The sequence below is a fragment of the Avibacterium volantium genome, assembly GCF_900635775.1.
Classification (GTDB): Bacteria; Pseudomonadota; Gammaproteobacteria; order Enterobacterales; family Pasteurellaceae; genus Avibacterium; species Avibacterium volantium.
Window position 1 is genome coordinate 1 of record NZ_LR134167.1, and the last position, 57,671, is coordinate 57,671.

Annotated in this window: 57 protein-coding genes and 2 pseudogenes (1 of these 59 running past the window's edge); 21 read left to right on the forward strand and 38 right to left on the reverse strand. The window is 42.2% G+C overall.

The genetic code is table 11. The features are described 5' to 3' along the window. From dnaA to ELZ61_RS00025, 5 genes are all read left to right on the forward strand, one after another. Positions 1-1,362: a chromosomal replication initiator protein DnaA gene (gene dnaA, locus ELZ61_RS00005; RefSeq protein ID WP_103853849.1), complete on the forward strand. Its 1,362-nt coding sequence runs from the start codon at positions 1-3 to the stop codon at positions 1,360-1,362. Positions 1,363-1,372: 10 nt separating this feature from the next. Next, the gene (gene dnaN / locus ELZ61_RS00010) at positions 1,373-2,473 is read left to right on the forward strand and encodes a DNA polymerase III subunit beta (RefSeq protein WP_126370536.1); all 1,101 of its coding nucleotides are present in this window, start codon (positions 1,373-1,375) and stop codon (positions 2,471-2,473) included. A 3-nt stretch (positions 2,474-2,476) separates the two neighbouring features. After that, a complete protein-coding gene (gene recF / locus ELZ61_RS00015; protein WP_126370538.1) occupies positions 2,477-3,553 on the forward strand; it encodes a DNA replication/repair protein RecF in 1,077 nt (358 codons plus the stop codon). A 251-nt stretch (positions 3,554-3,804) separates the two neighbouring features. Next, entirely contained in the window at positions 3,805-4,497 is a 693-nt protein-coding gene (locus ELZ61_RS00020) for a 7-cyano-7-deazaguanine/7-aminomethyl-7-deazaguanine transporter (protein ID WP_126370540.1), read from the forward strand. Positions 4,498-4,533: 36 nt separating this feature from the next. Continuing rightward, the gene (locus ELZ61_RS00025; protein ID WP_126370542.1) at positions 4,534-5,838 is read left to right on the forward strand and encodes an MFS transporter; all 1,305 of its coding nucleotides are present in this window, start codon (positions 4,534-4,536) and stop codon (positions 5,836-5,838) included. 62 nt (positions 5,839-5,900) lie between these two features. Here ELZ61_RS00025 and ELZ61_RS00030 read toward each other — a convergent pair whose 3' ends face one another. The 14 genes from ELZ61_RS00030 to ELZ61_RS00095 form a co-directional block, all read right to left on the reverse strand. Next, on the reverse strand, positions 5,901-6,371 hold the full coding sequence (locus ELZ61_RS00030) for a low molecular weight protein-tyrosine-phosphatase (protein WP_126373511.1): 471 nt from the start codon (positions 6,369-6,371) through the stop codon (positions 5,901-5,903). After that, positions 6,371-7,702, reverse strand: coding sequence for a 30S ribosomal protein S12 methylthiotransferase RimO (rimO, locus tag ELZ61_RS00035; RefSeq protein ID WP_126370544.1), 1,332 nt, complete (start codon positions 7,700-7,702; stop codon positions 6,371-6,373). The genes ELZ61_RS00030 and rimO overlap by 1 nt, the downstream gene beginning before the upstream one ends. 209 nt (positions 7,703-7,911) lie before the next feature. Next, positions 7,912-9,204 (reverse strand): C4-dicarboxylate transporter DcuC, encoded by a 1,293-nt coding sequence (dcuC, locus tag ELZ61_RS00040; protein ID WP_126370546.1) that lies wholly within the window; start codon positions 9,202-9,204, stop codon positions 7,912-7,914. A gap of 11 nt (positions 9,205-9,215) precedes the next feature. Next, positions 9,216-9,935, reverse strand: a complete 720-nt coding sequence (gene pepE, locus ELZ61_RS00045) for a dipeptidase PepE (RefSeq protein WP_126370548.1) — start codon at positions 9,933-9,935, stop codon at positions 9,216-9,218. A 207-nt stretch (positions 9,936-10,142) separates the two neighbouring features. Further along, positions 10,143-10,751 (reverse strand): peptidylprolyl isomerase, encoded by a 609-nt coding sequence (gene slyD, locus ELZ61_RS00050; protein WP_103853858.1) that lies wholly within the window; start codon positions 10,749-10,751, stop codon positions 10,143-10,145. A gap of 60 nt (positions 10,752-10,811) precedes the next feature. Next, on the reverse strand, positions 10,812-11,507 hold the full coding sequence (locus tag ELZ61_RS00055) for an SIMPL domain-containing protein (RefSeq protein ID WP_126370550.1): 696 nt from the start codon (positions 11,505-11,507) through the stop codon (positions 10,812-10,814). 148 nt (positions 11,508-11,655) lie between these two features. Then, the gene (gene rraB, locus ELZ61_RS00060) at positions 11,656-12,066 is read right to left on the reverse strand and encodes a ribonuclease E inhibitor RraB (protein ID WP_126370552.1); all 411 of its coding nucleotides are present in this window, start codon (positions 12,064-12,066) and stop codon (positions 11,656-11,658) included. A 115-nt stretch (positions 12,067-12,181) separates the two neighbouring features. Next, the gene (gene mscL, locus ELZ61_RS00065; protein ID WP_126370554.1) at positions 12,182-12,580 is read right to left on the reverse strand and encodes a large-conductance mechanosensitive channel protein MscL; all 399 of its coding nucleotides are present in this window, start codon (positions 12,578-12,580) and stop codon (positions 12,182-12,184) included. A 90-nt stretch (positions 12,581-12,670) separates the two neighbouring features. Beyond that, complete coding sequence (gene trkA / locus ELZ61_RS00070; protein WP_103854805.1) at positions 12,671-14,047, reverse strand: Trk system potassium transporter TrkA; 1,377 nt, start codon at positions 14,045-14,047, stop codon at positions 12,671-12,673. 468 nt (positions 14,048-14,515) lie between these two features. Then, positions 14,516-14,671 (reverse strand): hypothetical protein, encoded by a 156-nt coding sequence (locus tag ELZ61_RS10645; protein WP_164550708.1) that lies wholly within the window; start codon positions 14,669-14,671, stop codon positions 14,516-14,518. Continuing rightward, complete coding sequence (locus ELZ61_RS00080) at positions 14,668-15,147, reverse strand: DUF6934 family protein (RefSeq protein WP_126370556.1); 480 nt, start codon at positions 15,145-15,147, stop codon at positions 14,668-14,670. Before ELZ61_RS00080 ends, ELZ61_RS10645 begins: the two co-directional genes overlap by 4 nt. A gap of 63 nt (positions 15,148-15,210) precedes the next feature. Beyond that, the gene (rsmB, locus tag ELZ61_RS00085) at positions 15,211-16,581 is read right to left on the reverse strand and encodes a 16S rRNA (cytosine(967)-C(5))-methyltransferase RsmB (RefSeq protein WP_126370558.1); all 1,371 of its coding nucleotides are present in this window, start codon (positions 16,579-16,581) and stop codon (positions 15,211-15,213) included. Further along, on the reverse strand, positions 16,581-17,540 hold the full coding sequence (fmt, locus tag ELZ61_RS00090; RefSeq protein WP_126370560.1) for a methionyl-tRNA formyltransferase: 960 nt from the start codon (positions 17,538-17,540) through the stop codon (positions 16,581-16,583). Before fmt ends, rsmB begins: the two co-directional genes overlap by 1 nt. A 209-nt stretch (positions 17,541-17,749) precedes the next feature. Continuing rightward, positions 17,750-19,663: a bifunctional 5-dehydro-2-deoxygluconokinase/5-dehydro-2-deoxyphosphogluconate aldolase gene (locus tag ELZ61_RS00095; protein ID WP_126370562.1), complete on the reverse strand. Its 1,914-nt coding sequence runs from the start codon at positions 19,661-19,663 to the stop codon at positions 17,750-17,752. Between the two features lie 250 nt (positions 19,664-19,913). Between ELZ61_RS00095 and ELZ61_RS00100 the strand changes: the two genes are divergently transcribed. Then, positions 19,914-20,759 (forward strand): MurR/RpiR family transcriptional regulator, encoded by an 846-nt coding sequence (locus ELZ61_RS00100; protein ID WP_103853868.1) that lies wholly within the window; start codon positions 19,914-19,916, stop codon positions 20,757-20,759. A gap of 58 nt (positions 20,760-20,817) precedes the next feature. Here ELZ61_RS00100 and rplS read toward each other — a convergent pair whose 3' ends face one another. From rplS to yczE, 7 genes are all read right to left on the reverse strand, one after another. After that, positions 20,818-21,168 (reverse strand): 50S ribosomal protein L19, encoded by a 351-nt coding sequence (rplS, locus tag ELZ61_RS00105; protein ID WP_115250010.1) that lies wholly within the window; start codon positions 21,166-21,168, stop codon positions 20,818-20,820. Between the two features lie 83 nt (positions 21,169-21,251). Beyond that, a complete protein-coding gene (gene trmD / locus ELZ61_RS00110; protein ID WP_126370564.1) occupies positions 21,252-21,986 on the reverse strand; it encodes a tRNA (guanosine(37)-N1)-methyltransferase TrmD in 735 nt (244 codons plus the stop codon). A 62-nt stretch (positions 21,987-22,048) separates the two neighbouring features. Then, complete coding sequence (gene rimM / locus ELZ61_RS00115; protein WP_103853871.1) at positions 22,049-22,576, reverse strand: ribosome maturation factor RimM; 528 nt, start codon at positions 22,574-22,576, stop codon at positions 22,049-22,051. 31 nt (positions 22,577-22,607) lie between these two features. Beyond that, positions 22,608-22,856 carry a 30S ribosomal protein S16 gene (rpsP, locus tag ELZ61_RS00120; RefSeq protein WP_126370566.1) on the reverse strand — a complete coding sequence of 83 codons (249 nt, stop codon included), beginning with the start codon at positions 22,854-22,856 and terminating at the stop codon, positions 22,608-22,610. A 155-nt stretch (positions 22,857-23,011) separates the two neighbouring features. Beyond that, positions 23,012-24,040, reverse strand: a complete 1,029-nt coding sequence (locus ELZ61_RS00125) for a glycosyltransferase family 4 protein (RefSeq protein WP_126370568.1) — start codon at positions 24,038-24,040, stop codon at positions 23,012-23,014. A 16-nt stretch (positions 24,041-24,056) separates the two neighbouring features. After that, a complete protein-coding gene (locus ELZ61_RS00130; protein WP_126370570.1) occupies positions 24,057-24,818 on the reverse strand; it encodes a glycosyltransferase family 2 protein in 762 nt (253 codons plus the stop codon). Positions 24,819-24,903: 85 nt separating this feature from the next. Next, positions 24,904-25,554 carry a membrane protein YczE gene (gene yczE, locus ELZ61_RS00135; protein ID WP_126370572.1) on the reverse strand — a complete coding sequence of 217 codons (651 nt, stop codon included), beginning with the start codon at positions 25,552-25,554 and terminating at the stop codon, positions 24,904-24,906. A 241-nt stretch (positions 25,555-25,795) separates the two neighbouring features. Here yczE and ELZ61_RS00140 point away from each other — a divergent pair, with 241 nt between their 5' ends. The 3 genes from ELZ61_RS00140 (at position 25,796) to deoD (ending at position 29,227) form a co-directional block, all read left to right on the forward strand. After that, on the forward strand, positions 25,796-27,040 hold the full coding sequence (locus ELZ61_RS00140; protein ID WP_126370574.1) for a NupC/NupG family nucleoside CNT transporter: 1,245 nt from the start codon (positions 25,796-25,798) through the stop codon (positions 27,038-27,040). A 214-nt stretch (positions 27,041-27,254) separates the two neighbouring features. After that, entirely contained in the window at positions 27,255-28,493 is a 1,239-nt protein-coding gene (gene deoB / locus ELZ61_RS00145) for a phosphopentomutase (RefSeq protein WP_126370576.1), read from the forward strand. 17 nt (positions 28,494-28,510) lie between these two features. Continuing rightward, the gene (gene deoD / locus ELZ61_RS00150) at positions 28,511-29,227 is read left to right on the forward strand and encodes a purine-nucleoside phosphorylase (RefSeq protein ID WP_126370578.1); all 717 of its coding nucleotides are present in this window, start codon (positions 28,511-28,513) and stop codon (positions 29,225-29,227) included. A gap of 96 nt (positions 29,228-29,323) precedes the next feature. Here the strand turns inward: deoD and ELZ61_RS00155 are convergent. After that, positions 29,324-29,871, reverse strand: a pseudogene (locus tag ELZ61_RS00155) (IS1595 family transposase). A 134-nt stretch (positions 29,872-30,005) separates the two neighbouring features. On the opposite strand from ELZ61_RS00155, the pseudogene ELZ61_RS00160 reads away from it, so the two are divergent. Beyond that, positions 30,006-30,658: pseudogene (locus ELZ61_RS00160) on the forward strand (IS1595 family transposase). Between the two features lie 36 nt (positions 30,659-30,694). Here ELZ61_RS00160 and iolB read toward each other — a convergent pair. Then, the gene (iolB, locus tag ELZ61_RS00165) at positions 30,695-31,528 is read right to left on the reverse strand and encodes a 5-deoxy-glucuronate isomerase (RefSeq protein ID WP_126370581.1); all 834 of its coding nucleotides are present in this window, start codon (positions 31,526-31,528) and stop codon (positions 30,695-30,697) included. Between the two features lie 241 nt (positions 31,529-31,769). On the opposite strand from iolB, the gene ELZ61_RS00170 reads away from it, so the two are divergent. Together ELZ61_RS00170 and ELZ61_RS00175 are read left to right on the forward strand one after the other, a co-directional pair. Next, on the forward strand, positions 31,770-33,278 hold the full coding sequence (locus ELZ61_RS00170) for a CoA-acylating methylmalonate-semialdehyde dehydrogenase (protein ID WP_126370582.1): 1,509 nt from the start codon (positions 31,770-31,772) through the stop codon (positions 33,276-33,278). Positions 33,279-33,338: 60 nt separating this feature from the next. Further along, positions 33,339-34,475 carry a Gfo/Idh/MocA family protein gene (locus tag ELZ61_RS00175; protein WP_126370584.1) on the forward strand — a complete coding sequence of 379 codons (1,137 nt, stop codon included), beginning with the start codon at positions 33,339-33,341 and terminating at the stop codon, positions 34,473-34,475. 73 nt (positions 34,476-34,548) lie between these two features. On the opposite strand, the gene pnuC is transcribed toward ELZ61_RS00175, so the two are convergent. Next, positions 34,549-35,229, reverse strand: coding sequence for a nicotinamide riboside transporter PnuC (pnuC, locus tag ELZ61_RS00180; RefSeq protein WP_126370586.1), 681 nt, complete (start codon positions 35,227-35,229; stop codon positions 34,549-34,551). Positions 35,230-35,475: 246 nt separating this feature from the next. Between pnuC and rapA the strand changes: the two genes are divergently transcribed. From rapA to ELZ61_RS00220, 8 genes are all read left to right on the forward strand, one after another. Next, positions 35,476-38,370, forward strand: coding sequence for an RNA polymerase-associated protein RapA (rapA, locus tag ELZ61_RS00185; RefSeq protein WP_126370588.1), 2,895 nt, complete (start codon positions 35,476-35,478; stop codon positions 38,368-38,370). Then, entirely contained in the window at positions 38,370-39,029 is a 660-nt protein-coding gene (rluA, locus tag ELZ61_RS00190) for a bifunctional tRNA pseudouridine(32) synthase/23S rRNA pseudouridine(746) synthase RluA (RefSeq protein ID WP_126370590.1), read from the forward strand. Before rapA ends, rluA begins: the two co-directional genes overlap by 1 nt. 93 nt (positions 39,030-39,122) lie before the next feature. Then, a complete protein-coding gene (gene yihI / locus ELZ61_RS00195) occupies positions 39,123-39,704 on the forward strand; it encodes a Der GTPase-activating protein YihI (RefSeq protein ID WP_126370592.1) in 582 nt (193 codons plus the stop codon). A 3-nt stretch (positions 39,705-39,707) separates the two neighbouring features. Then, positions 39,708-40,142 (forward strand): DUF2489 domain-containing protein, encoded by a 435-nt coding sequence (locus ELZ61_RS00200; protein WP_126370594.1) that lies wholly within the window; start codon positions 39,708-39,710, stop codon positions 40,140-40,142. A gap of 10 nt (positions 40,143-40,152) precedes the next feature. Next, entirely contained in the window at positions 40,153-41,520 is a 1,368-nt protein-coding gene (gene hemN / locus ELZ61_RS00205; protein WP_126370596.1) for an oxygen-independent coproporphyrinogen III oxidase, read from the forward strand. Between the two features lie 185 nt (positions 41,521-41,705). Next, positions 41,706-42,488 (forward strand): amino acid ABC transporter substrate-binding protein, encoded by a 783-nt coding sequence (locus tag ELZ61_RS00210; RefSeq protein WP_126370598.1) that lies wholly within the window; start codon positions 41,706-41,708, stop codon positions 42,486-42,488. A 22-nt stretch (positions 42,489-42,510) separates the two neighbouring features. Beyond that, a complete protein-coding gene (locus ELZ61_RS00215; protein ID WP_228516272.1) occupies positions 42,511-43,194 on the forward strand; it encodes an amino acid ABC transporter permease in 684 nt (227 codons plus the stop codon). A gap of 9 nt (positions 43,195-43,203) precedes the next feature. After that, on the forward strand, positions 43,204-43,953 hold the full coding sequence (locus tag ELZ61_RS00220) for an amino acid ABC transporter ATP-binding protein (protein WP_126370600.1): 750 nt from the start codon (positions 43,204-43,206) through the stop codon (positions 43,951-43,953). 166 nt (positions 43,954-44,119) lie between these two features. On the opposite strand, the gene fis is transcribed toward ELZ61_RS00220, so the two are convergent. From fis to clpB, 14 genes are all read right to left on the reverse strand, one after another. Then, positions 44,120-44,419, reverse strand: coding sequence for a DNA-binding transcriptional regulator Fis (fis, locus tag ELZ61_RS00225; protein WP_103855173.1), 300 nt, complete (start codon positions 44,417-44,419; stop codon positions 44,120-44,122). Then, positions 44,400-45,398, reverse strand: coding sequence for a tRNA dihydrouridine synthase DusB (gene dusB / locus ELZ61_RS00230; RefSeq protein WP_115248649.1), 999 nt, complete (start codon positions 45,396-45,398; stop codon positions 44,400-44,402). Before dusB ends, fis begins: the two co-directional genes overlap by 20 nt. A gap of 216 nt (positions 45,399-45,614) precedes the next feature. After that, entirely contained in the window at positions 45,615-46,496 is an 882-nt protein-coding gene (gene prmA / locus ELZ61_RS00235; protein ID WP_126370602.1) for a 50S ribosomal protein L11 methyltransferase, read from the reverse strand. 17 nt (positions 46,497-46,513) lie between these two features. After that, complete coding sequence (gene panF, locus ELZ61_RS00240) at positions 46,514-47,941, reverse strand: sodium/pantothenate symporter (RefSeq protein WP_126370603.1); 1,428 nt, start codon at positions 47,939-47,941, stop codon at positions 46,514-46,516. Positions 47,942-47,958: 17 nt separating this feature from the next. After that, positions 47,959-48,231, reverse strand: a complete 273-nt coding sequence (locus ELZ61_RS00245) for a YhdT family protein (RefSeq protein WP_126370605.1) — start codon at positions 48,229-48,231, stop codon at positions 47,959-47,961. A 290-nt stretch (positions 48,232-48,521) separates the two neighbouring features. Next, positions 48,522-49,868 (reverse strand): acetyl-CoA carboxylase biotin carboxylase subunit, encoded by a 1,347-nt coding sequence (accC, locus tag ELZ61_RS00250; RefSeq protein ID WP_126370607.1) that lies wholly within the window; start codon positions 49,866-49,868, stop codon positions 48,522-48,524. A gap of 57 nt (positions 49,869-49,925) precedes the next feature. Next, a complete protein-coding gene (accB, locus tag ELZ61_RS00255) occupies positions 49,926-50,387 on the reverse strand; it encodes an acetyl-CoA carboxylase biotin carboxyl carrier protein (protein ID WP_126370609.1) in 462 nt (153 codons plus the stop codon). 166 nt (positions 50,388-50,553) lie between these two features. Then, positions 50,554-51,006 (reverse strand): type II 3-dehydroquinate dehydratase, encoded by a 453-nt coding sequence (aroQ, locus tag ELZ61_RS00260; RefSeq protein WP_103853692.1) that lies wholly within the window; start codon positions 51,004-51,006, stop codon positions 50,554-50,556. Positions 51,007-51,095: 89 nt separating this feature from the next. Then, complete coding sequence (gene menC / locus ELZ61_RS00265; protein WP_126370611.1) at positions 51,096-52,088, reverse strand: o-succinylbenzoate synthase; 993 nt, start codon at positions 52,086-52,088, stop codon at positions 51,096-51,098. A gap of 12 nt (positions 52,089-52,100) precedes the next feature. Then, positions 52,101-52,556 carry a hypothetical protein gene (locus ELZ61_RS00270; RefSeq protein WP_115248656.1) on the reverse strand — a complete coding sequence of 152 codons (456 nt, stop codon included), beginning with the start codon at positions 52,554-52,556 and terminating at the stop codon, positions 52,101-52,103. Then, positions 52,556-52,876: a nucleotidyltransferase domain-containing protein gene (locus ELZ61_RS00275; protein WP_126370613.1), complete on the reverse strand. Its 321-nt coding sequence runs from the start codon at positions 52,874-52,876 to the stop codon at positions 52,556-52,558. Before ELZ61_RS00275 ends, ELZ61_RS00270 begins: the two co-directional genes overlap by 1 nt. Then, positions 52,855-53,268 (reverse strand): nucleotidyltransferase substrate binding protein, encoded by a 414-nt coding sequence (locus ELZ61_RS00280; RefSeq protein WP_126370615.1) that lies wholly within the window; start codon positions 53,266-53,268, stop codon positions 52,855-52,857. Before ELZ61_RS00280 ends, ELZ61_RS00275 begins: the two co-directional genes overlap by 22 nt. A gap of 81 nt (positions 53,269-53,349) precedes the next feature. Next, positions 53,350-54,207 carry a 1,4-dihydroxy-2-naphthoyl-CoA synthase gene (gene menB, locus ELZ61_RS00285; protein ID WP_103853695.1) on the reverse strand — a complete coding sequence of 286 codons (858 nt, stop codon included), beginning with the start codon at positions 54,205-54,207 and terminating at the stop codon, positions 53,350-53,352. A gap of 149 nt (positions 54,208-54,356) precedes the next feature. Further along, a complete protein-coding gene (gene clpB, locus ELZ61_RS00290; RefSeq protein WP_126370617.1) occupies positions 54,357-56,930 on the reverse strand; it encodes an ATP-dependent chaperone ClpB in 2,574 nt (857 codons plus the stop codon). Positions 56,931-57,158: 228 nt separating this feature from the next. Here clpB and dapF point away from each other — a divergent pair, with 228 nt between their 5' ends. After that, positions 57,159-57,671, forward strand: the 5' portion of a protein-coding gene (gene dapF / locus ELZ61_RS00295; RefSeq protein ID WP_126370619.1) for a diaminopimelate epimerase. It continues 312 nt past the right edge of the window; the window shows 513 of its 825 coding nt (coding positions 1-513); the start codon lies at positions 57,159-57,161; the stop codon falls past the right edge of the window.

Here is a 57,671-nt window from a genome sequence, read left to right on the forward strand (position 1 = left end):
ATGAAAACCACGCTCGCATCACTTTGGCAGGATTGCCTTTCACAACTGCAAGATCAAGTTTCACCAACGGATTTCAGCACTTGGTTACGCCCATTGCAAGCTGATATTGTGGGTGAAAACAATATGGTGTTATATGCCTCCAACGTTTTTGTTAAAAACTGGGTGGAAACCCATTATCTTGAATTAATCAGCCGTTTAGCCCAACAATTTTCTGGCAATGCGGATTTTAGTGTGAAAGTGCAAGAAGGTTCAAAACCTGCGATGCGTAAAACCACACCGCCACCTGCTGCCGTTCAACATAATGCACCGGCGCAGCCAAGCGAGCAAAAAACCAGCTATCGTTCTAACTTAAATACCAAGCACATTTTTGAAAACTTTGTGGAAGGGAAATCCAACCAACTGGCCCGAGCCGTGGCGCAAAAAGTGGCGATTAACCCTGGGGAGCAAAGCGCCAATCCGCTATTTCTTTACGGTGGCACAGGGCTTGGTAAAACCCACTTGTTACACGCTGTGGGCAATGGGATTTTAACTACCAAGCCTGAAGCACGCGTGATCTATATTCACGCCGAACGCTTTATGCAAGAGTATGTCCGTGCCTTGCAAGAAGACAAAATGGAAAACTTCAAAAAATTCTACCGCACTTTAGATGCCTTGCTGATTGATGATATTCAATTCTTCGCCGGCAAAGATGGCACGCAAGAAGAATTTTTCCATATTTTCAATTCCTTATTTGAAAGCAGTCGGCAAATTATCTTAACCTCAGACCGCTATCCAAAAGAGATTGAAAAGATCGAAGATCGTTTAAAATCCCGCTTTGGCTGGGGATTGAGTGTTGCCATTGAGCCGCCAGAGCTTGAAACTCGTGTCGCCATTTTATTGAAGAAAGCGGAAGAAAAAAATATGCGCTTACCAGAAGAAGTGGCGCTGTTTATCGGTGAGAAATTACGCACCAACGTGCGTGAGTTAGAAGGCGCGCTCAACCGTGTACACGCTAATGCAGAATTTACCGGCAAGCCGATTACTATTGACTTTGTACGCGAAACCCTCAAAGATATGCTGGCGTTGCAAGAAAAATTAGTAACGGTGGAAAATATTCAAAAAGTGGTGGCAGAATATTACCGCATCAAAGTAGCGGATCTTAAATCAAAAAGCCGCGCCCGATCAGTGGCTCGCCCACGCCAAATTGCAATGGCACTGTCGCGTGAACTCACCAACCGTAGTTTCCCTGAAATTGGCAGCAGCTTTGGTGATCGCGATCATACAACCGTGTTGCACGCTTGTCGTAGTGTGGATAAACTCAAACAACAAGACCCAAGCATTCAAGAAGATTGGTCTAATTTAATCCGAACCTTATCAGTTTAAGGACGCAACTATGCAATTTACTGTATCAAGAGAAAATCTGTTAAAACCCTTACAACAAGTGTGTGGCGTGTTGAGCAGTCGCCCTAATATCCCTGTGTTAAACAATGTGTTACTACACATTGAAGGACAATCTTTAACCATTACAGGAACTGATTTAGAAGTAGAACTTTCCACTCAAGCACAACTAAACAGCGCAGAGCAAAATGGTAATTTCACAATCCCTGCCAAAAAATTTCTTGATATTTGTCGCAGTTTTCCTGATGGTTCAGACATTACCGTAAATTTTGAAGAAGATCGTGCTTTGGTGCTTTGTGGACGCAGTAAATTTAACCTTGCCACCTTGCCTGCGGACGAATATCCAAACTTGGCGGATTGGCAAGCAGAAGTGGATTTTACTACCACACAAGCCACCTTACGCCGCTTAATTGATGCCACGCAATTTTCTATGGCAAATCAAGATGCACGTTATTTCTTAAATGGAATGAAATTTGAAACAGAAGGCAATTTGCTCCGTACTGTAGCAACGGACGGACATCGCCTTGCCGTTTGCACCATTCCGTTAGAGCAAGATCTACAACTTCATTCTGTCATTGTGCCACGCAAAGGTGTTTTAGAACTTGCCCGCTTATTAGAAAGCAATGATCAACCCGCTCGCGTGCAGATCGGCACAAATAATTTACGTATTGATTTAGGACACATTATTTTCACCTCGAAACTCATTGATGGACGCTTCCCTGATTATCGCCGAGTGTTGCCACGCAACGCCCAACGTATTATGACAGGTGAATGGGAAAGCCTAAAACAAGCCTTTGCCCGTGCGGCTATTTTGTCCAACGACAAAGTTCGCACCGTGCGTTTACAGCTTGCTGAAAACCAGCTCACGATCACCGCCACCAATACTGAGCAAGAGCAAGCGGAAGAAATCATTGACATCAATTACAGTGGTGAAGAAATGGAAGTCGGCTTTAACGTGAGCTATTTGCTCGATGTCCTCAATGCACTCAAATGTAAGCAAGTGCGTATGCGTTTAACAGACGCCTCATCAAGCTGTTTAATTGAAGATGTGGACGATAACAGCGCAGAATATGTGATTATGCCAATGCGTTTATAATTTATGGCAATTTCACGCTTAACTGTTGAAAACTTTCGCAATTTAACCGCCGTGGATCTGGAATTTGACCACGGCTTTAACTTTTTAGTGGGCAATAATGGCAGTGGCAAAACCAGCTTGCTTGAAGCCATTTTCTATCTTGCTCACGGTCGCTCTTTTAAAAGTGCGGTGGCAAATCGCATCATTTCTTATGAACAGCCCCACTTCACCCTGTATGGTAAAATTCAAGAGCAACAGCATCAATGGTCAGTGGGTTTGCAAAAACATCGTCAAGGTAACACACAGGTTAAAATTAACGGTGAAGAAGCGAAAAAAATCGCTGATCTTGCCCATTTATTGCCAATGCAAATGATCACCCCAGAAGGACTCACCTTGCTTAACGGCGGGCCAAGCTACCGCCGTGCTTTTCTAGATTGGGGATTGTTTCACCATCACAGCCAATTTCACCCTGTATGGAGTCAGCTTAACCGCTTGTTAAAGCAACGCAACGCTGCATTGCAACAAGCCTTTCGCTACGAACATATTCATATTTGGGATAAAGAGCTGGTCAATCTCGCCAATCAAGTGAGCCAATGGCGTGCTGATTATGCCGAAGCCTTACGCCCCGAAATTGAACGCACTTGCCAACTGTTTCTGCCTGAATTAGAAATCAGCGTGAGCTTCCACCAAGGCTGGGACAAAAATAGCGATTACGCCGAATTGTTACGCCAAAATTTTGAGCGTGATCGCGCCATTGGCTACACCGTATCTGGCCCGCAAAAAGCCGATTTTCGCTTTAAAGCCAACGGTTTACCCGTAGAAGATGTGCTTTCGCGCGGACAACTAAAACTGCTAATGTGTGCCTTACGTTTGGCACAAGGAGAACACTTAACCCAACAAAAAGACCGCCATTGCATTTTCTTAATTGACGATTTCGCGTCTGAATTAGATAAAACCAAACGCGCCTTACTTGCTGAACGCTTACAACAAAGCGGCTCGCAAGTATTTGTAAGCGCAATCACTCACAACCAACTCAAAGAAATGCAACCAGAAAAACACCGCACTTTTAGCGTGAATAACGGCAAACTCAGCGAAAGCTAGTTTTGTTCTCATCGTTTCCTCTATCCAATAAAAAATTTATAAAAAACCACCGCACTTTATATTAGATAACTTTTTCTACTTATTTCCGTGAAATAAACAGATATATTCCTTGAAATATCAACAAAAATACGTATTATCTGCTTTCCTTTGTACAGCCCTTATATCAGTAAGCGGCTGTTCGCAGGTGCATTAAATTTTTCCATTAATTTGGGTTCCCTCACCCCAATGTTTTCAACAAAAAGGTATAAAAGATGAAAGTAACTTCTCCGATCTTTAATCATCAACAAAAACACAAGGCATTAATTCTTTTAAGTTTTTTCCACATTTTTATTATTGCCGCCAGTAACTATTTAGTCCAAATTCCCTTTGAAATCCGATTGCCGCTCCATCTGTTCGGGCTAGAAGATTTCTCATTCCACAGCACTTGGGGAACGCTCACTTTCCCATTTATTTTTCTTGCTACAGATTTAACCGTGCGAATTTTTGGTGCGAAAGAAGCAAGATGGATTATCTTCGTTGTGATGTTCCCTGCGTTGATTATCAGTTATGCGATTTCCACACTTTTTTTAGATACGCAATATCAAGGCATTGAAGCCTTATTTGACTTCAACTTATTTGTCTTCCGCATTGCGATTGCCAGTTTTGTTGCCTATGTTTTTGGGCAACTGTTAGATGTATTAGTCTTTAACCGCTTACGCCAACTCAAAACTTGGTGGATTGCGCCGAGTAGCTCAATGATTTTTGGCTCAATGGCAGATACCTTCTTATTCTTCTCCGTTGCATTTTATGCAAGCAGCGATCCTTTTATGGCAGAACATTGGTTTGAACTTGGCTTTGTGGATTACCTTTTCAAACTTTTTGTTGGCATCGTGCTGTTCGTTCCTGCCTATGGCGTAGCGCTGAATGTTATTTTGCGTAAACTTCAGCAACTCACAAAGCAATAAAAGGATTTATTCATCAACACATAATAAGGAAACACAATGAATATACGACAGATCATCGACCAACAGCCAATGAGCCCTTACCAATGGGCGGTTGTCGTTATGGCAACCATAATGAACCTGTTAGACGGTTTTGATGTACTTGCACTCGCCTTTACTGCCACAGGTATCCGTAACGAATTTGGTTTAAGTGGCGCGGAGTTAGGCTCGTTGCTTAGTGCGGGATTATTCGGAATGACCGCCGGTTCACTCTTTCTTGCGCCTCTTGCAGACAAAATTGGGCGTCGTCCATTATTATTAATCAGCGTATCGCTTTCTGCTGCGGGAATGTTAGGTTCATTTTTCGCCGCAGACTCCTATTCTCTCGGCATTTGGCGTGTTGTAACTGGTTTAGGCGTTGGCGGTATTTTAGTTGGTACAAATGTGCTAACCAGTGAATATTCCTCAAAAAAATGGCGTAGCCTTGCTATCAGTATTTATGCCGCAGGATTTGGTATTGGCGCGATTTTAGGGGGGCTTTTTGCTGTTGCCTTACAAGCTGAATATGGTTGGCGCTCAGTTTTCCTTGCAGGCGCAATTTTAACGGGATTATGCTTAATTTGCTTAGTATTATGGCTACCTGAATCCATTGATTATTTAATCAATAAACAACCAAAGAATGCTCAAGCTCGATTAAACAACATTCTGCAAAAAATCGGCATTTCCTCATTTTCTTTGCCAGAAATCAAGCAACACAAAGCGAAAGCCGCCCCTATTACCCAACTATTTAATCAACAATATCGTCGCTCGACTTTAGCCATTTGGTTGGCCTTCTTTGCGATAATGTTTAGTTTCTATTTCATTAGCTCTTGGACGCCAGCCTTATTAAAAGAAGCTGGAATGACCACAGAACAAAGTGTCACCATTGGTATGATGATTTCTTTAGGGGGCACTTGTGGGGCATTGTTCTATGGTTTATTAGCAAGCTACTGGTCTGCGCGTAACGTCTTAATTTTATTTACGATCATTGCAGCAATTTCCGTCATTGCTTTTATTCTTTCTTCGACTGTTTTATGGCTTGCAATGGTACTAGGTGTCATCGTAGGCGCATTAATTAACGGCTGTATCAGTGGACTTTACACCCTAAACCCAAGCATCTACGCTAGTGATATACGAGGCACAGGAGTTGGCTGGTCAATCGGCATTGGACGCATCGGCGCAATCCTCGCCCCAATGATCGCAGGCGTTTTATTAGACAAAGGGTGGGAAAAACAGAACCTTTATATTGGCGCCGCATTTGTGCTATTAATCGCTACCTTTGCTTTAATATTGTTGAAGAGAAATAGTACGATAAGGGAGTTATAGTAAAAATAAAAGCTGATAGCCATAGACTATCAGCTTTTTTATAAACGAAAGTGCGGTGGTTTTTAGCAATGTTTTTCTTTGCGGATATGTTCTAGTAACGCATCGCAACATTGATCCAATAATTCATAGGTTTGCGTGAAGTTTTTGGTGTACCAAGGATCGGGGATATGATCGATGCCAAGGTTTGGACAAAGTTGAGTGATTTGAAATAATTTTTCAGGGTGATGCCCAAATAATTTTTCCAAATCCGCTAAATTTTGGTTGTCCATTGCAATCAGATAATCAAAATCTTGCCAATCTTTTGACCGCACTTTTCGGCTAGTAAAGCCTTTATTATCAATATGATGCAATTCAAGGGTTTCTGCTGTGCCACAGTGCATATCTTCGCCATCGTGCCAGCCTGATGTCCCCGCACTGTCGCAGAGGATTTTATCGGCTAGCCCTGCTTGTTTCACTTTCTCGCGGAAAAGATATTCTGCCATTGGGGAACGGCAGATGTTCCCCAAGCAGACAAAAAGCACCTTCACTGTCATTAGCACGTTCCCCATAAATCATATTCATCGGCTTGCGTAATGGTAACGTTAATCACCTGTCCCACACTCACCGCTTGGTTTGACAGGTTATCCACATAAACCACGCCATCAATTTCTGGTGCGTCTGCCATTGAGCGTCCGATAATGCCCTCTTCGTCAATTTCGTCCACAATCACTGGCAGCGTTTTGCCAATTTTTTGTTGTAAACGCTGTGCGGAAATGGCTTGTTGCACTTGCATAAAGCGGTGGAAGCGTTCTTCTTTTACCTCTTCTGGCACTTGATCTGGCATATCTGTAGCGATCGCACCTTCTACCGGGCTAAATTTAAAACAGCCAACACGATCTAATTGTGCTTCTTGCAAGAAATCTAAAAGCTGTTGGAAATCCTCTTCCGTTTCCCCTGGGAAGCCCACAATAAAGGTAGAACGCAAGGTTAATTCAGGGCAAATTTCACGCCATTTTTTAATTCGTTCAAGGGTGCGATCGATTGAACCGGGGCGTTTCATCGCTTTCAAAATTTTCGGGCTAGCGTGCTGTAATGGAATATCTAAATAAGGCAAGATTTTGCCCTCTGCCATTAGTGGAATTAAATTATCCACGTGCGGATAAGGATACACATAATGCAAACGCACCCAAATGCCTAAGGTTGCCAACTGTTCGCACAGGCTGATGAGATTGTTTTTAATCGGCTTGCCGTTCCAGAAAACCGTTTTGTTTTGATTTTCTTTGCTTTGATCTAAAGAATAAGCAGAGGTATCTTGCGACACGATAAGCAACTCTTTCACACCCGCATCGGCAAGGCGTTTGGCTTCATCTAACACTTGCGTAATTGGGCGGCTATCTAAATCCCCACGCATTGAAGGAATAATGCAGAACGTACAACGGTGATCGCAGCCTTCAGAAATTTTCAAATAAGCATAATGTTTTGGCGTGAGCTTCACCCCTTGCGCTGGCACAAGGCTGATATAAGGATTATGGGCAGGCTTTGGCACATATTTATGCACTTGCCCCATCACCGCTTCATAGCTGTGCGGGCCTGTTACCTCCAACACTTTTGGGTGAACTTCACGAATGCGATCTTCTTTCGCTCCCAAACAGCCCGTTACAATCACCTTGCCGTTTTCTTCCAATGCTTCGCCGATCGCTTCTAGCGACTCTTGCACTGCGCTGTCAATAAATCCGCAGGTATTAACGATCACTAAATCGGCATTTTCATAACTCGGAATAATGTTATATCCGTCAGAACGCAACTCCGTTAAAATACGCTCTGAATCCACTAAATTCTTAGGGCAACCTAAGCTAATAAAACCAATATTTGGCGCTGAACTCATACAATAATCTCAATAATCACTCAAAACGGTGCATTGTACAAAATTCGTATGCAAAAGGCGATAAGTGCGGGGGAAATTTCGCGGAAAAAAGCACCGCACTTTATAACGAGAAAGCTCGTTAGGTTTTCAACAACAACGCTAAAACAAACAAGTGCGGTGCAAATTTGTTGAATTTTTTCACCGCACTTTTATTTGTTATGCCTTTTGAGTTAGAGCATAAATAATGCTAAGAATAACACCGCAAGCACCATTCCTAAGCCAGTACGTTTGACAATTTCCACTGGGCTAACCATTGCTAGGCCCGCGCATACAATGGTTACGCCAGCAATAGGGGAAGCGGTGCGTCCGATAGCCCCTGCGATAGCCGCTGCCATACCAAGATTTAAGTGGGTATAGCCTAATTCGACCGCGTGTGGCGTTACCGCTGTGTTGAAAGCAATGGCTGCCGCATCGCCAGAACCGGTGAGCAAGCCCATTAAGAATGGCCCAATGGTTGCGCCCCAGCGTACGAATTCATTGGAATGTTTAAGGAACTCAATCGCACTGTCAATGGCACCGGTGGATTTTAATCCTGCCACAAAAACGCTGGCGGAAATAATGATACCTAGCACGTTTGCATAAGCGCTACCCATTCCGTTAAAGAATTCTTCGGTAATTTTCGCTGGGGAAACTCGGGTGACGATAATGGCGTAAATTGCACCAATTAACATTGCTTGTGGCACGCCCATTTTTGTCCACGCCAGCGCAGGAATTTCTTGTAAAGATGTACCGCCGATCACCAAAATCACCAACGGTAATAAAGGTGCAATGGCAAAAAGTAGGTTCGATTTTTGGAAAGATTGTTCCGCTTCTTTCGCTTCAGCTAAATAGGCTTGACGGTGTTCTTCGCCGTAATCTTTCAACATTAATGCAACCAAGGTTAGTGAAACCGCCGCAATCGCTCCTGCGATCATTGTGTAAGGCGCGTGAGATAAGTTCACTTGCGTGATGGTTAAGTTGGACATTTCCGCGATCATTGCAGAATGAGAAGACCCCGGACTCATCATTGAACCGAACGTCCCTGCCAAAATTGCGGCCCCCGCAGTGGCTGGGCGTACGCCAGCACTTTTTAACACGGGGATTAAGGTTGCGCCAACCGCAGCGGCACAGCCTGCCGCAGAAGGAATGGCGATATTAATAAAGAAGGTGATCACCGTGGCAAAAGGGATTAAGAAAAATCTGAGTCCTGAAAGCGGTTTCGTCATTAAATGTACCAGATGGGTGTCGCATTTTGTGTATTTCATTACATAAGCAAAACCCATACTAGAACAGATCGCCATAATCAAGCCGCCGCTGGTCATTGATTTTGCAAAAGCGTCCAGCGCGCCCATTGGGTTTAGGGTGAGCAAGGACATCATCAACCCTAAGCCAATTAATACGGTACGCGTTTCATATTTTTTTACCAGTAAATAAACCGCAGCGATAACGCCCAAAATCGCTACAAAAGATTTAAGTTCAAGCATTTTTCTTCTCCTTAGTAATCAAAGGTAACACCGCTTTCATAGCGTTCGCATTGGCCATTTTTACTGAATTTTAGTACCGCACTTTGCTGTGCTTCGCTAATATCCAGTACTTTGGATTGATTGCCTTGAATCTGTAATGCCGTGCCTTCAGGCAAGGCGTAAACGTGCGATTCAGGATTGACAATCAAAAATTCCGCTAAGCGCTCTTCACGGCTTTCACCGTTATGCCCTGCAATTTTGCCGGAAATAAAGTGTGGATTAAGTTGATGTGGGAAAAGATTTAAAGCATCAAAAGAAGGCGGATAAAGAATTGGCATATCATTGGTGGTCATAATGGTTTTACCTGCCACATTTGCCCCTGCGCTCCAGCCAAAATAAGGCGTGCCTTGTTGCACTTTTTGGCGAATGGCGTCTAATAAATGGTGTTCATACAATCCATTGATTAGGCAGAATGTGTTACCACCGCCAATGGCGATCACATCAGCTTGCTCAATAATATCTAAATGACGCTTGCCACGATGGACAGAAACCACGTCCATTTCTAGCTCTGCCAAGGCTTGTTGCACCAGCGTTTCATACTCATCATAACTACGGCTCACGCCTGCATAAGGCACAAATCCAATGGTTTTTCCTTTGTATGTAGAAAGAAAGCTTTTCAGCCACGGCATACAATGCACGAGATAACCCGTGTTTTGGTATTTAGAACCGCTCATTAAAAGCATATTTTTCATTCTTGCCTCCTTGTGAATGCGAAAGAATAACCTGTTAGGGTTAAGTAATTACAAGGAACATTATGCGTAGGAATGACAAAAAAGGCACAAGATTTACAATAAAAAGGTGAATTTCTTGATGTGTATCACAAAAAAATCCACACCCATTTAATCTTCGACTAAATGCGGTGTGGATTGAAGTGCGGTCGTTTTTTGACGAGAATTTAATTAGTGTTTACAACCACCGTTTCCGCAGCAACCTTCGCCATCGTGATGGTGGTGATCGTGGTCGTGATGATGGTGATGATGACCGCCACAACCACAGCCGTGTCCTTCTTCATCGCTATCACCGTGTCCGCCACAGCAACCGCCCTCTTGGTGGATATGACCGTGTGCGATTTCCTCTAAAGTTGCTTCGCGGGTTGCCACCACTTCCACATCGAAAAGTAATTCTTGACCTGCAAGCATATGGTTGCCGTCCACTACCACATCATTTTCACCCACTTCCGTGATCACCACAGGTAATGGGCCAACATCCGTATCTGCAATAAAACGCATTCCAGCTACCAGCTCATCAACGCCAACAAATACATCTTTTGGCACACGTTGCACTAAATTTTCATTGTATTCGCCATAACCTTCTTCTGGTTTTACACGAACTTCAAATTTATCGCCAACGGATTTTCCCTCTAAGGCTTTTTCTAAGCCAATCACTAAATTATTATGCCCTTGTAAATATTCTAAAGGCTGATTTACTGGAGCTTCATCAACTAATACACCGTCTTCGGTGCGAACTTGGTAAGCAATGCTCACCACAACATTTTTTGCAACTTTCATTTATAACCTCGTTGGCTTGTTAAAATTGCCCCATTGTATAGGAAATGGGGCAGGCTGTCATTATTCCTGAACAAGCTGAATTTTCGCCTCAATGCTTGCTCTTACGTTAGCTTTGCCATTGCCTAATTGCACCTCATCGTTCGACATTGAACTTGCCATTTTAGCCATTGCATAAGGGCGAGCCACAAAGCGTCCACTTTCCATTGGCGTTCGGATATTCAATTCCACAATTTTATAGCCTTTCGCCCCAAGTGATTGTTGAATTAATGTGGCTTTGCGGTTTAATTGTGTCAGCGCTTGTTGCATCATTTCATCTTCAATGCGATTAATTGCATCAGAAGACACTTGAGAGTTCACATATTCAATCGCTAAAAGACCATTCAGCTCACTGATGGCTTTTGATAACGCCTCATTATTTTTACTTTGCAGCATTAACTGCCCACGAGCGATCCAACCATTTTGTTTTCCCTCACCATTATAACGCACGCGTGTGCTGCGGGAATTATCACGCAATTCCACGTCAGGATAGGCTTTTAAAATCTCAAAAGCACGATTTATTTTGCCGTTAATTTCCTTATTGGCTAACGCAAGATCGTTATTTTCTGCTTGGATAAATAATGTTGCTTGCAGTAGATCGTGGGCAATTTCTTTTTCAACCTCCACGTCAAAATTAATCACATTATTGTTGCTCACCGGGGTTGCCAAGGCAGAAAGTGGTAATGCCATTAAGGCAAAAGTCAGTTGTTTTAAGCGCATAAAAATCCTTATAAATTAATTGATTTGTTGCTATATCGACAGGTAAAAAGACGAATAGTTCCGAAAATAAAAAATCCATAAAAAAGCACCGCACTAATATTTTGGCGAAAATAAAGTGCGGTGGAATTTTTACAAATTTTGCTGAGTTTTATTCTTCGTCATCAAAAAACTCGCCGTCTTCTCCATATTCATCTTCTTGTGCATTAGGATCTTCAAAATAGGTTCCCCAGCCGTCATAAATGCCGTTAAATTTAGCAATCAATGGGAATAATTCTTTTTGTTGAGCATCAATTAATTCTGCCTTTAATTCAATTTCGCTAATGGCATCAAAAGAAAATAAGGTTTTGCCAGCTTCATCTTGCCATTCTTCTGCATCAGACACTTCATAACCTGCCTTAAACACATCAACGGCAATTTTTTCCAATTTATCAAAATCATAATGCGAAATATGATGCTCAATAATATAAAGCGCAGCAGGATCACTGCCATCATTAAGCAGGTCACGAATAATTTCACGCGTTGTGGCTTGAGATTCTTCTACTGTTGGAATAGCGTCCATTGTTGTTCTCCTTTTAGAAATAAGTGAATATTGGGCATTATTTTACTACGTTATTCAAATTTAGGATAAAAAAAATCTTCCTGCTTATGAGGAAGATTTTTTTCTAATCAGTGAATTATTTTTTTAATAAATCACGGATTTCAGTTAATAATTTTTCTTCATTTGAAGGTTCAGCAGGTGCTGCTTCTGGCTCTTCTGCTGGTTTCTTCATTTTGTTCATACCTTTAACGACTAAGAAAATTGCGAACGCAATGATCACGAAGTCAACGATATTTTGTACGAATACACCGTAGTTTAAAGTTACTGCTGGCACATCACCTACCGCATCTTTCAATACAACATGTAAATCTTTGAAATCTACGCCGCCTGTGAGTAAACCTAAAACAGGCATAATCACATCAGCAACAAATGAACTTACGATTTTACCAAATGCACCGCCGATAACCACACCGACAGCCATATCCACGACATTACCGCGCATTGCAAATTCGCGGAACTCTTTCATAAAACTCATAAAATACTCCTAAATAAAAGGCTGAAAGGATTAATCAGCAGCGGCTATTATATGTACTAAAAAGGATAAGTACAGCATTTTTTTTCATTTTTAGATAAAAAATGCACTCGGCTGGAATAATTTTTCTACATCTGGAATATATTTTTTATCACTCACATACACCACAATGCGATCATCTTCTTCAATCACTAAACTTTTTCGTGCAATCATCACATCATCGCCACGCAACACTGCGCCAATAATTGCCCCCGCAGGTAACTTGATGTCAGATACTTGTCGCCCAATCACATTAGAAGATTCCGCTTCACCGTGTACCACAATTTCTAAGGCTTCGGCGATACCGTGACGTAATGACACCACACTGCCCACATCGCCTTTACGAATATGCCCAAGCAAGGCAGAAATGGTCGCCTGCTGTGGCGAAACCACAATATCCAGCGTTCCCCCTTGCAATAAATTGATATATGCCATTCGTTGGATCAGCACCATCGCCTTTTTCGCCCCTAAGCGTTTAGCGAGCAAGGCAGACATAATGTTCGCTTCATCATCACTGGTAAGCGAAAGAAAAACATCAATATTTTCAATATGTTCTTCAAATAACAAGGATTGATCAGAAGCATCACCGCAAAAAACTAACGTCTTTGATAAACGCTCTGCCAACGCAGTGGCACGTTCAGGATTACGTTCAATCAATTTTACTGAACATTGCTCTTCCAAACGTTTTGCCACGCCGCTACCAATATTTCCACCACCAATAATCATTATGCGTTTATAAGGTTTTTCCAAGCGCTGTAATTCGCTCATAATGGCTTTAATATGAATCGTATCGCAAATGAACGTTACTTCATCGCCTGCCTCAATAATGGTTGAACCTTGCGGACGAATCACCTTATCCTGACGCAAAATCGACACCACACGGCAATCAATATGGGGCAGATGCTCTTTAAGCGCCGATAACGCATAGCCCACCAAAGGGCCGCCATAATAAGCTTTTACCACTACAATACTAATTCGCCCATTGGCAAAATGCGAAACCTGCAACGCCCCAGGGTAATCGATCAAGCGAACAATTTCATCGGTAACCAATTTTTCTGGCGAAATAATATGATCAATGGGGATCACATCAGGCTGAAAAAGTTTATTTTTCTCACGCAAATAATCCGCACTACGAATACGCGCGATTTTAGTTGGCGTGTTAAATAAGGTATAAGCCACTTGGCAGGCGATCATATTGGTTTCGTCTGAATTGGTTACCGCCACCACTAAATCCGCATCCGCCGCACCAGCCTCACGCAACACTTTCGGTGAAGATGCCACGCCATTCACCACCCGCAAATCGTGCTTATCTTGCAAAGCCAGCAAACGATCCGCTTGGTTATCCACAAGGGTGATGTCGTTATCCTCACTCACTAAATTTTCCGCAAGGGTTGTGCCAACTTGGCCTGCGCCTAGAATGATGATTTTCATTGTTGTGATCTCTTTGGTTTTTTATTGTTTGGCTGATTGCGTTTTTCTTTGGGGCTATAACGTGTTTCGCTCGTTGAGCGACTTACTTTCTTTTGTTTCCGCAAAAGAAAGTAAGCAAAGAAAAGCGTCCCCGATCAAATTGCTTTTCCTCATTTCGACAGAATTTTCTTAACGAAAAGTAAGCCCATACTCGCTACGCTGCGTTCAGGCGTTACTTTTCTAAAAATTCTCTCTTCATTCGGGCAATTTGGACGGGAAAATTTATCCTATTGCCCTTTTGTAGGCATTTTAACAGCATAAAGTGCGATGTTTATTTGAAAATTTTTATTTCCATTCGGGCAATTTACAAGGGGATTTACGCATTTTTATCTTGTCAGTAATGAAAAACCTTGTAGATGGCTCAATCATTTTTAATGTTACTTATTGATAATAAAAGTAAAAATAGCGTACAACAGTACGCTATTTGGGCTAAGATTGTTTTATATTCATTTCTCGCAAATTCTGTTCTGTGACTTTTAGGCTTGATAAAATCACCTTTGCCGCCTCAAATTTTTTCTTAAAAATTGGGGCTGTTGGTAACTTGTCTAGCTTTTTATTTGTTTTCACTTTCAATAATTTCTTCATAATATTACCTCTACTCTTTGCTTTACTAAGAATGCCTCAAATTTTTTCTTGGTATTAGGTAAAAAAAGATGAATGCTTCCCTCACTAATTCCTGAAATTATAAATCTTTCTGAGATCTCAGAATAGTATTTATTCAACATCATACGATAAAGCCTTGTCCTGGCTTTCGAACTTCCTTCAAATAAAATCAATGCGGAAGGATATTCAAGGAAAAATAGTTCCGCAGCGTAGGCTACCGTTCTTAAAATTACTTCCATATCACCATTATTAGTGACCACCTTATCATCGATCTCTACGCCATCTATCGTATCACCAAACCCCAAGTTAAATAAGGGAGTATCTTCAGGAAATACGACATTATCCAATCGGCAAAACTCAATAATTTTTGTTTGCAGCTCTCCATTTTTCCCTTGGCTAACAAATTGATAGCGTAACCTAGCACTATCTGAACTTAAAACATAAGGTCTAATTTGCATAAAATATTATCAAATAATAGTTACTATTTTTAGTATTAATGTGACATTTATCTATCTACTAGTTTAAATTGACACAGGTTCAAGTGCCTTTTTCCGCAATTTTGCGTAATAAAATCCATCGCCGTAATTTTCCTGTGGAAAGAATTGATGGCCGACCTGCTGTTGTTCGGGGAATGGCAGGGGCATTAATTCTGCCTCGGGGTGTTGTTGTAAAAATTCGCTGATTTGTTGGCTGTTTTCTTCTGGTAATAGTGAGCAAGTGGCGTAGAGCAACATGCCGTTTGGTTTTAAGCGTTGCCATAACGCGGTTAAAATGGCTTTTTGTAAGGCCACTAAAGGGGCGATGTCGCTTTCTTTGCGCAGCCATTTTATATCGGGGTGGCGGCGGATAACACCGGTGGCGGAGCAAGGAGCATCAAGCAAAATTCGGTCAAATTGCACCGCACTTTCGCCAAACTGCTGTTGAATTTGGGCGAACCATTGATCTGGCTGGCTGGCATCGCCACAAATCACAAGGGCGTTTTGTCCCATTCGTGCGAGATTTTCTTCCACCCGTTTCAATCGATGCGGTTCAACGTCTAATGCCACCACCTTGGCTTGTGGTGCAAGTTCTAAAATATGCGTGGTTTTCCCACCGGGCGCAGCGCAGGCATCTAAAATCAATTCGCCATTTTGCGGCTCAAGCAATAAGCCCGACCATTGTGCGTGCAAGTCTTGCACCGTGAGCCAACCTTCAGCGAAATGCGGTAATTGTGCGACATTTTTCGCCTGTTCCAAGCGGATCGCCTGTGGGTGATCCGCGCTTGCCGCTTCAATATCAGCCTCTTGCAATAAGGTTAAATACCCGTTCACATTGCTGTGTTGCGGGTTCACGCGCAACCACATTGGTGGCCGTTGGTTATTCGCTTCCACAATCTCACGCCAATTTGGATAGGCTTTTTTCAGCTTATTCACGAGCCATTCAGGGTGCAAGGTTTGCCAATGCTTATCCACTTTCGCCAAAATGCCCTCTTGCTCGCGTAAGAAACGGCGTAGCACGCCATTCACCAAGCCTTTAAAACTGTCCAATTTTAGGCTTCGTGCGGCTTTTACCATCTCATCTACCACCGCGTGATCGGGCGTGCGTAAATATAATAATTGATACAATCCCACCAACAATAAACAATGCACAAGACGCGTTTTGCCTTTCAGTGGCTTATCCACCAAGTGCTGAATAATTTGCTCTAAGCGTGGCAATACGCGGCACACGCCAAAGCAAATTTCTTGTAATAAAGGGAGATCTTGCTCTTTCAGCGCAGGATTTTTTTCCGCCAACAAGGTGGAAAGCGATTGCCCCTTATCCAACACTTGCAAAAGATATTGAGCCGCCACGGCGCGCGCAGAAAGGGATTTTGTAGCAAGTGCGGTGCTTTTTTTGCTGATTTTTTGTTTCATTATGCCAACACCTTACCCACGCTGAACCAATCTGCTCGGCCATTGAGTAAATCCTGTGCCGACATTGGCTTTTTACCCGCAGGCTGCAGCTGCGTGAGATTTAACACGCCATCTGCGGTGGCAATTTGAATGCCATTTTTATCCGCTTGTAAAATCGTGCCTGCTGGCTGATTTTGATGTGGCAACACCTTGGCTTGATACACTTTCAAAGTCTGCTCGTTGCCCTCTTTATCCGTGGTCACAAAATAGCTAATCGGCCAAGGATTAAATGCGCGAATACAACACTCAAGCTGTGCCGCTGAAAGCTGCCAATCCAATTTTGCTTCTTGTTTGGAAAGTTTATCGGCATAGTTGGCAAGGGCATCATCTTGTGCTTCGGGCGGAAACGCCCCAGCTTCCAAGCCATTTAACACATCAAGCAACGCATTTGGCGCAATCTGTTCCAACTTATGATAAAGGCTTAGAGAGGTGTCTTCTGGGCTAATGTTGCAATACACTTTATGCAGCATATCGCCCGTATCCAAGCCTTCATTCATTTGCATAATAGTCACGCCAGTTTGCGCATCACCCGCCCAAATCGCGCGCTGAATCGGCGCTGCCCCACGCCAACGAGGCAAAATCGAGCCGTGTACATTCAAGCAGCCTAATCTTGGCGCGTCCAACACCGCTTTCGGCAAAATTAAGCCATAGGCCACCACTACCATCACATCGGCATTCAGTGCTGCCAGCTCCTGATGCGCTTCCGCTTTGCGTAGGGATTTAGGCTGATAAACAGGGATCTGATGCCGCTCCGCCAATTGTTTCACCGCACTTGCTTGTAGTTTCTTACCCCGTCCAGCTGGCTTGTCTGGCTGCGTATAAACCGCAATCACCTTATGTTCTGAATTCAACAGCGCCGCTAAGTGCTGTGCAGCAAATTCTGGCGTCCCCGCAAAAATAATATTTAAAGGTTTTGTCATTGTATTTCTCTTGATTATGCAAGGTTGGAATTGGCGTTAAGTATAATGTATTTTTGACTTGGGGTGAAAAGAATGCTGAAAGAAAGGCGGATTAAAAATAAAGCGCGGTGGAAAATTTGCCAAAAAACAACCGCACTTAGTTAATCGCTAAAATGAAAAAGCGAGCCATTTGGCTCGCTGACAACATTTATCAAAACAAACTTAAGCGGTTAATTTTTACGATTTTTCCATAATCGGATCAATCGTCTATAACGCTCAGATACCGATTGAATCAACTGCTCATCGGAAATCTCACCGGCAAGCCATTGAGAAGAAGGTTGTCCGAAGATCGTACGACCAACAGCAAAACCTTTGACTAACGGCACATTTGCAGAGGCTTTAAAAACTTGTTCAAAGGTTTCTTCTGGGGCATCTAATCCTAAAATAAGAATACCGCGGCAGTAAGGATCACTTTGTTCGATGACGTGGCTAATCTCTTGCCAAGCTTGTGCAGAAACACCGGGTAATTTCCACCAATCTGGCTTAATGCCAATAGCATAGAAATGTTTAATCATTTCTGCATAATAAGCCTCGTTTTGTTCCATATCTGCAGGCAAAATAATTTCTAACAGCAATTCGTGTCCTGTTCGGCAACAAGTTTGGTAAACCTGTTTGAGCATTTCATCTTGTTCTGCACGCAAGTCTGCGTTATCTGCAGGATGATAGAAAGCAAGACATTTAACAACCTGTTCGGCAGGCCAATTGATGAGTTGGCTACCAAGATCACCATATTCTAAACGTAACGGACGAGAAGAAGGCAACTCAATTGGGCGCCCAATCCACCAGCCTTTACCGGTGATTTCATTGAGCGCTGCTTGTCCGAAGGTTGTATCAGCCAGAACACCTGCGTGTCCGTTGGCAATACCTTCTTGTTGCGCCGTTTGTTCAGCCGCTTGTACAAGAAGTTTTTTCAGAACAGGAATTCTATCTAAATTCGCACCGCACTTTTGCGCCATATCAACAAGTTGTTTACGATGATCAAAAGCAAAAATACAAAGATCGTCCCATTGGGTTTTACGCGTGGTAACACGATGTAAATGATTTAGTTGTAGATCAAGGTCAGGACGTGGCACACTTTCTGCTCGAGCCAAATAATCATCTAGCTCAGCCTTGGTTGGCATTGCTGGCGCACAGCCGTGACGGGAAACCACTAGAGCACCGCAAGCATTGGCATAACGACAGCATTGTTCCCAGCTTTCACCATTGATATAGCCGCGCAATAAGCCTGACATAAAGGCATCACCTGCGCCTAAAACATTCAATACTTCAACTCGTACACCATAGACATTAATACCGCCGTCTAAATCATCAGGAATATCTCCCTCAAACACAGAGCAACCTAATGCCCCACGTTTACACACGAGTGTAGCATTGCTTACTTTGCGTACATTTTTTAGCGCCGTTAATGTATCTGTCGAGCCACCTGCAATATGGAACTCTTCTTCAGTTCCCACTAATACATCAAAATGATGCAACACTTCTTGTAGTGATTTGGTTACCGCTTCGGAATCAATAAAACGTGTTTCACCATCACCAAGAGACGTTAAGCCCCACAAAACAGGACGATAATCAATATCAAGCAAACGTTTTGTGCCATTACGTCCTGCATATTCTAAGGCAGTTAATACTGCGTGGCGTGTTTTAGGATGAGATAAATGCGTGCCCGTAATCGCAAGTGCTTTAGCTGAAGCGATATAAGCCTCATCAAAATCTTCTGCGCTAATCGCCATATCAGCACAATTCTCACGATAAAAAATAAGGGGGAAAGTATCTTGATCTTTAATACCCAAAATCACTAACCCAGTAAGCCGTTCTTTGTCTGTAATTAAATGGCTGGTATCCACCCCAACACGTTGTAGTTCCTCCCGTAGAAAACGCCCCATATGCTCATCTCCGACACGAGCAAGCATAGAAGACTTCACGCCTTGCACTGCTGTGCCATAAGCCACATTTCCAGAGGATCCGCCTAAATATTTTGCAAAAGAGGTGACATCTTCCAAGCGGCAACCAATTTGTTGAGCATACAAGTCCACTGCCACACGTCCAAGACAGATAAGATCTAAGGTTTTTTCAGTCGTTTTCATTGTGCTTTTCCTTAGTGATGATGAAATCACAAAATACTTAACTCATAAAATCATAGTTAAATTAAAACATATATTTCAAAAATGTCATTTTATGAAATTAATATTTGAGAAGTAGATCACAAAGATTTTCACCTATCCCAAGAAAACTACGACTTCATCTTAAAATTTAGCAAAGAACATTTTCTGTTCAGATAAAATTTTTGCTATTATGAACCAAGTTATAAAATACTTATTTCGTTAGGAAGGTAGAATGCAAAATAACTCTCAGTTAGTCCAATTACAAAATGAAATCCGTGCGCGTTACGACAGTTTAAGTAAACGTTTAAAGCAAGTGGCACAGTATGTGCTAGATAACAGTAATAGTGTGGTGTTTGATACTGTTGCTACCATTTCTGAACGAGCCGATGTGCCGCCTTCCACCTTAATTCGTTTCGCTAATGCTTTTGGCTTCAGTGGATTTAATGAAATGAAGCAGATCTTCCGTGAAAACCTAATGGAAGAAACGGCAAATTATACTGAACGTTTACAACTTTTTCGTCAGCTTGAACCCGAACAAGCCAATCAAGAAAGTGCGGTGGATATTTTGAATATTTTTGCTCAAGCGAATTATCAAGCGTTACAGCAATTAGCTAGCCAAACCTCTGAGCAGGAAATACAGCAAGCAGTGGAAATTTTAAACAATGCAAACAATATTTTCATTATTGGCTTAAAACGTTCCTTTAGCATTGCGAGCTATTTAGACTATGCCCTGCACCACTTAGACTGCCGTTCATTTTTAATCAATGGATTAGGGGGAATGTTTGATGAACAACTTAATTTAGTTAAAGAGGGTGATGTCGTCATTGCGATTAGCTTTTCACCTTATGCAAAAGAAACAGTAGATATTATGCACACTACGGCAAATAAAGGCGTAAAACAAATTGCGATCACGGATAGCCAAATTAGCCCTTTAATCGCCTTCAGCGATGTTTCTTTTGTCATTAAAGAAGCCCAAGTACGCGGTTTTCGCTCACAATGTGCAACAATGACTTTAGTACAAACTTTGGCAATTGCACTTGCGTTAAAGAAAGAATTGCCTCCTTTAGAAAATAAATAATAGATAAACAAAAAGGCTTGAGATTGCTCTCAAGCCCTTGTCATTTTCGCTTGGAAAATTAATCACCAAGACGCTCTTTAATACGTGCAGATTTACCTGAACGTTCGCGTAAGTAGTAAAGTTTCGCTTTACGAACCGCACCTTTACGTTTAACTGTGATGCTATCTACAACTGGTGAGTGAGTTTGGAATACACGCTCAACGCCTACACCGTTAGATACTTTGCGTAAAGTGAATGCACTGTGCAAGCCGCGGTTACGAATTGCAATAACCACGCCTTCGAATGCTTGCAGACGACGTTTGCTCCCTTCAACAACCCATACTTTAACTTCTAAAGTATCACCTGGGCGGAAGCTAGGTACATTTTGTTTTAATTGTTCTTGTTCAATTTGTTTAATGATGTTACTCATTGTGTAATCCTTCTAAGATCCTAGTATTAACTGATGATTTTGCGAATGGTTAAACTCGCAATCAACTAATCAACTTTATTTGCTTACTGTTCAAGTTTGACTTGCGCCAGCAGTTTCCGTTGTTCGTCAGTCAGAGCTAGGCTTTCCAATAGCTCAGGGCGTCTTAACCACGTTCTTAATAGCGATTGTTTTAACCGCCATTTACGAATTTCTTCGTGGTTGCCCGACATCAACACCGCAGGTACAGACATTCCGTCTAGCACTTCTGGGCGAGTATAGTGAGGGCAGTCAAGCAAACCTTCGGCAAAAGAATCTTCTTCTGCGGAGGCCTGTTTGCCTAGCACTCCGGGGATAAAGCGTGCAACGGCATCAATTAATGTCATTGCAGGTAATTCACCACCAGTGAGAACGTAATCGCCGACTGACCATTCTTCGTCAATCTCAGTTTGGATCACTCGTTCGTCAATACCTTCGTAACGACCGCAGACTAAAATCAATTTTTGATTTTGTGCCAATTCTGTTACGCCATTTTGATCGAGTTTACGTCCTTGTGGCGAAAGATAAATCACCTTTGCCCCTTCTCCTGCTGCCGTTTTAGCCGCTTGGATTGCCTCACGCAATGGTTGCACCATCATCAACATTCCGGGCCCGCCGCCATAAGGGCGATCATCAACGGTTTTGTGTTTATCCGTGGTGAAATCACGCGGATTCCAACACTGTATTTGCAAGAGATTTTGCTTTACGGCTCTGCCCGTTACCCCATACTCAGTGATCGCTTTAAACATTTCGGGGAACAATGAAACAAGACCAATCCACATTGTTATTTTCCTAATTTGTAGGCTCGAAATGCTACAACCTAACGCTCACTGTATGCCTGAGTTTAGAAACCAGCGTCCCAATCCACTTCAATAGTCTTGGTGGTGAGATCTACTCTTTTAACTACTTGTTCATACAAAAACGGAATTAACCGTTCTTGTTTTCCAAAAGCATCTTTCTGACTCGCTCGCACAACTAATACATCATTTGAGCCAGTTTCCATCATTTCAGCCACCGTTCCCATATTGTAACCTTGTAGATTCACCACTTGGCAGCCAATTAAATCGTGCCAATAATAATCCCCCTCTTCAAGTTCAGGAAATACTGATAAATCTACGCCAATTTCAACATTAGTTAGGGTTTGTGCGATTTCACGATCATTAATGCCTTTTAATTTAACAATAAGTTCGTGATTATGATGTTTCCAACTTTCTAATTCTGTTGGCTGCCATTGGCCTTTAATTTTTAAAAACCAAGGTTGATAATCAAAAATGCTTTCGGCTTGTTCTGTTGATGAATAAATGCGTAACCAACCACGAATGCCATATGTCGAGCCTAATTTGCCAACCACTTCGATTCTTTGTTGCGTCATATTATTCACCTATAAATCTCAAAATCTGCAATTATGCAGCTTTTTTCGCTTCTTTTACCAAAGAAGTTACGCGATCAGATAAGCTCGCTCCTTTCTCAACCCAAGCATTTACACGCTCAAGATTGATACGAAGACGCTCAGCATTACCTGCCGCTAAAGGGTTGAAAAAGCCAACACGCTCAATAAAACGACCATCGCGTGGGCAACGGCTGTCAGCAACTACAATTTGGTAAAATGGGCGTTTTTTAGAACCGCCACGAGATAAACGAATGGTTACCATAACCTTCCTCTAATTAATAATTACGAAAAGAAAACCCACATCGAAGGAGTGGGAATGCTTACTTTTTTCTCTGTATATATAGACAAAAAGCCTGTGGATTGTACTCTTATTTGCAAAAAATGCAAGAAAATATCACCGCACTTTAATATTCTTCTTCAAGAATGATGTGAAAGCAGATTATCGTAAATGGCGCTATATTGACGAGCCATACTTATTGCAGAAAAATCATTATGTTGCATATACAGCTTGATATTTGCTTTTAATTCAACAAGTTGTTCCGGATTATTAAGGAGTTCTTTTAAAACTTCTTGATAGGACTCAGGCGTGTTGTGTTTGATTAGATAGCCTGTTTTGTTGTTTTCAATAATATCTGGTATTCCTCCTACTGCATTGGCTATTGCTGGAACACCATATTGGTAACCCTCTAAAATTACAGCTCCTAACCCTTCGGAATGGGAAGGAACAATTTGTAAATCAACATTTTTAAATACCGAACCAATATAAGGGGTAAAAGGAATAAAAATAACGTTTTTTAAGTTACTAGCCTGTTCTTTCAAGGCTTGTTCTAATTCGCCTGAACCAACAATATAAAATAATATTTCAGGAAAATTTTTTGCTAGCTCAATAGTTAATTCAAAATTCTTAACCTTTTGTAAATTGCCAATATGAGCGATAGATAGCTTTTCATTTTTCTCTGAAAAAAATGTTTGTTCAAATTCATTATTCTCTAATAAAGGTTTTATGCAGCCATAAATTGTTTTTACATTACTATTCAGTTCTCTTAAGTTATGACTGACTTGCTCGCTAACTCCAACCAACATATCAGCATTTTTATAAGATTTTGTTGAGGATTTACGTTTAAATGGAAAGGCAACATGCCTTGTTATTACAACAGATTTTCCAGAAATCAATTTCAGAAACCCTGCGATATGTGCCCCTCTGCCATCTTGAGCATGGATAATCAACGGTTTTTTACTCAACACTAGTTTAATTAACTGAAAAAGATTTAAAACAGTAATATTTTTATACTGTCTTAATTTCTGAATAAACTTACCATTCTTTTTTCCAAAAAAGTAAATTTTATACTCAGGTAATGCTAGCATTAATTGCTCAGTTTGGAACTCACCGCCACCAAAGCCTTTTGCCATATTAATAAATAAAATTGCAGGTTTAATCTCGTTCATATTTTTACCTTAATAATTATTTAGAAACATCTTTTGACCATAGTTGAGCATATTTAGAAAATACTGAAAAGGATGAAAGCACCGCTAATAAAAATCCTTGTTTACCATCTAAAAAACCCGATTTTAACAAATACATTTTAATAAAAGCACTCATTGCGTGCGTAATTCCTTGAAACAGTGTCGCTTTTTTCCCTTGTTTTTCTCGCTGATCTGCCCAAGCTTGCGCATAGTTAGCTGATTTCACCAAGTAATGATGCAAATTTTTATAAGGATAATGCAGCAAGTTACCCGCCAATTTTTCCACTTTTGCATTGGCAGGATACACCACTTTTTCGTGAACTAAGGCATCGTTATAGCCTGCGTACTGGGTTTGATACAAACGCACCACATAATCAGGATACCAACCCGAATGACGAATTAAGCGTCCGAACACTTCACTAATGCGCGGAATATCGTAAACCACATTCGGTAAATTTTTTGCCACCGCTTGCTGAATATTTTTTCGTAGCTCATCGGTTACTCGCTCATCAGCGTCTAGCCATAGCACATAATCGGACGTAACATATTGCTGGGCAAGTTGGCGTTGCTTACCGAAGCCTTGCCAATCGGTATTTTCATAGAATTTCGCGCCATATTGTAGGGCGATTTCTTTGGTATTATCGGTGCTGCCCGAGTCTAAAATCACAATCTCGTCCACCCAATCTTTCACACTGGCTAAGCATTGTGCAAGATCTTGCTGTTCGTTTTTTACAATCATTGCAACGCTAATGGTTGGCATAATTTATCCCTTTTTTAAAATCACTTTTGCGCTAGTGTAACGGATCTTTGCTGAAAAGAAAAAAGAATGAAAAAATCACCGCACTTTATTTTTCAGGGGATAAGCAATTAACCATTATGCTTAATGTTGCTTGCACCACCCAGCCAATAAAAAAAGCAAACAATAATGTGCCAATGCCCACTGTGCCGCCGAGCATAAAGCCTAATACACAAACGGTAACTTCCATAATGGTTCTGACAATACCAACCTTGCAGTGAAAGCGGTGGCAAAGCCCAACCATTAGTCCATCTCTTGGTCCGCCACCTTGATGGCAGGTGAGATAAAACGCGGAGGCGCTCCCAAAGAGCAAAATCCCGATGATGGCATAGCCAATACGCAATAGAATTCCACTTGGAGCTGGCAGGAAAGCAACACTAATGCCTAAAGCCAAGGCAACCAAAAGCATATTTAAGATTGTCCCTAAGCCGACACGGAGTTTGAGTGGCAGCCACATTAGCATCACCAATGCGCTAATCAATAATGATGCCCAACCTACGCTAAATCCTGCCTGTAACGCAATGCCTTGTGAAAGTACTGTCCAAGGGGCTGAGCCGAGGTTAGAAAGTAAAAGCAATCCTTCGCCAAGCCCTAAAATCAATAAAGAGAAGATGAGTACGCATAAAGGCTGAAGCTCCACAGACCAGAAGTTTTTTGCTGTCCAAGGCGTTTTAGGGAGAACTTTAAATTGATTTTTCATAGATAAATTTGTTGTAAATTTGCACCGCACTTTGATTTGTGATGATAAAGGAAATTTGCCTAAATCCCAACTTCTTAATCTCTATAACATATAGCTAAAACGTTTAAGAAATTGTTGCTTTTTATAGCAAAGCAATCGCTTGCCTTCACATTTTTGTACATTTTTGCAAGCATTTCATTACAAAAAACAGTAGAATTAGCTCGCTTTTTTATATCAATTTTACATTTAAGGAAATTCTAATATGAGTAGCTTAATAAGTGTGCTAGGCATTGTTGTACTTCTTGCTATTGCCGTTCTATTATCCAGTAATCGCCGTGCGATTAGTTTGCGTACTGTGGGCGGTGCGTTATTAATTCAAATCCTAATCGGTGCGTTTATTTTGTATGTGCCCGTGGGGCGTGAAATCTTACTTGCCTTGTCAAACGGAGTCAGCACCGTAATTAGCTATGGTAACGAAGGAACAAATTTCTTATTTGGTGGCTTAGCTGACGTTGAAAAATCGGGTTTTATTTTTGCTGTTAAAGTATTATCCATCATCGTATTCTTCTCAGCGCTCATTTCTCTCCTTTACTATATTGGCATTATGCAATTTATTATCCGTATCATTGGCGGTGGCTTACAAAAAATATTAGGTACGTCTAAAGCGGAATCAATGTCCGCTGCGGCAAATATTTTCGTAGGACAAACAGAAGCGCCATTGGTGGTGAAACCTTATATCAGCAAAATGACTGAATCAGAACTCTTTGCTGTGATGTGTGGTGGCTTAGCCTCTATCGCGGGTTCAGTGCTCGCAGGTTATGCAGGTTTAGGCGTGCCATTGCCATACTTGATTGCCGCTTCTTTTATGGCTGCTCCAGCAGGTTTATTATTCGCGAAATTGATCGTACCACAAACCGAAAAATTCAATGATGACATTGAAAAAGTGGATTTAGAAAAACCAGCTAACATTCTTGATGCGGCAGCAGTAGGTGCATCATCTGGTATGCAGTTGGCAATGAATGTGGGGGCGATGTTGATTGCTTTCGTGGCGTTAATTGCGCTAGTTAATGGTTTATTAGGTGGCATTGGCGATTGGTTTGGTATGCCTGAGCTTTCTCTTGGTATGATCTTAGGCTGGATTTTCCGTCCGTTAGCTTGGGTGATTGGTGTGCCTTGGGACGAAGCTGCGGTTGCAGGTCAAATGATCGGGATTAAATTAGCGGTGAACGAATTTGTTGGCTACTTAGAATTTGCCCCTTACCTTGCTGCGGACGCAGCGGTACAATTAAGCGATAAAACCAAAGCGATTATTACTTTCGCCCTTTGTGGTTTCGCCAACTTCAGCTCTATCGCCATCTTAATCGGTGGATTAGGTGGAATGGCACCAAGCCGCCGTGGTGATATTGCGCGTCTTGGTATCAAAGCGGTGATTGCAGGATCATTAGCAAATCTGATGAGTGCAACCATTGCAGGTTTATTTATCGGTTTAAGTGGTGCTGCACTATAAAATGTAAGAAAAGTGCGGTAAAATTTCACCGAATTTTTTCGATAACACCACGACATTGTTCGTGGTGTTGTCATATTAAGGCAAAGAAAACGTTTGCTATTGTAATAACGGTAATCACACACAAGGTAAGAGATTTCCTTGAGCAATCATTTTTCAACATAACGCAAACATTCTGTTGCCTGAAAAACAGAGTTCAATAATTAAGGAGCTTAAAATGAAACGCGTATTTATAATGATGTTAGACTCTTTCGGTATCGGTTCAAGTGAAGATGCAGAAAAATTTGGTGATAAAGGGGCGAATACCTTAGGCCACATTGCACAACGTTGTGCGGAAGGGCTAGAAGACAAAAATGGCCGCAAAGGCCCACTTCACCTGCCTAATTTTGAAAAACTCGGCTTAGGCTTAGCGGCAAAAGAATCTTGCGGTGAATTGCCAGCAGGGTTTAATCCAAACCCAGCGTTAATTGGGGGTTATGCTTATGCGAAAGAAATTTCCTCAGGCAAAGACACTCCATCTGGCCACTGGGAAATTGCTGGCGTGCCAGTATTATTCGATTGGGGCTATTTCCCTGATCACGAAAATAGCTTTCCGCAAGCGCTTTTAGATCGCATTGTCGAACGCGCAGGTTTAGACGGTTACCTTGGCAACTGCCACTCATCAGGTACGGTGATCTTAGATCAACTGGGTGAAGAACATATGAAAACAGGCAAACCAATTTTCTACACCTCAGCAGATTCTGTATTCCAAATTGCCTGTCACGAAGAAACCTATGGTTTAGATAAACTTTACGAATTATGCGAAATCGTGCGTGAAGAACTGGCTGATTACAACATTGGCCGTGTGATTGCGCGTCCATTTGTGGGCAACAAAGCAGGCGAATTTTCTCGCACAGGTAACCGTAAAGACTACGCCATTGAACCACCAGCAAAAACTGTCTTACAAAAATTAGTGGAAGAAAAACAAGGCGATGTGATTTCAATCGGGAAAATTGCGGATATTTACGCACATACTGGCATCACCGAAAAAGTGAAAGCCACGGGCTTGGAAGAATTATTCGACAAAACCCTTGTGGAAGTGAAAAGAGCGGGGGAAAATTCCATCGTTTTCACCAACTTTGTAAACTTTGACTCTGATTTCGGCCATCGCCGTGATGTAGCAGGTTATGCTGCTGCATTAGAATACTTCGACAGCCGTATTCCAGAATTATTAGCCTTAATGAACGAAGATGATTTACTCATTTTCACCGCTGACCACGGTTGCGACCCAACTTGGCACGGCACGGATCACACTCGCGAGCATATCCCTGTGCTATTATACGGTTCGCAAGTGCCAAAACAATTTTTAGGCAAACGCGACACTTTCGCCGACGTAGGGCAAACTGTCGCAGATTATTTTGATCTGCCGCCAATGGATTACGGCAAATCAATCATTGATTTTCACCATCAAGATTAACTTTAAGAGGATAGATTATGACTCCACATATTAACGCACCCGCTGGGGCTTTTGCTGATGTAGTATTAATGCCGGGCGATCCATTGCGCGCAAAATACATTGCAGAAACGTTCTTAGACGATGCGAAAGAAGTAACCAACGTGCGTAATATGCTCGGCTACACCGGCACTTACAAAGGTCGCAAAATTTCGGTAATGGGACACGGAATGGGGATCCCATCTTGTTCTATTTACGCTAAAGAATTAATCACGGATTATGGCGTAAAAAAAATTATCCGTGTCGGTTCGTGCGGTGCGGTGCGTCCAGACGTGAAATTGCGTGAAGTGATCATCGGCCTTGGCGCTTGTACGGATTCCAAAGTGAACCGCATTCGCTTTAAAAATAACGATTTTGCTGCTATTGCCGATTTTGAAATGACGCAAGCAGCCGTACAAGCGGCGAAAAACAAAGGCATCAACGTACGCGTGGGTAACCTTTACTCTGCGGATCTTTTCTACACACCTGATGTCGAAATGTTTGATGTAATGGAAAAATACGGCATTTTAGGGGTGGAAATGGAAGCTGCGGGCATCTACGGCGTTGCCGCAGAATTTGGTGCGAAAGCCTTAACTATCTGTACCGTATCAGACCACATTCGCACGCACGAGCAAACCACCGCAGAAGAACGCCAACTTACTTTCAATGAGATGATTGAAATTGCGTTAGAAAGCGTATTGCTTGGTGATCAGGCTTAATTTGTTTATCTTAAATTCCAATTTCTGCATCTTAATATTAAGAAAAACTCTTATGTATTAAGATGCAGATTTGTTAGAGACTGTATTAGATTAGCCCTAAATTTCGCACCAAGAGCGCAATGTTTTTAGCTTTCCTTTTGGTGAGTCAAAGTAAAACTGAAATTCACATTATTTCAAGAATAACAAAAAAGATTTTTTATTAATTCCGTTATTTTTTCTTAAAAATTTGTTTAGCTCAATTCCAAAAATTTTCACTTCCACTTTTGCTTATACAAAATGAACTGAGTGATTAATTCTGAAATACTTAAATTCTCTCACATCTAGCACATCGTAACTGTGACAATACTCAGGATAAATGAGACTATCAGGCATAGTCTTCCTTTTAACTATAGAGAATAAAATATCGCCCTTGTTTTCTCCCTCCAAATAGCTTTCATTAACTTTGATTTCACTTACAAAAATTTCATTGGCATTTTATGTAAGTGGATAGCTGATAACCTCTTTAATTTTGCGATAAAACAAGGCGGCAGAATTAAAGGTAATTTCCAGTAAATCTGCTGCAGAATGAAATTTAACTTCAAGCACGAAAATTCTAGCAGTTTTTTCTATATAGATTTCTTCAGTTTATAACGAAATATCTTCATTTTTTATAGACTAACATAACCATAACCTAATACAGACCTTTGTTGTAACTAAATTAAAATTCATGAAATTTACACCCCACTTGGTATTAAAACTAGGGGCTGTAGTAGATTAGCAACAATGCTATACTACAAAAATGAAGATAACATATTGTAAATTAAAGAAATCTATACAGAAAAAACTGCTTGAATTTTTTGTCGCAGAAGTTACTGCAAGAACGGCAGCAAATTTGCTAGATATTCAACCGAATACAGCCGCTTTGTTCTACCATAAAATCAGGCTTGTGATTGGCTATCATTTATCCCTTGAAGTTAACGAGATTTTGAGGGGGAAATTGAACTAGACGAAAGCTATTTTGGTGGTCATCGAAAGGGAAAACGAGGACGAGGAGCGGCTGGAAAAGTTGCTGTTTTTGGGTGACTAAAACGACAAGGAAAGGTATTTACTGTTGTGGTTGAAAACACCAAGAGTGAAACATTACTCCCTGTTATTAAAAGAAAAATCAAGCCTGATAGCTGGGTTTATACGGACACTTATCGCAGTTATGATGCGCTTGATGTGAGTGAATTTCACCACGAACGAATCAATCATTCCGAGCTATTTGCGGTGAAACAAAATCATATTAATGGCATTGAAAATTTTTGGAATCAGGCGAAGCGGATACTGCGAAAATATAATGGAATTAACTGAAAAAACTTTCCTTTATTCTTGAAGGAATGTGAATTTCGGTTTAACTTTGGGACACCAAAAGAGCAGTTAAAAATATTGCGAAAATGGTGTGAAATTTAGGGCTAATCTACTACAGCCCCTAAAACTATATACTCCCTATCTATGAAACTTATCAACATATTCTTGACTGTTAATCCATTGGTGATCTTTCTCCCAAGTAAACCGCCATTTGCGAACAGGGCCTGCCATAACATTGAGATAATAGTTGTTATAACCCGCAATAGTGGCAACTGGGTGATAGCCTTTTGGCACTTGCACTACATCGCCATCATAGACTGCCATACATTCATCTAAGCTTCGGTCATCGGTATACACTCGTTGCAAGCAGAATCCTTGAGCGGGTTCAAAACGGTGGTAATAGGTTTCTTCTAAATAAGTTTCAGTTTCACTATTTTTTTGATCATGTTTATGGCTTGGGAATGAACTGGTGTTTCCCTCATCGGTAAATACTTCCACAACTAATAAGGCATCAGCAGGTTCTGTTTCAGGCAGAATATTATGCACAAGTCGTTTATTATTGCCAAATCCACGTTGTTCAACACCCACTTCTGCTGGTGTGATTAAACGTACAGGTAAATTACCTTCACTTGGCGCACGGCACACGGCTAATTCTAAATAAGTTTCTGCTTGGATTTCAACTTGGTGATGATGTGGTACATAAAGAGAATAAGGCGGAATACGGTCGAAAGGAGATTGGCGGTTACCAATATGTTCGAATATTTGCCCTGCTGTCGAAATAGTGCATTTTCCAGCCAAAACCACAAAACACACTTCGGTATTTTCTGTATCAAAGCTCAAATTTTGATTAGGCTGTAAGTGATAGCATTCAAACCCAACATATTCCCAATTGGCGCTCTTAGGGGTTACTTTCTGTACTAAACCATTAGGAGCTGGATTTTGTTTGGCTGACTTTGACAATAAATAGCTCATATTCACCTCTCATTGAATTATTAGGTAGTTTTCACCCAAATCATAGATCAGATACCGGAATGTTGTCAGAAAAAATTGTCAAATATCCAACGTAGATCACAAAAATGAAATAATTATTTCATTATTTGGTAAAGTGAATTGAAAAATTTATTTCATTATTCTAATCTAGTGTACAACTTAAATTTGTGCAAAGCACAATCAGATGAATCATTCATTTCACTTTTAGGTTAAGGAGCAAAGAATGGAAACTGTTTTAAATTTTATTAATGGAAAACTGGTTGAAAGCCAAGGCGAAAAAGTATGGCCAATTTTTAATCCTGCGACAGGAAAACAAATTCGCCAAGTGCGTATGAGTACTGAAGCGGAAGTGCTGGAAGCTGTTGAGGTGGCACAAAAAGCATTCCCTGAGTGGGCTGCGACTTCGCCATTACGTCGAGCAAGGGTGCTCTTTAAGTTTAAAGAATTATTACAGCGTGATTGGGATTCATTAGCACGTTTAATCACTGAGGAACATGGTAAAGTTTATTCTGATTCTTGTGGTGAGTTAACTCGTGGTTTGGAAGTGGTTGAATTTGCCTGTGGGATTCCGCATTTGCTTAAAGGTGAGTTCTCGGAGCAAGCAGGGCGAGGTATTGATATTCATTCCACAATGCAACCTTTGGGAGTTTGCGTTGGTATTACGCCATTTAACTTCCCTGCGATGGTGCCAATGTGGATGTTCCCGATTGCACTAGCTTGTGGTAATACCTTTATTTTGAAGCCTGCAAAAACTGACCCTTCACTTTCTATTCGCCTTGCTGAATTATTAAAAGAAGCAGGCTTGCCAGATGGTGTGTTTAATGTAGTACATGGAGATCGTCATGATAATGAAATTTTATTGCGTGAGCCTCGTGTGAAAGCGATAAGTTTTGTGGGCTCAACAACAGCGGCAGAATATGTGCATAAAGTTGGTTCTGAGTATGGTAAACGTGTACAAGCACTTGGTGCAGCGAAAAATCACGGTTTGGTAATGCCTGATGTGGATATTAATGCGACCGCAGATGCGTTACTCGGTGCAGCTTTTGGGGCGGCAGGTGAACGTTGTATGGCATTACCAATTGCAGTAACCATTGACGATGAAACAGCAGATAAATTAGTGGCTGCGCTAAAACCAAAAGTAGAAGCTTTACGTTATGGACCAGGTATTCCAAAAGAAAGCGAAAAAGAAATGGATTTTGGACCGCTCATTACGCAGCAACACCTCAACAACGTAACCAAATATATTGATAAAGGTGTAGAAGAGGGTGCTACTTTAGTCGTGGATGGACGTAATAAAAAACCAGCCGGCTATGAAGAGGGTTTCTTTATCGGAGGTACGTTATTTGATCATGTTACTGAGGATATGGTTATTTATAAAGAAGAGATTTTTGGTCCTGTGCTTGGCATTGTTCGTGCGAAAAATTTTGAAGATGCAATGCGTTTAATCAATGACCATCAATTTGGTAATGGCGCAGCTATTTTCACTAATAGCGGTGCTGCAGCTCGGGAATTTTCATATCGCGTCCAAGCTGGAATGGTTGGGGTGAATATTCCAATTCCAGTTCCGATGGCATTCCATTGCTTTGGTGGTTGGAAAGGTTCAGCTTTTGGGGCATTAAATGTGTATGGTCCAGATGGTGTGCGTTTCTACACTAAAATGAAAACTGTGACAACACGTTGGCCAGAACAAAATATTGATTCTCAAGCAGCATTCAGTATGCCAACCTTATAATAAAAAATAAAAGAGATTTCTGTGATGGAAATCTCTTTTTTCTTGCGTAAGGAAAAAGAAATGAAAAAAGTAAGAATTGGATTAATTGGCACAGGATATATTGGACGTTGCCATGCTATTGCTTATGCTCAGGCACCTACGGTTTTTCCGCTAGAGGCGGAGCTAGAATGCGATTACCTAGCTGAAATCACACCTGAGTTAGCTGCTCAAAAAGCTAAAGAGTTTGGCTTTAAGCGTTCTACAGGAGATTGGCGTGATGTGGTGCAAGATCCCGATATTGATGTAGTAGATATTTGCACCCCAAACTTTTTACATAAAGAAATTGCATTAGCTGCAATTGAACAAGGTAAACATGTTTATTCGGAAAAGCCTCTTGCTTTAACTGCCGAAGATGCCAAATTAATGTATCAAGCCGCACAAAAAGCAGGGGTAAAAACCCTTGTAGGGTTTAATTATATTAAGAACCCAACTACTCAACTTGCGAAAGAAATCATAGAGCGGGGAGAAATTGGAGAGATTGTTCATTTTTATGGAACGCATAATGAAGATTATCTCGCTGATCCTAATACACCACGAGATTGGCATTGCATTCGTGAAAAAGCAGGGTTAGGGGCGTTAGGCGATCTTTCCGCGCATATTATACAAATGTCGCAATATCTTGTAGGTAGCCAAATTCAACGCGTGGTTGGAGATATGGAAACAGTAATAAAAATGCGTCCTAACCCGCAAAATTTAAATGAACAGCTTCCTGTTGAAAATGAAGATCAAGCTACCGCAATCGTACGTTTTGCTAACGGTTGTATGGGGACAATTGAAACTTCTCGAATTGCGTGTGGACGCAAAATGGGACTAAGTTATGTCATCATAGGAACAAAAGGCACAATCAGCTACACGCAAGAAAGAATGGCAGAACTAAAATTGTATCTCCACACAGATGAACCAGCACGGCAAGGTTTTAAAACCTTACTGACAGGCCCACACCACCCTGATTATAAGCATTTTTGTGTAAGCGCTGGACATGGTATTGGTTTCAATGATCAAAAAACGGTGGAAATTCGTGATCTTATTAATGGCATCACAAATAATCAGCCAATGTATCCTGATTTTGAAGAAGGATTTAAGGTTTCTCGAGTGCTTGATGCAATTGCAATGTCCTGTCAGGAAAAGCGTTGGGTTAATGTGGAGGAGGTAGCTTAATTTCCCGTTAGCTTTAAAAACAAAAAAACTTGGCAATTATGCCAAGTTTTTATTTTTAAAGTGCGGTCATTTTTTACGAATTTTTCGCTAACTTCGACCAGTTGTAATAGCCGTATAACGAGTTAAGTAAGTAAGCGCCGAACATTAAATACATTGCTGGGGTGTCAGCCCAGAGAATGATAGAAAGGATATTGATGATAATCCATAAGATCCACTGTTCGCTATAACGCAAAATCATCAATAATTGTGCAGCAATAACTAGCACGGTGGTGACGCCATCTAAGCCGATAGAATTGCCGTCTGTTGTTTTTAAAATGCTGATAAAGGCAATAGAACCCAGTACCACAAGGCTGATTAGGGTGACCCAACCTTTTACGGTAAGAAATTTGGCGATTACTGTTTCGCTTTGTTCTGTGCTGTTACGCATATTTTCTTTCCATAAGAAATAACCGATAAATTGCGCAGGAATATAAACATAAAGGGTCGTGGTCATTTCGCCATAAAATTTGTTGTCTAACGACACATAGAAATAGCTATAAGCAAAAATCAAACCGAAGAAATAGTTACTGATTTTCCCTTTACCCACAAACACCACGCATAAAATCCCTGAAATCCCTGCGAGCGCTTCGAGCCAAGACACGGGCGATTGTGCATAGGCGTAAAGCTGTGCAGCAATAAATAAGAAAAGCCAGACAACTTCAAAAGGTTTCCAGCCACCAAAAAATTCATTTTTAAGAGTTTGAGAAAAACGCATAACATTATCCTTAATAAGTGAAATAAAAACCTTGCTATTTTTGCACCGCACTTTTTAAAAGTCAAGGATAGGCTACATTTTTCTTTTTATTCTGTGATTGATGTTGTGTTTTTGTTGTATATATTTTCATTTCTTTTTCACTGTAAGATCGTTAAAATAGCCGCCTTTTTTCGTAATAAAATCTTCGCTAAATGGCTTGTTATAAGCATACGTCATTTAGCTATAACAATAATAAGAGTAAATTTTATGTCCTTTATAGTTGGTCAGCGTTGGATTAGTGAAAGTGAAAATGATCTTGGCTTGGGCGTGGTTGCGGAAGTCAATCACCGTACGGTTACGCTAAATTTTCCTGCCGCCGAAGAAATTCGTATTTATGCCTTAGATAATGCCCCGTTAGTGCGTGTGGTTTTTCAAGTGGGTGATGAAATTCGTCATAAAGAGGGCTGGCAGGGCAAGGTGCTTGAAGTGTTAGATCATAATGGGCTGGCGTTCTATTTGGTGCAAAAAGAAGATGGGCAAGAAACCCTACTACAAGAAGCCGATCTCAGTGCGCAAATTGCCTTTAGTAAGCCGCAGGAGCGTTTATTTGCAGGGCAGATTGATCGCGCAAGCCAATTTGTGCTGCGTTATCGCGCCTTACAACAACGCCAAGCGCAGTATCAATCACCATTGCGTGGCTTACGCGGCATTCGCGGTGGGTTAATTCCCCATCAATTGCATATTGCCAAAGAAGTGGGACAACGCATTGCGCCGCGAGTGTTGTTAGCTGACGAAGTGGGGCTGGGCAAAACCATTGAAGCAGGAATGATCTTGCAGCAACAGTTGTTTGCCGAAAAGGTCGATCGCGTGCTTATTATCGTGCCAGAAACCTTGCAACATCAATGGCTTGTGGAAATGCTACGCCGTTTTAATTTACATTTTTCCCTTTTTGATGAAGAACGTTGCGCTGATTTTGATGGTCTTGACGGTGGCGTGGCAACCAATCCATTTAAAACAGAATCCTTAATTATTTGCGCCCTAGATTGGCTGGTGCAAAAGCCTAAACGCGCTGAACAGCTGATGAATGCGGAATTTGATTTATTGATTGTCGATGAAGCGCATCATCTTGAATGGTCGGAACAAGCGCCAAGTTTGGCTTATCAAATTGTTGAGCAGTTGGCGAGCCATATTCCTGCCGTATTATTACTGACGGCAACCCCTGAACAATTAGGGCAAGAAAGCCATTTCGCACGCTTAAAATTGCTCGATCCTGATCGCTTTTATGATTACAGCGCTTTTGTGCAAGAACAGCAGCATTATCAACCAGTGGCTGAAGCCGTGAATGGATTGTTAAGCGAGCAGCCATTAAGCACGCAAGAAGAAAAACATTTAGCGGAATTGCTGTCTGATCAAGATACTAGCGGATTATTAGCGGATCTTCATCATAGCGAGAAAAAAGCGCAAGCACGTGAAACCTTAGTGGAAAATCTGCTCGATCGCCACGGCACCAGTCGTGTGTTATTTCGTAATACTCGCCAAGGCGTGAAAGGCTTCCCATTGCGTCATTATCACGAAATCACTTTGCCAATGCCAAAGCAATATCGCAATGCGATTGGTGTGCTGAAAATGCTTGGCGAAGTGAAAACCAGCGATTTATTTTACCCCGAGCAGATCTTCCAGAAAATGAACCCTGATGCCGCTTGGTGGGATTTTGATCCGCGTGTGGAATGGCTGATTGATTTCTTACAATCTTACCGCGAAGAAAAAGTGTTGGTGATTTGTCATCAAGCTAAAACCGCCATTCAGCTAGAGAAAGCCTTACGCGAAAAAGAAGCCATTCGCAGTGCGGTGTTCCACCAAAAAATGTCCATTGTGGAACGAGATAAAGCGGCAGCATATTTTGCTCAGCAAGAAGAAGGCGCACAAGTGTTGCTCACCTCAAGCATTGGCTCTGAGGGGCGAAATTTCCAATTCGCCCATCATTTGGTGCTGTTTAACTTGCCTGATAATCCCGATTTGTTGGAACAGTGCATCGGGCGCTTAGATCGCATCGGGCAAAAACAAGACATCGAGATTTACGCCCCTTGCTTTGCTGACAGCCCGCAAGTGTTGCTCGCCCAGTGGTATCATCAAGGCTTGAATGCGTTTGAAGAAACCTGTCCGATGGGGGCGACGCTGTTTGAAAAGTGCGGTGCAAAATTACAACAGTTTTTACAGCAAAATACGGCGGACGACGCGTTTAATGATTTTGTTGCCGAAACTAGAACCGAGCGTGATGCCTTGAAAACCCAGCTCGATCAAGGGCGAGATCGCTTATTGGAAATCAACTCCAATGGTGGCACGCAAGCCGCTGAGCTTGCCGCAGCCATTGCGGAGCAAGACGGCTCAAGCGAATTAATCAATTTCACCTTAAATTTATTTGATATTATCGGCGTGGAGCAAGAAGATCTCGGCGAGAAAAGCATTGTTATTCACCCCACAGGCACAATGCTGGTGCCAGATTTCCCTGGCTTAAAAGAAGAAGGCTTAACGGTAACCTTTGATCGCAATTTAGCCGTGGCGCGCGAAGATGTTGAGTTTCTCACTTGGGATCACCCGATGATCCGTAACGGCATTGATTTGATTACTGATGGCGAGATTGGCAAAACTGCCGTATCATTGCTAATCAATAATGAATTGCCTGTGGGATCGCTGTGGCTGGAACTCATTTACATTGTGGAAGCCCAAGCGCCACGCGGTTTGCAGCTCACTCGCTTCTTACCCCCAACGCCAGTGCGTTTATTAATTGACGGCAAAGGTCATAATTTAGCGGATAAAGTGGGCTTTGAGCTGCTACAAAAACAGCTTAAACCGATGGCAAAACAAATGGCGAGCAAGGTCATCAAAATGTTGCGAGCCAATATTGAACAATTATTAAAAGCAGGTGAACGTCAAATTGGCGAACAAGCGCAAAGATTAATTGAACAAGCAGAGCAGCAAGCTGCGCAGCGTTTGGACAGCGAATTAACCCGCTTGCAGGCGTTAAAACAAGTGAATAAAACCATTCGCCAAGATGAAATTGACGCACTTAGTGCCGAGCGCGAGCAAATTTTACAGCACTTGCACAAAGCCACTTGGCGCTTGGATAGCCTGCGTGTGATTATCAGTAATAAGAGTAAATAATGGCATTAATTGATTACAATCCCCCACGCGAACCTTGGTTAGATGTGATTTATCACGACAACCATATTTTATTGGTAAATAAGCCGAGCGGTTTGCTTTCCGTGCCGGGTAACCAACCGCAATATTACGATAGTGCAATGTCGCGCGTAAAAGAAAAATATGGCTTTTGCGAGCCGGCGCATCGCCTTGATATGGCAACCAGTGGGATTTTGCTGTTTGCAATGAGCAAGCTGGCGGATAAAGAACTCAAGCGCCAGTTTCGCGAGCGTGAGCCGAAGAAATCTTATCAGGCACTCGTTTGGGGGCATTTAGTGCAAGATAGCGGCACGGTGAATTTGCCGCTGATTTGCGATTGGGAAAATCGTCCTAGACAGAAAATTTGTTTTGAGCGGGGGAAAAGTGCGGTAACAAAATTTGAGGTTTTACAACGCCTCCCTAATAACAGCACAAGGGTAAAGCTTACCCCAATTACAGGGCGTTCGCACCAATTAAGGCTGCATATGCTTGCCCTCGGACACCCGATTTTAGGCGATAAGTTTTATGCTCACCCACAAGCGAAAGCGATGTCGCCCCGTTTGTGTTTGCACGCACAATCCTTACAAATTCGCCACCCTTTAACGGGTGAAATAATGAATTTTACGGCAGATGTGCCGTTTTAATTCGTTCTAACCAATCACAGAAATAATGCGGAGAATTGGTGATTTAATGCTACAATTCTCCCCAATTCATTTTTACCAAATAGTAGAGAAATTATGTCCCGTCAAAAGAAAACACGCCGTATTACGGATATTATGCCAACACGCAAGGCGGATAAACCCGCGCAAAGCGCCCCAACTGGGCGTGGGCGTAAATTGACACGTTATGAATTAGATGCCAAAGCGCGTGAAGAAAAAAGAAAGAAAAAACACAAAGGTCTCGTGGCTGGCTCTCGCCATAGTCGTCAAGAAGAAAATAAAGCCCTTGAGCAAGATGCCAAGTTAGATCCCCGTGTGGGCAGCCGCAAAAAAATTCCATTAGTGGTGGAGTTTGTCAATAAGCCAGAAAAAGGAATGACCATTCCGCCTGTGGCTGTGGAAAAACCAGATGTGGAAAAAACAAAGGCGCTTGATCCAATGGTGGAACTTGAACAGCTTGAAAATAATGAATGTTTGAATGATTTATTAGATCAGCTTGAAGCAGGCAAAACCTTAAATGCCAAAGATCAAGCCTTTGTGGACGAATGTTTAGATCGTATCGCGCAGCTAATGGACGAACTAGGCATTCGTGATGAAGACGAAAATGCGGAAGATTTATACCGCACTTTTGAAACCATTGATATTAATCAGTTTAAATAATTTATGTGGATTTATCTTTTAATTGCCCTCGGGCTTTTGATTATTGTGGGAATGGCCGCCTATGCGGTGAAATTATTGCGTGCCTTGAAAAACCAAAAGCAGGCGTTAGAAAATGCACGCTTGGCGCGTGTAAAACGCCTAAAAGAGAGTATTGAGATTATCGCGCGGGCAATGCAAAATGGCGATTGCAATTTGTCTGAAGGGGTAATTCGATTAAAAATGTTGCTCGATCCCTTAGGCTTAAAAATCACCACTTATCCTGCGCTGGCTGAGCTTTATGATGTGGTGAAAGAAATGCCAACGCATCAAGCGCGTAAGGAATTAAAAAAGAACGAGCGTATGCGTTTAGATCTCACCCGTGAAAGCGCCGAAGCCGATCTTGAAAGCAAAATTTTGTTGGAATTAAATCAATTATTGTTGGATATTGAAAAATTTTAGGGGGAAATTAATGTCTGGAACTATGTGGGATTCCGCGTTAATTCAAAAATATAACTATTCTGGGCCGCGTTACACCTCTTACCCAACGGCATTAGAATTTAACGAAAATTATACTGAACAAGATTTCCAAGCGGCGGCAGCGCGTTACCCTGAGCGTCCGCTTTCTCTTTATGTGCATATTCCGTTTTGCCATAAATTGTGCTATTTCTGCGCCTGTAACAAAATCATTACGCGTCATCAGCACAAAGCGGATATTTATCTTGATTATTTGGAAAAAGAAATCAAAAATCGCGCCGCACTTTTCCGCAATCGCAAGGTAACCCAAGTGCATTGGGGTGGCGGCACACCAACCTATCTCACCGAGCAACAATCCAGCCGTTTAATGGCAATGTTGCGTGAGCATTTTCATTTTGCCGATAACGCCGAGATTAGTATAGAAATGGATCCGCGTAAAATTGAGCTGGAAACCCTTGATCATCTGCGTAAAATCGGCTTTAACCGCATTAGTATGGGCGTGCAGGATTTCAATAAAGCGGTGCAAAAAGCAGTAAATCGTGAGCAAGATGAAGATTTCATTCAAGCCTTGCTAGAACGCGCACGCGCTTTAGGGTTTCAATCCACCAATTTGGATCTGATTTATGGTTTGCCATTGCAGAATGTGGAAAGCTTTATGTTCACCCTGCAAAAAGTGATTGAATTAAACCCTGATCGTTTGAGCGTGTTTAACTATGCCCACTTGCCAAGCCGTTTTGCGGGGCAAGCGAAAATTAAAGAAGATCAGCTGCCCGCACCTGAAACCAAGCTCACCATTTTGCAAAAAACCATTGAAACCTTAAGCGATGCAGGCTATCGCTTCATTGGAATGGATCACTTCGCGAAACCTGATGATGAGCTAGCTATTGCGCAACAAAATGGCGTGCTACACCGCAATTTCCAAGGCTACACCACACAAGAAGATGCGGATTTGCTCGGTCTTGGCGTTTCCGCAATTAGCCTATTGGGCGACACTTACGCACAAAATCAAAAAGAGCTAAAACATTATTACGCAGATATTGAGCAAAAAGGCACCGCACTTCATAAAGGCTTTGTAATGAGCCAAGAAGATTGCTTGCGCCGTGATGTCATCAAACAACTGATTTGTAACTTCAAACTGGATTACGCCCCATTTGAACAGCAATATGGCATTGATTTCAAAACCCATTTTGCGGAAGATCTAGAATTGCTCGCGCCCCTTGCCGCAGATGGCTTAATTGAAATTGGCGAAAAAGGGTTACAGGTTTCCCCTGTTGGGCATTTGCTGATTCGTAATATTTGCTTATGTTTTGACACCTACTCAAGACAACAAGCCAGACGTCAACAGTTCTCGAGAATTATTTAATCTCAAATAATCCGCTCAAAAGATTGTTTTGGGCGGATCAAGGGTGGGCTTGAAAGTATCGTGCTAGTCAAAGAAATTCTGCATATTTAACTTTTTTATAACATATTCCTTTAAGTTATTTGTAAATCCTTTTGTTTCTTTTACAATGCCTAGCACTTAATGAAATCTATTCAAAGGAGAATATTATGTTGAAAAAATTAGCATTTTTTTCCACCGCACTTTTCGCTATCACTACTGCAAGCCAAGCCGTTGCAGCGGAAAGTTTGATTGAACGTATTAACAATAAAGGGACGATCACGGTAGGGACAGAAGGCACTTATGCGCCGTTCACTTACCACGATGCAAGCGGAAAATTAACTGGCTATGATGTGGAAGTTACCCGCGCTGTGGCAGAAAAATTGGGCGTAACCGTAGAATTTAAAGAAACCCAATGGGACGCAATGCTCGCTGGCTTAAAAGGCGGTCGTTTCGATTTAGTAGCAAACCAAGTGGCATTGACCACCCCTGAACGCCAAGCCACTTTTGATAAATCTGAGCCTTATAGCTGGTCGGGCGCAATGTTGCTTGCTCGCCAAGATGAAGATCGTATTCACAAAGTGGAAGATGTGAAAGGCTTGAAAGCTGCACAAACCCTCAGCTCAAACTATGGTGAGCTTGCAGTGAAATACGGTGCAGAAATTGTGCCGATTGATGGAATGGCACAAGGCTTATTGCTAATTCAACAAAAACGTGCTGATGTAACCTTTAATGATTCTTTAGCCTTATTGGATTATTTGAAGAAAAACCCAAATTCAGGCTTAAAACCATTTTGGGAATCCGCAGACAAAGTGGGGGCGGGCTTCGTTGTAAATAAAGGCAACGAGGAAGCACTGGCGAAAATTAGTGCAGCCATTGAAGAACTTCGTAATGACGGCACATTGAAAAAACTGGGTGAACAATTCTTCGGTAAAGATATCAGTGTTAAATAATTTCTTAGCTTCCTTACCCTTTATGACCGATGCTCGTGCTGAGCTGGTGATAAACGGGTTTCTCCCAATGGTTAAAGCAGCGGTATTGGTTTCAATACCGCTTGCTGTTGTTTCTTTCTTTTTTGGAATGATTATCGCGGTGGGCGTGGCGTTATTACGCGTTACCCCTGTCAATGGCTGGTTGCACCGTATTTTGTTGGCGATTGCGAAAGTCTATATTTCGATTATTCGCGGTACGCCAATGTTGGTGCAAATTTCTGTGGTATTTTACGGCTTGCCAGCGCTGGGCGTGTTTATCGATCCCATTCCTGCGGCGATTATTGGCTTTTCCCTCAATGTGGGGGCTTACGGTTCAGAAACCGTGCGTGCGGCCATTCAATCTGTGCCGAAAGGACAATGGGAAGCAGGTTACACCATTGGTATGACCTATATGCAAACTTTCCGCCGCATTATTGCCCCGCAAGCTTTCCGTGTTGCCGTTCCGCCATTGAGCAACAGCTTTATTGGTTTGTTTAAAGATACCTCTTTGGCTTCTGTGGTAACCGTAACTGAAATGTTCCGCGTGGCGCAACAAATCGCCAATTCATCTTACGATTTCTTGCCTGTGTATATTGAAGCAGGTTTGGTGTATTGGTGTTTCTGTTTCGTGCTGTTTATCATTCAAGCGCGGGTAGAAAAACGTTTAGATCGCTATGTGGCACGATAGGGGAAGGCAATGATCAAAGTACGCAATATTCATAAAACCTTTGCTGATAATCCGGTTTTAAAAGGGATTGATCTGGATATTCATAAAGGCGAAGTGGTGGTGATTCTTGGCCCTTCTGGCTCGGGAAAAACTACGTTTTTACGCTGTTTGAACGCCTTAGAATTACCCGAAAAAGGCACGATTGATTTTGCTGAAAAAGATCCGCTTTATGTGGATTTTGCCAGCCCTGATATTCAGAAAAAAATCCTGCCATTGCGTCGTAAATCAGGAATGGTGTTCCAACAATACAACCTATTTCCGCACAAAACTGCGTTGGAAAATATTATGGAAGGCCCTGTGCAAGTGCAAAAGCGCGATGCGAAAATTGTGCGTCAAGAAGCGGAATCATTGCTTGCGAAAGTTGGCTTGTTAGATAAGAAAGATCTTTACCCTTACCAACTTTCAGGCGGTCAGCAACAGCGTGTCGGCATTGCCCGCGCCCTTGCCATTCAGCCTGAACTAATGCTATTTGATGAGCCAACTTCTGCGCTTGATCCTGAATTAGTGCAAGATGTGTTAAACACGATGAAAGAACTTGCCAACGAAGGCTGGACAATGGTGGTGGTTACCCACGAAATCAAATTTGCGCTAGATGTAGCAGATGTGGTTGTAGTAATGGACGGTGGAGTGATTGTGGAACAAGGCTCACCGCAAGAATTGTTTGCTCACCCTAAACACGAACGTACCAAAGCCTTTTTACATCGCTTGAAATCAGAATGATGAGGGCATCACTGTACAACTAAGGTGCGGTGAAAAGTTTTATTAAATAAAGCCGATGAGCAATCATCGGCTTTTTCTTCGTTATTTCTAGAGAGAAAAATGTCGCAAAAAAACACCGCAATTTATTTATTAAGTGCGGTGTAATTTTATTTAGAATCTGAAATTATCAGCCCATACCGTATTTTTTTAATTTTTTGCGTAATGTGCCACGGTTGATACCAAGCATTGTTGCCGCGCGAGTTTGATTACCACGAGTATATTGCATAATCATATCAAGCATAGGGTGTTCAACTTCCGATAAAACTAATTCATAAAGATCGTCCACATCTTGACCATCTAATTGAGCTAAATAATTTCTGATCGCTTGTTTCACAGAATCACGAAGTGGTTTGTTTGTTACTTGAGATTGTGAATTTAATACTGAAACAGTCAGAGCTTCAGCTGGATTACGTTGTTGTTCTAACATTGTTGTCTTTATCCAATAAAATCAAATTAAAAAATTCTTCCAATGCCGTTATTTGCGCTTTCGCATTGGTAATGGCATTAAAAGTCTGTCTAAAACTGGAATTAGGTTGAATTCCCTGTAAATACCAAGCAACGTGCTTGCGTGCAATGCGATACCCTTTTTCTTCGCCATAAAATTGATGAAGTTCTTGAATATGTCGCAAAATAACACCGCACTTTTCTTTTAAACTTGGTGTTAAAGTTGTTGAGCCGTTTTCCACTAGCCCAGCCACAGATTGAAAAATCCACGGCTGACCTAGCGCACCACGCCCAATCATTATTGCATCAGCACCGGTGTAATCAAGCACCGCTTGGGCTTTTTGTGCCGATGTAATATCGCCATTGGCAATCACTGGAATAGAAACCTGTTGTTTCACCGCTTTAATGTTGTCGTACTCGGCTTCGCCCTCAAATAAACATTCACGAGTTCGCCCGTGAATGGTGAGCGCTTGCACACCTGCTTGTTCGGCAATTTTCGCGATTTCCACGCAGTTTCGATTTTGTCGATCCCAGCCTGTTCTAATTTTTAGTGTTACAGGCACGTCCACAGCACGCACCACCGCTTCAAGAATTTGTTGCACTAAATCGGGATATTGCAAAAGGGCAGAACCTGCCAATTTACGATTTACCTTCTTTGCAGGACAGCCCATATTGATGTCAATAATTTCTGCCCCATAGCCCACATTCACTTGCGCAGCTTGTGCCATTTCCTGCGGATCAGATCCAGCAATTTGCACAGCGTTAATGCCTACATCTTGATGATAAGCAAGACGTTGTTTCGATTTTTCTGTATGCCATACGCGCGGATTGCTTGCCATCATTTCTGAAAAGGTCAATCCTGCCCCATAGTTCGCACAAAGGCGTCTAAAAGGTTGGTCGGTAATCCCTGCCATTGGCGCAAGCAAAATACGGTTTTTTAATTGATAATCACCAATTCGCACTGCGCTACCCCTAACAAGTTACTACCTTTTAACACACAATCTATCGCCAGCCCCAACGGGCAAGGCGTGCTATAATACGCACTTTTCGCTCATTTGAAAAGCATATTTTTTGAACAAAATCTATTTTTTTCGCTTTCTTTGACTTTTATTCAAAATAATCCATTTTCCGCATAAAAAAATGCCCCGCGCTCTTGACAAGTGCGGGGGAATTTTCGCTTATTTTGCCACACCTGTAATACGACACCACTCTTCGCGGATTGCCACGGGATCAAGGGAAAATTGCTCTTGATAGGCTTCGCAAACAGATTGTGCTTGGCTTTCTAAAATGCCTGATAACCCGAGTTTGCCTTGTTTTTTTACGAGCTGGCTGATGGTTGGTGCGAGTTCTTTTAATGGCCCAGCTAAGATATTGGCCACCACCACATCGGCTTGCAGATCTTGCGGTGCGTCTTTGGCTAAAAAGAGTTGTAGGCGGTTGCTCACGCCATTTTGTTCTGAGTTGTTGCGGCTGGCTAAAATGGCTTGCGGATCAATATCAATGCCGATGGCACTTTTCGCCCCTAATTTCAACGCAGAGATCGCTAAAATCCCCGATCCACAGCCAAAATCGATGACTGTTTTGCCATTCAAATCTAGGCTATCGAGCCATTCTAAACATAATGCGGTGGTAGGGTGCGTACCAGTTCCAAAAGCTAAACCGGGATCGAGCATTACGTTCACCGCATTTTCATCAGGCACTTCACGCCAGCTTGGGCAAATCCATAAACGTTTGCCAAACTGCATTGGGTGGAAATTATCCATCCATTCACGTTCCCAGTCTTTATCTTCAATTTGTTCAATTTTATAAGCGGTTTCTTCGCTTAAATGCCCCGCACTTTTCAGCAAGCTGACAATCTGTTGCATATCTGTTTCCGCATCAAATAAGGCGATAACATCGGTGTTGCCCCATAGACGAGTTTCCCCAGGGAGCGGTTCAAAAATCGGGGTGTCTTGGCTATCCATAAAGGTTACCGAAACTGAACCGATTTCTTCTAAATAATCACTGATCGTTTCCGCTTGTTGATTAGTACTATTAATGCGGATTTGAACCCAAGCCATAATTTTTCCTTCTTAATTTATTTTGTTGCATTTTCGCCAAATTTATTGCCAATCAAAAAGGCAATTAAGCCAAACAATAAAGATGGCACAATGGCGTGAAAATCAAACAGTTTAATACTTGCGGCCGTTAAGCCTACATAACAGCCCAAGCCCACCACCATTGAGCAAATTGCGCCAACGGCATTAGCTTTTTGCCAATATAGCCCCAGCACAATTACCCATAAAAAGGCGGCTTCCAAGCCCCCAAAGGCGAAAAGGTTGAGCCAGATGATCATTTGTGGTGGATTTAACGCAGCTAAGATCAAAAGTGCGGTCAAAATTAGCGTGATTATTGAAGAAATCCAGCTAATTTTTTTCTGATTTTGCGCCATTTCTGGCTTGGCGCTGAGATATAAATCCTTCACAAAAATTGATGATGATTGAATCAGTTGCGCGTCAATGGTGGACATAATGGCTGACATTGGTGCAGCTAAGAAAATCCCCGCCACAATCGGCGGTAGCACTTGCAACATCAAGGTTGGGATCACCTGATCTGGCACTTCTAAGGCCGGCAGAATCGCACGCCCTAATGCTCCCGAAAGGTGCATACCCAGCATCACTAAAGCCAGTACCACTGTGCCGATTAACATTCCGTTATGCAAGGCTTTGCTGTCTTTAAACGCCATACAACGCACCGCAGTGTGTGGCAGGCCTACCACGCCAAAGCAGACTAAAATCCAGAAAGAGGCCATAAACTGAAAGCTGAGCATATCATTTGGCCCATAAGGGCTGGTTAAGTGCGGGTCAATTTCGTTAAGTTTTTGCACCGCACTTTCTACTCCGCCTGCAGCATAAATGGTCGCGCCGAGCAAAATGATCGTGCCAAGAATCATCACCATTCCTTGAATGGTATCGGTTAGCACCACGGCACGAAATCCGCCAATAAAGGTGTAAAGCCCCACGGTAACGGCAAAAATCAGTAGCGCATTGGTATAGCTAATGCCAATGGTAGTTTCTAACAAGCGCGCACCACCGATAAATTGCACCGTCATTGCGGCAAAAAAGGCGATGAGTAAGGCGATACAAGAAATCCAAACCAAATATTTATTTTTATAACGATAAAGCAATAAATCATTGATCGTTAAGGCTTTACTTTCTCGCGAGAGCAAGGCGAACTTTTTCCCGAGCGCGCCTAATGCCAGCCATACCGCAGGCACTTGAATCATTGCAAGCAACACCCAGCCTAAGCCAAATTTATACGCCGCACCCGGGCCGCCCACAAAAGAGCTGGCACTGGCATAGGTGGACGCGGTGGTCATCGCCAACACAAAGCCTGTCATTGAGCGATTTCCCACATAATATTCCGTTAAAAAGTCCCCTTTAGAACGTTTTGTATAAGCATAAATCGCCGCGCCAAACACAAAGGCAAGGTAAATCACTAGGGGGAAAATAATGCCAAGATTCATTGTTCCAATATCCTTATTTAACGTCCTTGTTCAGTGTCCTTGTTTTCTGGCTCAATATTTTCTAAATCAATCTCTTGATAGACGATTTTTACTATCCAATACGCCACCACAATAAATAGCACAGGCAAATAAATACAGGCTAGCTCAAACCAAAGCGGAAAGCCCAAAGGCCCTTGCTGCCCTTTTGGCAAATAAGCACATAAACACCAGCCCAGCACATAAAGCAAGGTCAAGCCAAATGCCCAACGCGCTTCTTTTGTCGCTTGCTGATAACGAGAATGTTGTTTCATAGTGTGAGTTGCACTCCTGTATTTTTCACCTTTATTGCTAGCAAAATCGAGGGCGAACCTCGTTGTTCGCCCGCGTCTAATCTTAGCAAAATATATCGACAAAAATCACCTTAAATATGCTGAAAATTGTTGGTTAATCGTTATTGCTGTTGAGCAAAAAAAGAGATTAGCCGGAATATTTCTCGCCAAAATAATTTCACAATTTTGCACCGCTCTTTTATACAAAATAAAGAAAAAATGCCGCAATAAAAAAGGCGTTATCTAAAACGCCTTTCGATCAAATAATGCAATTAATCGTGCATTCCCAATTTCTTCTCCAAATAGTGGATATTTGTGCCACCGTTTTGGAAGTTTTCATCAGATAAAATTTGATCGTGTAATGGAATATTGGTTTTTATGCCGTTGATAATGGTTTCACCAAGGGCATTTTGCATACGGCGAATGGCCACTTCACGGGTATCTCCATAGGTGATTAATTTGGCGATCATTGAATCATAATGCGGTGGCACGCTGTATCCTGTATAAATATGCGAATCCCAACGCACGCCCAAACCACCCGGTGCGTGTAAATGTTCGATTTTACCTGGTGAAGGTAAGAAGCTCTTCGGATCTTCTGCATTGATACGACATTCAATGGCGTGGCCACGCACTTTGATGTCTTCTTGTTTGATAGAAAGTGGTAGGCCTGAAGCGATTAATAATTGCTCTTTCACCAAATCCACGCCGGTAATCATCTCGGTTACAGGGTGTTCCACTTGAATACGGGTGTTCATTTCGATGAAGTAAAACTCACCGTTTTCATATAAGAATTCAAATGTCCCTGCACCACGATAGCCAATTTCCACACAGGCTTTAGCACAGCGTGAACCAATATCACGGCGCATTTCTTCGGTAATGCCTGGTGCTGGCGCTTCTTCCACCACTTTTTGATGACGGCGTTGCATTGAACAATCACGCTCTGCTAAATAAACCGCATTGCCGTGCGTATCGGCTAGCACTTGGATTTCAATATGGCGTGGATTTTCTAAATATTTTTCCATATAAACCATATCGTTGTTAAATGCTGCTTTGGCTTCCGCTTTGGTCATCGCAATGGATTCTTCTAAAGAATTTTCATCACGCACCACGCGCATACCACGGCCACCGCCGCCGCCAGAGGCTTTGATGATCACAGGATACCCAATGCGTTTAGCGATTTCTTTGTTTTTCTTCATATCGCTGCCAACAGGGCCATCAGAACCCGGTACACAAGGCACACCAGCTTTTTTCATTGCGTTAATGGCAGACACTTTATCCCCCATTAAACGGATTACGTCCGCAGTAGGGCCAATAAAGGTGAAGCCTGAGCGTTCCACTTGCTCGGCAAAATCAGCATTTTCAGACAAAAAGCCATAACCTGGGTGAATTGCGTCCGCACCTGTCACTTCTGCCGCAGCAATAATCGCAGGGATATTCAAATAACTTTTGGTTGAAGGCGCAGGGCCAATACAAACGGTTTGATCTGCCAATAAAACGTGTTTGAGATCGCGATCTGCGGTGGAATGCACCGCCACAGTTTTAATGCCTAGCTCTTTGCAAGCACGCAAAATGCGTAACGCAATTTCTCCACGATTGGCAATAACAACTTTTTCTAGCATAAGAATTATCTCTTAGAATTGTAAGGCGAAGCCACGCTCCGCCTAAATAGAAATGAATTATTCGATAACGATTAACGGCTCATCAAACTCAACCGGTTCGCCGTCATTAATTAAGATCGCTTTTACCACACCTGCTTTGTCAGCTTCAATGCGGTTCATCATTTTCATTGCTTCAACAATACAAAGGGCATCGCCCACTTTCACCGTTTGTCCCACTTCAACAAATGGTTTTGCATCTTGGCTTGGGCTGCGGTAGAACGTTCCCACCATTGGTGAACGCACTTGATGACCTGATACTTCCGTAACCGCTGGCACTTCCGTTACTGGAGTAGGCTGTGTCACTGCTGGGGTTGCAGGCTGTGCAACAGGGGCGACACTTGGTACGGTATATTGCACCGCAGTGGCTGAAGGTGAACCACGATTAATGCGAACAGATTCCTCGCCTTCAGAAATTTCAAGCTCCATAATGCCTGATTCTTCAACTAATTCGATGAGTTTTTTAATTTTACGAATATCCATAGTTTTTTCCTAAAATGTGAATATTTTTCACCGCACTTTATGGACAACACAAAATGAGTAACACAAAGTGCGGTGGTTTTTAAACTTAAATTTCCGTGGCAAAGATTACCTGAAAACGATCCTTTTTGCGACAAAATTCTGTCAATTTCGCGAAATTTTCGGCAAATTATGCCTTATTTGCTAAATATTGTCGCGCATAATGGAAAGCAAATTCATAGCCTTGCGCACCTAATCCGCAAATCACGCCTTCTGCCACATCACTAAAATAAGAATGATGACGGAACGGCTCACGTTTATGCACATTAGACAAATGCACTTCCACAAAAGGAATAGCGACAGCCAGCAAAGCATCACGCAGCGCAACACTGGTGTGCGTATAAGCCGCGGGATTAATAATAATAAAATCCACCTGTTGGAAACTTTGATGAATTTTATCGATCAATTTTTCTTCGCTGTTCGCTTGAAAGCAGGTTAATTCAATTTGATGTGCGGCTGCAAGATCCTGCATTCGTTGCTCAATGGCGGGCAAAGAAAGACTGCCATAATGCTTTGGCTCACGTTTGCCTAGCATATTCAAATTCGGGCCATTAAGTAACAAAATTCGTGCAGATGCTGACATAATTAATTCTTTTCCCTTTAACTTGTTGCATTATAATGATTTTTATAAAAATTGCCGTTGCCTTGTGGCTGGTCGAACCAATGCAAATTTTAATCCATATTCACTTTGACGATATTTTCGCTGTTCAGTTCCAATAATGGTAACGTTGAACCTTGCCACGGGCGAATAAGCTGATATTGCATAAGATCTAGCGTATCCAAGCCCGGCGTGGTATCTGGTGTGTAACGCTGCGCAATGCGAGCCAGTTGCGTTAACCCAAAACTGCTTTCTAAAGATGAGCTGATCACCGCCATAATGCCTTGTTGATGGGCCTGTTCAATCAGTTCAACACAACGCGCAAGGCTGCCCACTAGAGTCGGTTTAATAATAATTGCGGCTAAGTGCGGTTCTTTTTTCACCTGAAAATTTGGCTCGCGCACGCTTTCGTCCCACGCGATAGCAATGCCTGTTTCAGCGGCGAACTGACGGCTTTCTTCAGGGGTTTTGCAAGGCTCTTCCAAAAATTGAATACGCCCACGATGTTCAGGCTTAATATATTTGGCAAACAGCTGCGCTTTCGCAGGCGTCCAAGCTCGGTTCGCATCTAAACGAAGTTTCAAATCGGGAATGGCTTCTAAAAACATATCGGCGATTAAGCCATCGCGATTGGCTTCGTATAAGCCCACCTTGATTTTTGCGATTTTCTCGCCCTCAATTTGATTGAGTTCAGCGTACAACTCATCAGGATCGCCATAACAGAGCGGGGCGGTGCGATAATTGCCCTCAGCAGGTAATTCCCCTTTCATTTCTGCCAAGGCACAACTCAGCCCAAAGGCGACCGAGGGATAAAGCCCCTCAAGGGATAATTTTTGATTTTGACTGCGAGCCACGTCCCAATCTTTTAGCCACTGCTTGGCTTGGGCTTCTGCCTGTTCAAGAGTTTCTTGGCTAAATTCAGGCAGTGGAGCAATTTCCCCCCAACCTTCGTGTTCGCCACAGCGAATTTGCACCAACAACCCCTCGCGCAATTTCAAAAAGCGGTTGCGCAGCACCACTTGCGAATCCATTGGGATTTGATAACGATAAAGTTGATAAGAACGCATATTTTCTCCTTTTTATTCCTTAACTTTGTGCGCTGACTTCGCAATCCAAAAACAAATTAAACAAATGATCCCTAGCATTACAGACAAGAATGTCCCCGTAAGCAAGGTCGCAAGCAAACTGTGTAAAAAGAGCGATATATTTCTGCCAAATAAAACTTCCAATAAACTCAATGCAAAAAAGCCACAGAAGAACTCGATAGAAAAATGCAACAAAATCGAAATTTGAAAACATCCCCGAATAATGCCACTTTGTCGCAACGCATTACGCCATAAATGTTTATGCATTGCCCACAATTTGTAATCAATAAAGCTATAAAAGGCAATGAAGAAGCCAATGCCCACGATCATTCCTAATATAGAAAGAACATTACTGGACACCATTAGTCCAAAGGCAAAACATAACGCCGCATTAAATAACACCACCGCCGTCCAAAATAGAATGATTTTTTTGAGAGAGATTTCTTGCATTATTTTTTCACCTGTTTTTGATAAAGCACTTGTCCTACTTGTTGGATATGTTTGAGCAAGTCTGAGTGGGTAAGTTGTGAATAAATGGACAAATCGACCAAATAAGGAATATCTGAATCTTGTAATTCACCAAATAAACGATTCAAGGTTTCTGGGCTAATTTGTTCGCCCACCAAGGTTAAATCAATATCAGAACCTGCGCGATGCGTGCCTTTTGCTCTTGAGCCATAAATAATCACTTGCTCAATCTCAGGATAAGCTTGAAATAATGCCGTCAAACGGGAAAGTGTTCGTTCGGTTAAGCCAAATTTTCCTGACATAACGCCACCATTTTTTGTTCGAATTGACCGAAGAGCGGATAATAAATGCGGTAAATTTTTTCAATAATTTGATTAACCGTGCTTTCGTTATAGCTATGCACCGATAAAATGCGATCGTCAACCATATCCAACCACGCTTGCCCATCATCAATTAACCCGATATTAAAGGCTTTACGAATGGCATCGCGACTGCCTTGAATATCACTTACGCCTTGGTAATTGAGATAATCTTTCATCACACGCCAAGCTAACTCGTAATTATATTCAAAGCACTGCACCAAACCTTGCTGTTCAAACTTGTTTAGCTTAGGTTGTTGGACAAATTCTGTAAGCTGAGTAAAGGCGCGTTGATAATTCTGTAACCGTTGTTGCCAGCGAATTTCCTGTTTCATTTAATTTCCTTGCCTACTACGGCTAATTAAAGAAAAGCAAAGTGCGGTAAAAATTTTGAGATTTTTCACCGCACTTGATGATTATGGATTGCGTTTAAATTTACTGAAATCTGGCGCACGCTTTTCATTGAAGGCATTGCGCCCTTCTTGCCCTTCTTCTGTCATATAGAACAGCATTGTGGCGTTACCTGCTAGCTCTTGTAAGCCTGCTTGTCCATCACAATCTGCATTTAATGCCGCTTTTAAGCAACGCAACGCAATCGGACTGTTACGCAACATTTCACGACACCAACGCACGGTTTCTTTTTCTAACTCTGCATAAGGCACAACCGTGTTCACTAAGCCCATATCCAAGGCTTCTTGCGCATTATATTGACGGCATAAGAACCAAATTTCACGCGCTTTTTTCTGCCCTACAATGCGCGCCATATAGCTTGCGCCCCAGCCACCATCGAACGATCCCACTTTAGGGCCTGTTTGACCGAAAATGGCATTTTCCGCTGCAATGGTCAGATCGCAAAGCATATGTAAAACGTGACCACCACCGATAGCATAGCCTGCCACCATTGCCACCACAGGTTTCGGGCAGCTACGAATATCACGCTGAAAATCCAATACGTTTAGGTGATGTACGCCCGCGTCATCTTTATAACCGCCGTAATCGCCACGCACTTTTTGATCGCCACCTGAGCAGAACGCTTTTTCCCCTTGCCCGGTTAGCACGATCACCCCCACATTTTCATCAAAACGTGCATCTGAAAACGCGTGGATCATTTCTTTCACCGTCTGCGGACGGAAAGCGTTACGCACTTCTGGACGGTTAATGGTGATTTTGGCAATGCCATCGGTGGATTTGTGATAAAGAATATCCGTATAGCCTTCGCTATGATCAACCCACTCAACAGGGGCATAAAGCACATCATCTTTTGGATTTTGCATAATTAATTCCTTCGCTAAATAAATGTAGCTGGCATTATAGCTTAATCTGAGAATGACTAAAAGCGCCGTCCTTTGACAAACAAAAAGCCCCGCTTTCGCGAGGCTTGGGTTACCGCATAAATCAAAGTGCGGTGCTTTTTTGGGAAGAATTACGATTGACTTGCTGTGATTTTACCATCAACGTAATCAAGGGTAATAGTTTTCCCTGGGATTAATTCCCCTGAGAGAATTTGTTGTGCGAGTGGGTTTTCCACTTCTTGTTGAATCGCACGTTTAAGCGGTCTTGCGCCGTAAATTGGGTCATAACCAATTTCGCCGATGAAGTCTAATGCCGCATCTGTGAAGGCTAAGTGATAGCCGTGTGATTCCATACGTTTTTCTAAACGTTTTAATTGGATTTTCGCGATGGTGCGAATGTTTTCTTTATCCAATGGGTGGAATACCACTGTTTCATCAATACGGTTAATAAACTCAGGGCGGAAGTGTTGGCTAACCACCGACATTACCACTTCTTTCATTCCTTCATAGCCAAGATCACGGTTGCCTTGGATTAAGTCTGAACCTAAGTTTGAGGTCATAATCACCACGGTATTGCGGAAATCTACGGTGCGACCTTGACCATCAGTTAAACGTCCGTCATCAAGCACTTGTAATAAGATGTTGAACACATCTGGGTGCGCTTTTTCTACTTCGTCCAATAACACCACAGAATATGGACGGCGGCGAACGGCTTCGGTTAAGTAACCACCTTCTTCATAGCCCACATATCCCGGTGGTGCGCCCACTAAGCGAGATACGCTGTGTTTTTCCATAAACTCGGACATATCAATGCGTACCATTGCGTTTTCATCATCAAACAAGAAGTTGGCAAGAGTTTTACACAATTCTGTTTTACCTACCCCTGTTGGCCCTAAGAATAAGAATGAACCAATCGGACGGTTTGGATCAGACAATCCTGCACGGCTACGGCGAATGGCGTTCGCTACTGCTTCCACCGCTTCATTTTGTCCAACCACGCGTTTGTGTAATTCTTTTTCCATACGCAATAATTTTTCTTTTTCCCCTTCCATCATACGAGAAACTGGGATACCAGTGGCACGTGAAAGCACTTCTGCAATTTCTTCATCGGTTACACGATAGCGTAACAAGTGCATTTCTTTGCCCTCTGCACTTTCTGCTTGAGCAAGTTGTTTTTCAAGCTCTGGAATGCGTCCGTATTGCAATTCAGACATTTTGTTTAAATCGCCCACGCGGCGCGCTTGTTCCATTTGGGTTCGTGCATTTTCTAATTCTGCTTTAATATGCTGTGTGCCAGAAAGCGCTGCTTTTTCGCTTTTCCACACTTCTTCTAATTCCGCATATTCACGCTCTTTTTCAGCTAATTCTTTTTCAAGCATTTCTAAGCGTTTGCGGCTCGCGTTATCGTCTTCTTTTTGTAACGCTTGTTGTTCCAATTTTAATTGGATAATACGGCGATCAAGTCTATCTAACGGCTCTGGTTTTGAGTCAATTTCCATACGGATACTCGATGCCGCTTCGTCAATTAAATCAATGGCTTTGTCTGGTAATTGACGATCTGAAATATAACGATGCGAAAGTGTCGCCGCCGCAACGATTGCCGGGTCTGTAATTTGAACGTGATGGTGAATTTCATAACGTTCTTTCAAACCACGCAAGATAGCAATGGTGTCTTCAACACTTGGTTCGTCCACAAAAACTTTTTGGAAACGGCGTTCAAGTGCGGCATCTTTTTCAATATATTGACGGTATTCATCAAGGGTTGTCGCCCCCACACAGTGCAATTCACCACGTGCAAGGGAAGGTTTTAATAAGTTACCTGCGTCCATTGCACCGTCAGTTTTACCAGCACCAACCATTGTATGAATTTCATCAATGAATAAAATCACACGGCCTTCTTCTTTAGCGATTTCATTAAGCACGGCTTTTAAGCGCTCTTCAAACTCACCACGATATTTTGCCCCCGCAATTAATGCGCCCATATCAAGGGAAAGTACACGTTTATTTTTTAATCCCTCTGGCACTTCACCATTTACAATACGTTGTGCAAGGCCTTCAACAATCGCGGTTTTACCAACACCAGGTTCACCAATTAATACAGGGTTATTTTTCGTACGGCGTTGTAACACTTGGATTGTACGGCGAATTTCTTCATCACGTCCAATCACTGGATCTAATTTGCCACTTTCCGCACGCGCGGTTAAATCAATAGTATATTTTTCTAATGCCTGACGGCTTTCTTCTGCGTTTTGGTCGTTCACTGACTGACCTCCTCTAATTTGTTCAATCGCTTGTTGTAAATTCTCTTTTTTTGCACCGCACTTGCGTAATATTTCGCTTAAGCTGCCTTTTTCTTCTAACGCGGCTAATAAAAAGAGTTCTGATGAAATATATTTATCTTGCTTTTGCTGTGCGAGCTTGTCGCATAAATTTAATAAATTCACCAAGTTGCGTGAAATCTGCACATCACCACCGTTACCAGAAACCTGCGGTAAGCGGTTGAGTTCAGCATTAAGCTCGTTACGTAACATCGCAACATTCACGCCACTTGCAGTTAAAATCGGTGCAACGGAACTGCCCTCTTGATTTAACAAGGCCGCCATTAAATGCACGGGTTCGATAAACTGGTTATCTTTGCCTAAAGCTAAAGACTGCGCTTCGCTTAAAGCTTGTTGAAATCTTGTGGTAAATTTTTCTATATTCATAATCTATTCTTCCTCAATATTAAATTCTGTTGCCTAGCCTGTATGGCTCGGCTTGCTTGTTCAAGTAAGTGAGGACTAATTTGGTAATTTCAAGAGCAAAATGAAAAAATTTAAAAAAAAATCTATTAATCATTTTAGAACGATAGGTTGCACTAATGGAGAGTTTACTCAATCTCACTTCACCTTTATAATTGCGCCTAATTAACGATTTTCAATAAGGACGGAAAAATGCAATTTTCCAAAATGCACGGATTAGGCAATGATTTTGTGGTGGTCGATGCCGTTACGCAAAACGCTTACTTCCCCACTGAAACCATCAAAAAACTGGCGGATCGCCACACAGGAATTGGCTTTGATCAGCTTTTAGTGGTTGAGCCACCTTATGATCCCGATTTGGATTTTCACTATCGCATTTTCAATGCTGACGGCAGTGAAGTGGCACAATGCGGCAATGGCGCGCGCTGTTTCGCCCGCTTTGTTACAATGAAAGGCCTGACGGATAAAAAAGACATCGCCGTTAGCACCGCCAAAGGTAAAATGATCCTAACAGTGCAAGATGACGGAATGATCCGCGTGAATATGGGCGAACCTATTTGGGAACCAGCGAAAATCCCATTTATCGCCAACAAATTCGAGAAAAACTACATTTTACGCACCGACATTCAAACCGTATTATGTGGCGCGGTTTCTATGGGCAACCCACATTGTGTGGTGCAAGTGGAAGACATTACTACCGCCAAT

Coding starts and splice junctions, on each gene's coding strand:
- dnaA (WP_103853849.1), top strand. CDS start 1: ATGAAAACCACGCTCGCATCACTTTGGCAGGATTGCCTTTCACAACTG.
- dnaN (WP_126370536.1), top strand. CDS start 1,373: ATGCAATTTACTGTATCAAGAGAAAATCTGTTAAAACCCTTACAACAA.
- recF (WP_126370538.1), top strand. CDS start 2,477: ATGGCAATTTCACGCTTAACTGTTGAAAACTTTCGCAATTTAACCGCC.
- ELZ61_RS00020 (WP_126370540.1), top strand. CDS start 3,805: ATGAAAGTAACTTCTCCGATCTTTAATCATCAACAAAAACACAAGGCA.
- ELZ61_RS00025 (WP_126370542.1), top strand. CDS start 4,534: ATGAATATACGACAGATCATCGACCAACAGCCAATGAGCCCTTACCAA.
- ELZ61_RS00030 (WP_126373511.1), bottom strand. CDS start 6,371: ATGACAGTGAAGGTGCTTTTTGTCTGCTTGGGGAACATCTGCCGTTCC.
- rimO (WP_126370544.1), bottom strand. CDS start 7,702: ATGAGTTCAGCGCCAAATATTGGTTTTATTAGCTTAGGTTGCCCTAAG.
- dcuC (WP_126370546.1), bottom strand. CDS start 9,204: ATGCTTGAACTTAAATCTTTTGTAGCGATTTTGGGCGTTATCGCTGCG.
- pepE (WP_126370548.1), bottom strand. CDS start 9,935: ATGAAAAATATGCTTTTAATGAGCGGTTCTAAATACCAAAACACGGGT.
- slyD (WP_103853858.1), bottom strand. CDS start 10,751: ATGAAAGTTGCAAAAAATGTTGTGGTGAGCATTGCTTACCAAGTTCGC.
- ELZ61_RS00055 (WP_126370550.1), bottom strand. CDS start 11,507: ATGCGCTTAAAACAACTGACTTTTGCCTTAATGGCATTACCACTTTCT.
- rraB (WP_126370552.1), bottom strand. CDS start 12,066: ATGGACGCTATTCCAACAGTAGAAGAATCTCAAGCCACAACGCGTGAA.
- mscL (WP_126370554.1), bottom strand. CDS start 12,580: ATGAGTTTTATGAAAGAGTTCCGCGAATTTGCAATGCGCGGTAATGTC.
- trkA (WP_103854805.1), bottom strand. CDS start 14,047: ATGAAAATCATCATTCTAGGCGCAGGCCAAGTTGGCACAACCCTTGCG.
- ELZ61_RS10645 (WP_164550708.1), bottom strand. CDS start 14,671: ATGAAGAAATTATTGAAAGTGAAAACAAATAAAAAGCTAGACAAGTTA.
- ELZ61_RS00080 (WP_126370556.1), bottom strand. CDS start 15,147: ATGCAAATTAGACCTTATGTTTTAAGTTCAGATAGTGCTAGGTTACGC.
- rsmB (WP_126370558.1), bottom strand. CDS start 16,581: ATGAAACAAAAAATCAGCAAAAAAAGCACCGCACTTGCTACAAAATCC.
- fmt (WP_126370560.1), bottom strand. CDS start 17,540: ATGACAAAACCTTTAAATATTATTTTTGCGGGGACGCCAGAATTTGCT.
- ELZ61_RS00095 (WP_126370562.1), bottom strand. CDS start 19,663: ATGAAAACGACTGAAAAAACCTTAGATCTTATCTGTCTTGGACGTGTG.
- ELZ61_RS00100 (WP_103853868.1), top strand. CDS start 19,914: ATGCAAAATAACTCTCAGTTAGTCCAATTACAAAATGAAATCCGTGCG.
- rplS (WP_115250010.1), bottom strand. CDS start 21,168: ATGAGTAACATCATTAAACAAATTGAACAAGAACAATTAAAACAAAAT.
- trmD (WP_126370564.1), bottom strand. CDS start 21,986: ATGTGGATTGGTCTTGTTTCATTGTTCCCCGAAATGTTTAAAGCGATC.
- rimM (WP_103853871.1), bottom strand. CDS start 22,576: ATGACGCAACAAAGAATCGAAGTGGTTGGCAAATTAGGCTCGACATAT.
- rpsP (WP_126370566.1), bottom strand. CDS start 22,856: ATGGTAACCATTCGTTTATCTCGTGGCGGTTCTAAAAAACGCCCATTT.
- ELZ61_RS00125 (WP_126370568.1), bottom strand. CDS start 24,040: ATGAACGAGATTAAACCTGCAATTTTATTTATTAATATGGCAAAAGGC.
- ELZ61_RS00130 (WP_126370570.1), bottom strand. CDS start 24,818: ATGCCAACCATTAGCGTTGCAATGATTGTAAAAAACGAACAGCAAGAT.
- yczE (WP_126370572.1), bottom strand. CDS start 25,554: ATGAAAAATCAATTTAAAGTTCTCCCTAAAACGCCTTGGACAGCAAAA.
- ELZ61_RS00140 (WP_126370574.1), top strand. CDS start 25,796: ATGAGTAGCTTAATAAGTGTGCTAGGCATTGTTGTACTTCTTGCTATT.
- deoB (WP_126370576.1), top strand. CDS start 27,255: ATGAAACGCGTATTTATAATGATGTTAGACTCTTTCGGTATCGGTTCA.
- deoD (WP_126370578.1), top strand. CDS start 28,511: ATGACTCCACATATTAACGCACCCGCTGGGGCTTTTGCTGATGTAGTA.
- iolB (WP_126370581.1), bottom strand. CDS start 31,528: ATGAGCTATTTATTGTCAAAGTCAGCCAAACAAAATCCAGCTCCTAAT.
- ELZ61_RS00170 (WP_126370582.1), top strand. CDS start 31,770: ATGGAAACTGTTTTAAATTTTATTAATGGAAAACTGGTTGAAAGCCAA.
- ELZ61_RS00175 (WP_126370584.1), top strand. CDS start 33,339: ATGAAAAAAGTAAGAATTGGATTAATTGGCACAGGATATATTGGACGT.
- pnuC (WP_126370586.1), bottom strand. CDS start 35,229: ATGCGTTTTTCTCAAACTCTTAAAAATGAATTTTTTGGTGGCTGGAAA.
- rapA (WP_126370588.1), top strand. CDS start 35,476: ATGTCCTTTATAGTTGGTCAGCGTTGGATTAGTGAAAGTGAAAATGAT.
- rluA (WP_126370590.1), top strand. CDS start 38,370: ATGGCATTAATTGATTACAATCCCCCACGCGAACCTTGGTTAGATGTG.
- yihI (WP_126370592.1), top strand. CDS start 39,123: ATGTCCCGTCAAAAGAAAACACGCCGTATTACGGATATTATGCCAACA.
- ELZ61_RS00200 (WP_126370594.1), top strand. CDS start 39,708: ATGTGGATTTATCTTTTAATTGCCCTCGGGCTTTTGATTATTGTGGGA.
- hemN (WP_126370596.1), top strand. CDS start 40,153: ATGTCTGGAACTATGTGGGATTCCGCGTTAATTCAAAAATATAACTAT.
- ELZ61_RS00210 (WP_126370598.1), top strand. CDS start 41,706: ATGTTGAAAAAATTAGCATTTTTTTCCACCGCACTTTTCGCTATCACT.
- ELZ61_RS00215 (WP_228516272.1), top strand. CDS start 42,511: ATGACCGATGCTCGTGCTGAGCTGGTGATAAACGGGTTTCTCCCAATG.
- ELZ61_RS00220 (WP_126370600.1), top strand. CDS start 43,204: ATGATCAAAGTACGCAATATTCATAAAACCTTTGCTGATAATCCGGTT.
- fis (WP_103855173.1), bottom strand. CDS start 44,419: ATGTTAGAACAACAACGTAATCCAGCTGAAGCTCTGACTGTTTCAGTA.
- prmA (WP_126370602.1), bottom strand. CDS start 46,496: ATGGCTTGGGTTCAAATCCGCATTAATAGTACTAATCAACAAGCGGAA.
- panF (WP_126370603.1), bottom strand. CDS start 47,941: ATGAATCTTGGCATTATTTTCCCCCTAGTGATTTACCTTGCCTTTGTG.
- ELZ61_RS00245 (WP_126370605.1), bottom strand. CDS start 48,231: ATGAAACAACATTCTCGTTATCAGCAAGCGACAAAAGAAGCGCGTTGG.
- accC (WP_126370607.1), bottom strand. CDS start 49,868: ATGCTAGAAAAAGTTGTTATTGCCAATCGTGGAGAAATTGCGTTACGC.
- accB (WP_126370609.1), bottom strand. CDS start 50,387: ATGGATATTCGTAAAATTAAAAAACTCATCGAATTAGTTGAAGAATCA.
- aroQ (WP_103853692.1), bottom strand. CDS start 51,006: ATGTCAGCATCTGCACGAATTTTGTTACTTAATGGCCCGAATTTGAAT.
- menC (WP_126370611.1), bottom strand. CDS start 52,088: ATGCGTTCTTATCAACTTTATCGTTATCAAATCCCAATGGATTCGCAA.
- ELZ61_RS00270 (WP_115248656.1), bottom strand. CDS start 52,556: ATGCAAGAAATCTCTCTCAAAAAAATCATTCTATTTTGGACGGCGGTG.
- ELZ61_RS00275 (WP_126370613.1), bottom strand. CDS start 52,876: ATGTCAGGAAAATTTGGCTTAACCGAACGAACACTTTCCCGTTTGACG.
- ELZ61_RS00280 (WP_126370615.1), bottom strand. CDS start 53,268: ATGAAACAGGAAATTCGCTGGCAACAACGGTTACAGAATTATCAACGC.
- menB (WP_103853695.1), bottom strand. CDS start 54,207: ATGCAAAATCCAAAAGATGATGTGCTTTATGCCCCTGTTGAGTGGGTT.
- clpB (WP_126370617.1), bottom strand. CDS start 56,930: ATGAATATAGAAAAATTTACCACAAGATTTCAACAAGCTTTAAGCGAA.